Below are 57,671 nucleotides of genomic sequence, written 5' to 3' on the forward strand. Positions count from 1 at the left end.
ACTTTGCTGAACTGTTGCTGGAAGACTACAAAGCCTCCCTGAAATATCTCAGCGACCACCCGAAACTGCAGGGTATTGCCCAGCAGAACAGCTTTAAACACACCTGATAACGTTTAACGGTAACGGTGTCCCGAAACGAAGCCGTTTCGGGACAATTTCCAAAGTCTGTTCACTGGCATTAGCAACGGAAAATATTGTTCTGAATACGCTTCAGAACAAAACAGGTGCGGTTCCGACAGGAATACCGTTTTAGGGGGATAATATGGCTACATCAGTACAGACAGGTAAAGCTAAGCAGCTCACATTACTCGGATTTTTTGCCATAACGGCATCGATGGTAATGGCTGTTTATGAATACCCTACCTTCGCAACATCGGGCTTTTCATTAGTCTTCTTCCTGCTATTAGGCGGGATTTTATGGTTTATTCCCGTGGGACTTTGTGCTGCGGAAATGGCTACCGTCGACGGCTGGGAAGAAGGTGGCGTCTTCGCCTGGGTATCAAATACTCTGGGGCCGAGATGGGGATTTGCAGCGATCTCATTTGGCTATCTGCAAATCGCCATTGGTTTTATTCCGATGCTCTATTTCGTGTTAGGGGCACTCTCCTACATCCTGAAATGGCCAGCGCTGAATGAAGACCCCATTACCAAAACTATTGCAGCACTCATCATTCTTTGGGCGCTGGCATTAACGCAGTTTGGTGGCACGAAATACACGGCGCGAATTGCTAAAGTTGGCTTCTTCGCCGGTATCCTGTTACCTGCATTTATTTTGATCGCATTAGCGGCTATTTATCTGCACTCCGGTGCCCCCGTTGCTATCGAAATGGATGCGAAGACCTTCTTCCCTGACTTCTCTAAAGTGGGCACCCTGGTTGTATTTGTTGCCTTCATTTTGAGTTATATGGGCGTTGAAGCTTCCGCAACCCACGTCAATGAAATGAGCAACCCCGGGCGCGACTATCCACTGGCTATGTTACTGCTGATGGTGGCGGCAATCTGCCTAAGCTCTGTTGGCGGTTTGTCTATTGCGATGGTCATTCCGGGTAATGAAATCAACCTCTCCGCAGGGGTAATGCAAACCTTTACCGTTCTGATGTCACATGTGGCACCGGAAATTGAGTGGACGGTTCGCGTGATCTCCGCACTGCTGTTGCTGGGTGTTCTGGCGGAAATCGCTTCCTGGATTGTTGGTCCTTCTCGCGGGATGTATGTCACAGCGCAGAAAAACCTGCTGCCAGCGGCATTCGCTAAAATGAACAAAAATGGCGTACCGGTAACGCTGGTCATTTCGCAGTTGGTGATTACTTCTATCGCGTTGATCATCCTCACCAATACCGGTGGCGGTAACAACATGTCCTTCCTGATCGCACTGGCGCTGACGGTGGTGATTTATCTGTGTGCTTATTTCATGCTGTTTATTGGCTACATTGTGTTGGTGCTTAAACATCCTGACTTAAAACGCACATTTAATATCCCTGGTGGTAAAGGGGTGAAACTGGTCGTGGCTATTGTCGGTCTGCTGACTTCAATTATGGCGTTTATTGTTTCCTTCCTGCCGCCGGATAACATCCAGGGTGACTCTACCGATATGTATGTTGAATTACTGGTCGTTAGTTTCCTGGTGGTACTTGCCCTGCCCTTTATTCTCTATGCTGTTCATGATCGTAAAAGCAAAGCGAATACCGGCGTCACTCTGGAGCCAATCAACAGTCAGAACGCACCAAAAGGTCACTTCTTCCTGCACCCGCGTGCACGTTCACCACACTATATTGTGATGAATGACAAGAAACACTAACCATGTCTGAATGCTTATAAGACAAGGGAGCGATAATTCATCGCTCCCTTTTTCGTGCTTGTTGTCGTATTGACTTAACCGGGATAAGTACGAGAATGAGCGCACATCTGTTTACCGGAAACCAGCACATATGGATATCTGCTCCCGAAACGAGAAATTAGCGATTAGAAGACCAGCGATACTGGTTGCACTGGCACTTTTACTGTGTAGTTGTAAAAGCACGCCTCCAGAGTCCATGGTGACACCACCAGCGGGCTCAAAGCCACCAGCCACGACGCAACAATCGTCACAACCGATGCGTGGCATCTGGCTGGCCACGGTGTCTCGCCTCGACTGGCCACCGGTTTCCTCGGTTAACAATAGTAACCCCACCAGCCGGGCACGTGTACAACAACAGGCGATGATCGACAAACTGGATCATCTGCAACGTCTCGGCATAAACACGGTCTTTTTTCAGGTCAAGCCGGATGGTACCGCCCTGTGGCCATCGAAAATTTTGCCGTGGTCCGATCTTATGACCGGTAAGATTGGTGAAAATCCGGGTTACGATCCGCTGCAATTTATGCTCGACGAAGCCCACAAGCGTGGGATGAAAGTACACGCCTGGTTTAACCCCTATCGCGTATCGGTTAATACGAAGCCCGGTACTATCAGGGAACTGAATAGCACCCTGTCTCAACAACCGGCCAGCGTCTATGTGCAACACCGCGACTGGATCAGAACGTCCGGCGATCGCTTTGTCCTCGACCCGGGCATCCCTGAGGTTCAGGACTGGATCACATCAATAGTTGCGGAAGTGGTTTCCCGCTATCCGGTAGATGGCGTGCAGTTTGATGACTATTTCTATACTGAGTCACCAGGTTCACGGCTAAATGATAACGAAACGTACCGCAAATACGGAGGCGCATTTGCGTCAAAAGCAGACTGGCGGCGCAACAATACCCAGCAGTTAATTGCGAAGGTTTCGCACACCATTAAAAGCATTAAGCCGGAAGTCGAATTTGGCGTTAGCCCGGCAGGCGTGTGGCGTAACCGATCACACGATCCGCTCGGTTCCGATACCCGAGGCGCGGCAGCCTATGACGAATCCTACGCTGATACCCGTCGATGGGTGGAACAAGGGTTGCTGGATTACATTGCTCCCCAAATTTACTGGCCATTCTCACGGAGTGCCGCGCGTTATGACGTGTTGGCAAAATGGTGGGCGGATGTCGTTAAACCGACCAGGACCCGCCTGTATATCGGTATCGCCTTCTATAAAGTAGGAGAACCGTCAAAGATAGAGCCAGACTGGATGATTAACGGCGGCGTACCGGAACTGAAAAAGCAGCTCGATCTTAACGATGCTGTGCCGGAAATTAGCGGCACAATCTTGTTCCGTGAGGACTATCTGAATAAACCGCAGACTCAACAAGCGGTCAGCTATCTGCAAAGTCGTTGGGGCAGTTAAACTCCCATTCTTACTTTGTAACAAGCCGGTGCTTTACCCACTGGCTTGTTACCCTCTTGAACTATCCCACTAGCAATCATGCTTAAATACGTCAAATTAACCACGCAATTAACCACACTTAGTTAAACAGCCATAATCCCCCTAATAAAAATGTATGAATATGAAAAAACATACGATATTCGCTGTCACCGAAAAATAATTACGATGGGCTATACTCTTCTGAAGAACAGTAGCGTAGATTGAAACTGTCCTAAGTCGCTTATTTCTTTTCAGTATATCTTCATATTTCAGGAGAATATGGTGCAGTTAGCCAATCCCGCACGTTGTGTTTGGTTGATTTTGGCCTGCGGTTTAACCATAAAGGTCGACATTATTTTAAAGCCGCAAACGGCGAGGATATTGCCCTCTCACTTTCCATCGGTGCCGCCATGTTTAATGGTCATCCTGACTATGAGCGCCTCATTCAAATAGCCGATGAAGCTCTGTATATCGCAAAAGACGAGGTAGAAACCGTGTTGAACTCTGTAAAGCCAGTCTTTAGATGCGCCAGGATGCAGAGGTAATCATGAAGCTAACCGATGCGGATAATGCCGCCGATGGCATTTTTTTCCCCGCCCTTGAGCAAAATATGATGGGCGCGGTGTTAATTAACGAAAATGATGAAGTGATGTTTTTCAACCCCGCCGCAGAGAAGCTCTGGGGGTACAAACGTGAAGAAGTCATTGGCAATAACATTGATATGCTGATTCCGCGGGATTTGCGTCCTGCGCATCCTCAATACATTCGTCACAACCGTGAAGGTGGTAAAGCGCGCGTCGAGGGGATGAGTCGGGAGCTGCAGCTGGAGAAAAAAGACGGCAGTAAAATCTGGACCCGTTTTGCGCTATCGAAAGTGAGCGCCGAGGGGAAAGTTTATTACCTGGCGCTGGTACGGGATGCCAGCGTAGAAATGGCGCAAAAAGAACAGACCCGACAATTGATTATTGCCGTTGACCATCTCGACCGACCGGTGATTGTCCTCGATCCGGAACGCCATATTGTGCAGTGCAATCGCGCATTTACCGAAATGTTTGGTTACTGCATTAACGAAGCCAGCGGTATGCAGCCCGATACACTCCTGAACATTCCAGAATTCCCTGCTGATAACCGTATTCGTTTACAGCAGTTGCTATGGAAAACCGCCCGCGATCAGGACGAATTTCTGCTGTTGACGCGCACCGGTGAAAAAATCTGGATTAAAGCCTCTATCAGCCCGGTTTATGACGTGCTCGCGCATCTGCAGAACCTGGTAATGACATTCTCGGATATCACCGAAGAAAGGCAAATCCGCCAGCTTGAAGGCAATATTCTCGCCGCCATGTGCAGCAGCCCACCATTTCATGAAATGGGGGAAATCATTTGTCGTAATATCGAATCTGTTCTCAACGAATCGCATGTTTCTCTGTTCGCGCTGCGCAACGGGATGCCGATACACTGGGCGTCATCTTCGCACGGTGCAGAAGTTCAAAATGCGCAAAGCTGGTCAGCGACCATTCGTCAGCGCGATGGCGCGCCTGCGGGGATCCTGCAAATTAAAACCTCGTCAGGAGCAGAAACCAGCGCCTTTATCGAACGCGTGGCAGATATCAGCCAGCATATGGCCGCGCTGGCGCTGGAACAGGAAAAAAGCCGTCAGCATATTGAACAACTCATCCAATTTGATCCGATGACCGGTCTGCCAAATCGCAATAACCTGCACAATTACCTCGATGACCTGGTCGACAAAGCCGTCTCTCCGGTGGTGTATCTCATCGGTGTTGACCATATTCAGGATGTGATTGATAGCCTTGGCTATGCGTGGGCCGATCAGGCATTGCTGGAAGTGGTCAATCGCTTTCGTGAAAAACTCAAACCGGATCAGTATCTCTGTCGTATTGAAGGTGCGTCTTTTGTCCTCGTGAGCCTGGAAAACGATGTCAGTAACATTACCCAGATCGCCGATGAGCTACGGAATGTGGTCAGCAAGCCGATAATGATTGACGATAAACCATTCCCGCTCACCTTGAGCATTGGCATCAGCTACGACGTGGGTAAAAACCGCGATTACCTGCTCTCCACTGCTCACAATGCAATGGATTTTATTCGCAAAAATGGCGGTAACGGCTGGCAGTTCTTCAGCCCGGCGATGAACGAAATGGTAAAAGAGCGTTTGGTTTTAGGCGCAGCGCTAAAAGAAGCGATTAGCAATAACCAACTTAAACTGGTTTATCAGCCGCAAATCTTCGCAGAAACGGGTGAACTGTACGGCATCGAAGCCCTTGCTCGCTGGTACGATCCCCTGCATGGTCATGTGCCCCCTTCACGGTTTATTCCTCTCGCAGAAGAGATTGGTGAAATCGAAAATATTGGGCGCTGGGTCATCGCGGAAGCTTGCCGTCAGTTAGCAGAATGGCGTAGCCAGAATATTCATATCCCGGCGTTATCCGTTAACTTGTCTGCGCTGCACTTTCGCAGTAATCAGCTGCCTAATCAGGTATCTGATGCAATGCACGCCTGGGGTATTGACGGCCACCAGCTGACGGTGGAAATCACGGAAAGCATGATGATGGAACACGATACCGAAATCTTTAAGCGCATTCAGATCCTGCGCGATATGGGCATCGGTTTATCGGTAGATGATTTTGGTACGGGCTTTTCCGGATTATCCCGCTTAGTCAGTCTTCCGGTAACGGAAATCAAAATTGACAAAAGTTTTGTCGATCGTTGTCTGACTGAAAAACGCATCCTTGCCTTACTCGAAGCCATTACCAGCATTGGGCAAAGCCTCAATTTAACCGTCGTGGCGGAAGGCGTCGAAACCAAAGAGCAATTTGAGATGCTACGCAAGATCCACTGTCGCGTTATTCAGGGATATTTCTTTTCCCGCCCCCTGCCCGCCGAAGAAATTCCAGGCTGGATGAGCAGCGTGTTACCGCTGAAAATCTGATAAATTCCTCTCGCCCGCACTCGCGGGTTTTTATTTAACGTGACACTGTCACTTAAATGCTGTGATTTCCGCTACGTTTAGTTGGACAACGACAACGCATAGCCATGTCAGAACAATCCCTTCTCAGCCTGATGTGATTGTGCTGACGCATCAGGCATTCACGCGCCTGACGCGTCATCCGGCAACGCTTTACGATTTCAACTGGTAATCCAGCGTAATTTCCGCTTTCAGTACCTGAGAAACCGGGCATCCTGCTTTTGCTTTCTGGATAATGCCGTCAAAGGTGGAGGCATCAATACCCGGCACCGCAACTTCGCTCTTCAGTGCGATTTTAGTAATCGCAAAACCGGCATCCACTTTATCCAGCGAGACATCGGCGGTGGTATCAATCGATGTTGGCGTGAATCCCGCTTCCCCCAGCATTAATGAAAGCGCCATTGAGAAACATGCGGCATGCGCTGCGCCAATCAGTTCTTCAGGGTTGGTTCCTTTTTCGCCTTCAAAACGCGTGTTAAATCCATACGGCTGTTGGTTCAGCACGCCGCTCTCAGTAGATACTGTTCCCTTCCCGCGTTTGATATCGCCTTCCCAATGTGCCTGACCTTTCTTATGGATTGTCATTGTTGCTCTCCTGTGGGCTTAAAAGGAAATTATAGACTACGTGAGAAACAGCACGAGGATAAGCAGGATAATCCGAATAAAATCCGGCGAAAATATAATTTCTGCACTTAAATTAAATTTCCACAATAGATAACCGGAAATATATAACCCAAGAGATATTGCATCAATATCAATCAACTCATCACAATAATAATACCTATCAATATCATGGAGTTAAAATATAAAATCATCAACCAGGACTAATCTTAACAACGAAGCAGCAAATATTTGCCATGCTGAATGTGCTTTATAAATCTGCGATCCGTAGCAGACACCATAAATACACAGACACGGAGAATCACTATGTTTACTTATTATCAGGCAGAAAATTCAACAGCAGAACCCGCTCTGGTTAATGCCATTGAGCAAGGCCTTCGGGCAGAGCACGGTGTTGTCACTGAAGATGACATTCTCATGGAGCTGACCAAATGGGTGGAAGCTTCTGATAACGACATCCTCAGTGATATCTACCAGCAAACGATCAATTATGTGGTCAGTGGTCAGCACCCTACGCTTTAAGGTGCTATGCTTGATCGGCAACCTAATTTAGGGGTTTAGCACGTGTTTCTTCGCTACGGCGATGTTGTCCTTAAAACTAGCAACAGGATTGAGGAGTTAAAATGAAATCGAACCGTCAGGCACGTCATATTCTTGGACTGGACCATAAAATTTCTAACCAGCGCAAAATAGTTACCGAAGGTGACAAATCCAGCGTGGTAAATAATCCCACCGGCAGAAAACGCCCCGCTGAAAAGTAATTCATAACCATCAGTCCTCAATGACGATTAAACACCATTGCCTGCGCAATGGTGTTTTTGTTTTTATCTGCTTTATACTTGGTGCCGACGCCCTGGCGGTAATGCAAAGACGATAAAAGCCCCCAGGGATGGATATTCAAAAAAGAGTGAGTGACATGGAACCAAAAACAAAAAAACAGCGTTCGCTTTATATCCCTTACGCTGGCCCTGTATTGCTGGAATTTCCGTTGTTGAATAAAGGCAGCGCCTTCAGCATGGAAGAACGCCGTAACTTCAACCTGCTGGGGTTACTGCCGGAAGTGGTCGAAACCATCGAAGAACAAGCGGAACGAGCATGGATCCAGTATCAGGGATTCAAAACCGAAATCGACAAACACATCTACCTGCGTAACATCCAGGACACTAACGAAACCCTCTTCTACCGTCTGGTAAACAATCATCTTGATGAGATGATGCCAGTCATTTACACCCCAACCGTCGGCGCAGCCTGTGAGCGTTTTTCTGAGATCTACCGCCGTTCACGCGGTGTGTTTATCTCTTACCAGAACCGCCACAATATGGACGATATTCTGCAAAACGTACCAAACCATAATATCAAAGTGATTGTGGTGACTGACGGCGAACGTATTCTGGGGCTTGGTGACCAGGGCATCGGCGGGATGGGCATTCCGATCGGTAAACTGTCGCTCTATACCGCCTGTGGCGGCATCAGTCCGGCCTATACCCTTCCGGTGGTGCTGGATGTCGGCACCAACAACCAACAGCTGCTTAACGATCCGCTGTATATGGGCTGGCGTAATCCGCGTATCACTGACGATGAATACTATGAATTCGTTGATGAATTTATCCAGGCTGTGAAACAACGCTGGCCGGACGTACTGTTGCAGTTTGAAGACTTCGCACAAAAAAATGCGATGCCGTTACTTAACCGCTATCGCAATGAAATTTGTTCTTTTAACGATGACATTCAGGGCACCGCGGCGGTAACAGTCGGCACACTGATCGCAGCCAGCCGCGCGGCAGGCGGTCAGTTAAGCGAGAAAAAAATCGTCTTCCTTGGCGCAGGTTCAGCGGGATGCGGCATTGCCGAAATGATCATCGCCCAGACCCAGCGCGAAGGATTAAGCGAGGAAGCGGCGCGGCAGAAAGTCTTTATGGTCGATCGCTTTGGCCTGCTGACCGACAAGATGCCGAACCTGCTGCCTTTCCAGACCAAACTGGTGCAGAAGCGCGAAAATCTCAGTGACTGGGATACCGACAGCGATGTGTTGTCACTGCTGGATGTGGTGCGTAATGTAAAACCAGATATTCTGATTGGCGTCTCAGGACAGACCGGGCTGTTTACGGAAGAGATCATCCGTGAGATGCATAAACACTGTCCGCGTCCGATCGTGATGCCGCTGTCTAACCCGACTTCACGCGTGGAAGCCACACCGCAGGACATTATCGCCTGGACTGAAGGTAACGCGCTGGTCGCCACTGGCAGTCCGTTTAATCCAGTGGTATGGAAAGATAAAATCTACCCTATCGCCCAGTGTAACAACGCCTTTATTTTCCCGGGCATGGGCTGGGTGTTATTGCTTCCGGCGCGTCACGTATCACCGATGAGATGCTGATGTCGGCAAGTGAAACACTTGCTCAGTATTCGCCGCTGGTCCTGAACGGCGAAGGTCTGGTACTACCGGAACTGAAAGATATTCAGAAAGTCTCCCGCGCAATTGCCTTTGCGGTTGGCAAAATGGCGCAGCAGCAAGGCGTGGCGGTGAAAACGTCTGCCGAAGCTCTGCAACAGGCCATTGATGATAATTTCTGGCACGCCGAATACCGCGACTACCGCCGTACCTCCATCTAAGCCTGCGCCCGGTAGTGAGGGCTACCGGGCAATTTTCCTCTCCCTTTTTCAGATCTCATCCATACTGGGTAGTGGCGAATAAATCTCATTTGCCTCACCTGCTATGCAGAACATCATCCGAAAAGGAGGAACTATGAAGGCTGCAGTTGTTACGAAGGATCATCATGTTGACGTTACGGATAAAACACTGCGCTCACTGAAACATGGCGAAGCCCTGCTGAAAATGGAGTGTTGTGGTGTATGTCATACCGATCTTCATGTTAAGAATGGCGATTTTGGTGACAAAACCGGCGTGATTCTGGGACACGAAGGTATTGGTGTGGTGGCAGAAGTTGGCCCTGGTGTTACTTCATTAAAACCAGGCGATCGTGCCAGCGTGGCGTGGTTCTATGAAGGATGCGGTCATTGCGAATACTGTAACAGTGGTAACGAAACGCTCTGCCGTTCAGTTAAAAATGCCGGATACAGCGTTGATGGCGGGATGGCGGAAGAGTGCATCGTGGTCGCCGATTACGCGGTAAAAGTGCCAGATGGTCTGGACTCGGCGGCGGCCAGCAGCATTACCTGTGCGGGGGTCACTACCTACAAAGCCGTTAAGCTGTCAAAAATTCGTCCAGGACAGTGGATTGCTATCTACGGTCTTGGCGGTCTGGGTAACCTCGCCCTGCAATACGCGAAGAATGTCTTTAACGCCAAAGTGATCGCCATTGATGTCAATGATGAACAGTTAAAACTGGCAACCAAAATGGGTGCAGATTTAGCGATTAACTCACGCACCGAAGACGCCGCCAAAATTGTGCAGGAGAAAGCCGGTGGCGCTCACGCAGCGGTGGTGACAGCGGTAGCTAAAGCTGCGTTTAACTCGGCGGTGGATGCTGTCCGTGCAGGTGGTCGTGTCGTGGCTGTCGGTCTGCCGCCGGAGTCTATGAGCCTGGACATCCCACGGCTGGTGCTGGATGGTATTGAAGTGGTCGGTTCGCTGGTCGGCACGCGTCAGGATCTAACCGAAGCCTTCCAGTTTGCCGCCGAAGGCAAAGTGGTGCCGAAAGTCGCCCTGCGTCCGTTAGAGGACATCAACACCATCTTTACCGAGATGGAAGAAGGCAAAATCCGTGGCCGTATGGTGATTGATTTCCGTCGCTAAGAGGTCTTTGCTGCGACTGCCATGTTCGGGTCGCAGCCTGTTTCGCGAGACGCTTTCCGTAATTTCACTCTTCTTCTTTTCCTCCCCCATATTTCCCCTCACAATTCGCGAAAACGTAGCGAAATTTGTTGCGCTGCACGGAACAATAGTGATAGTGTTCCTTTTGAGGGAACAAGGATGAAGAGATGATAATGAATTTCAGACACAAGGGATTGCGTGACTTGTTTCTTCTCGGCAAAACCTCCGGCGTTATACCGACGCAAGTCAAACGATTACGCCACCACTCGCTGTGATTGATGCAGCATGCTGTCTTGCTGATATCGATATGCCCGGTTACCGACTACATCCGTTAAGCGGCGATCGCGATGGAATTTGGGCGATATCTGTCTCGGGCAACTGGCGAATCACATTTGAATTCGTCAATGGCGATGCATACATACTGGATTACGAGGACTATCACTGATGAAAATGGCCAATCATCCCCGCCCGGGGGACATTATTCAGGAATCACTGGACGAACTTAATGTCAGCCTGCGCGAGTTTGCCAGAGCAATGGAAATTGCGCCCTCAACGGCAAGCCGATTGCTGACCGGAAAAGCAGCTTTGACGCCAGAAATGGCAATAAAACTTTCCGTGGTGATCGGCAGTTCGCCGCAAATGTGGCTGAATCTGCAAAATGCCTGGAGTCTGGCAGAGGCGGAAAAAACGGTGGATGTGTCGCGACTGCGCCGTCTGGTTACGCAATAAAAAATGGCGCTTCTTAAAGCGCCATTTTCAGCTTAAAGTTCAAAAGAGATTATATCCCTTCTTCACTCTCTTTTTTCGCTTCTGCCTTCTCGATTTCACGATACCAGCGCGGATGGTGTTTCTTCGCCCAGCGACGGCTCACCTTCCCTTCGATCATCCCTTTAATCGATCCTTTCACCCAGAATGCCATATACATATGGATCAGGATGGCGTGGATCAGGATGATACCCGCAGCCGCATGGATCAGCAGGCTATAACGGACAACCTGTATCGGGAAGTACTGCGCAAAGTACGGACGCCAGATAATCACTCCGGTCACCAGCAGCACGAAAATCATGCTCATGATTGACCAGAACATCATCTTTTGCCCGGCGTTGTACTTACCGACATCCGCCACTTTGTGCTCATTGCCTTTTAATACTTCGACAATGTTCAACAGCCACGGAATATCTTTCTTATCCGGGATGTTGTGATGCACAAAACGCACAAACATAAACATCAGCGCGACGAAAATCGCAATGCCGAAGAACGGGTGCAAAATGCGTCCCATCTGCGGCGTACCGAAGGTTTGCGTCAGCCATTGCAGCGTCGGGAAGAAGAACGAAATCCCGGACAGCGCCACCAGGAAGAAGCAAATCACCACGGTCCAGTGACAGGCGCGATCAATAAATTTGGTGCGCACAATCATTTTCGACTTACTCATGATTTCCCTCCTCCTCATCGTCCACTTCCTTATTCGGGCCAATACCGATGTAGTGGAAAATCAACCCGGCAAAAGTGGCAATAAAGCCAGCCGCTGCCAGCGGTTTCAACGCGCCTTTCCACAGGCTTACCGAGGTATCGATCTTCGGATCTTTCGGCAGACCATGATACAGCTCCGGCTGATCGGCGTGATGCAGCACGTACATAACGTGCGTACCACCGACCCCTTCCGGGTTGTAGACGCCAGCATGTTCGTAACCACGCGCTTTCAGTTTCGCCACGCGCTGTTCCGCCAGCTCCAGCATCTCCTTCTTGGTGCCGAAGTGGATAGCCCCGGTCGGACAGGTTTTCACACAAGCCGGTTCCTGGCCGACGCTGACGCGATCGACACAGAGCGTGCATTTATATACCCGGTTATCCTCTTTGTTGAGGCGCGGAATATTAAACGGACACCCGGCAATGCAGTAACCACAGCCGATGCAGTTTTCCGACTGGAAATCGACAATCCCGTTAGCGTACTGAATGATTGCACCAGCAGACGGGCATGCCTTCAGGCAGCCCGGATCTTCACAGTGCATACAGCCGTCTTTACGGATCAGCCACTCCAGCTTGCCGTTCTGTTCGGTTTCGCTAAAGCGCATCACCGTCCAGGACTTGGCGCTCAGATCGGCGGGGTTATCGTAAACCCCGACGCAGTGCCCCACTTCATCACGGATGTCGTTCCACTCCGAACACGCCACCTGACAGGCTTTACAGCCGATACAAGTGGAAACGTCGATAAGTTTCGCGACTTCTGCTTTGTAATCACGCACCTGAGAAGGCGGCGTGATGGAGTTAGTTGCGGACCTTTTGATAATGTCCTGCGTTTCCATAGCCATCTGTTCGCCCCCTTACGCCTTCTCGATGTTTACTAAGAACGCTTTATATTCCGGCGTTTGCGAGTTTGCATCACCGACATTCGGCGTCAGAGTGTTAGCGATATAACCTTTACGCGCGACACCTTCAAAGCCCCAGTGGATTGGAATACCCACCGTTTCAACCTGCTGACCGTTTACATTCAGCGGTTTCAGACGGCGCGTTACCACAGCCACCGCGCGGATAAAGCCACGCTTGCTGGAGACAGTGACACGATCGCCATTGGCAATGCCTTTCGCCGCCGCCAGCGTTTCGCTGATTTCCACAAACTGTTCCGGCTGAGCAATTGCGTTGAGCAATGCGTGCTTGGTCCAGGTGTGGAAGTGCTCCGTCAGACGATAGGTCGTACCCACATACGGGAACTGCTCTTTTTTACCCATCCGCAGCGCGTCTTGTTCATACAGACGAACAACCGGGTTAGACACCACGTTCGGATGCAACGGGTTAGTGCCCAGCGGCGTTTCAATTGGCTCGTAGTGTTCCGGGAACGGACCTTCCGCCATTTTGTTGATGGCAAACAGGCGTCCCATCCCTTCCGGTTGCATGATAAACGGCCCGGTTGGCGTACCCGGCGCGGCATTGCCGAAGTCCGGAATATCGTTACCCGTCCACTTGCTACCGTTCCACTGGATCAGCATCCGTTTCGGATCCCACGGTTTACCGTTGATATCCGCCGAAGCACGGTTGTAGAGTACGCGACGGTTGAGCGGCCACGCCCAGGCCCATCCCAGCGTATTCCCCAGACCGGACGGGTCGGAGTTATCGCGGTTAGCCATCTGGTTGCCCTGCTCGGTCCAGCTACCGGTGTAGATCCAGCAAGAAGATGCGGTTGTACCGTCATCACGCAGATGTGCAAAGCTACTCAGCAACTGACCTTTCTTCGCAATCAGCACGCCATTAGCGTCATAGAGATCTTCCAGCGCATAGCCGTTATTCTCTTTCGCCACTTCATCAGACTGCGGTTCGTGCGGCTGCTTGTAGTTCCAGCTCATCTTCATCAGCGGTTCTACGCCTTTACCACCTTCGGCCTGGTACAGCTCGCGCAGATGATGGTAGATACCCGCCAGAATTTCGCCGTCGTTACGTGCTTCGCCCGGCGCGTCCTGACCTTTCCAGTGCCACTGCAACCAGCGACCGGAGTTAGCGATAGAACCATCTTCTTCAGCAAAGCAGGTCGAAGGCAGACGGAATACTTCAGTCTGAATAGATGCCGGATCGACATCGTTCGACTCGCCGTGGTTCTGCCAGAAGGTAGAGGTTTCAGTCACCAGCGGATCGATAACCACCATGTACTTCAGCTTGCTCAGGCAGCTCACCACTTTGTTTTTGTCCGGGAAGGACGCAACCGGGTTAAAGCCCTGGCAGAAATAACCGGTGACTTTACCTTCATCCATCATGTTGAAATACTTGATGACGTCGTAGGTCTGGTCCCACTTCGGCAGCCAGTCGTAGCCCCAGTTGTTCTCTTTCTGCGCGGCATCGCCGTAGAAAGATTTCATCAGGCTAACGAAAAACTTCGGATAGTTGCTCCAGTAGTTCACCTGATCAGCCAGCGTCGCTTTCGGCGTGTTCGCTTCCAGATACGACTGCAAATCAACCTGTTTTTCTGACGGCAGCGTCAGATAACCTGGCAGGCTGGTAGAGAGCAGGCCTAAGTCAGTCAGGCCCTGAATGTTGGAGTGACCACGCAATGCGTTCACGCCGCCACCGGCCATACCCATGTTACCGAGCAGCAACTGGATCATCGCCATCGTACGGATGTTCTGCGCACCCACGGTGTGCTGCGTCCAGCCCAGCGCGTACAGGAAGGTGGTTGTGCGATCCGGTGCGCTGGTGGAGGCCAGCACTTCACACACTTTCAGGAAGTCGGCTTTTGGCGTACCGCAAATGTTTTCTACTACGTCCGGCGTGTAGCGGGAAACGTGCGCTTTCAGCAGATTCCATACACAGCGCGGATGAGTCAGCGTGTCATCGCGTTTCGCATAGCCGTTTTCATCGAACTGATAGTTCCAGGACGACTTATCGTATTGACGTTTTTCAGCGTCGTAGCCGCTGAACAGACCGTCTTCGAAAGCAAAATCATCACGCACCAGCAGGCTGGCGTTGGTGTAATGCTTAACGTATTCGGCGTTGATTTTGTTGTTTTCGATCAGGTAGCGCAAAACGCCAGACAGGAACGTAATGTCCGTACCGGAACGAATAGGTGCGTAAATATCCGCCACAGAAGCGGTACGCGTAAAACGGGGATCGACAACGATCAAGGTTGCATCGTTGTTGTTTTTCGCTTCCATCGCCCAGCGGAAACCGACGGGATGCGCTTCAGCAGCGTTACCGCCCATCACCATTACGACGTTAGCGTTTTTGATATCCACCCAGTGGTTGGTCATCGCACCGCGACCAAATGTTGGAGCAAGACTTGCTACCGTTGGTCCGTGTCAGACGCGCGCCTGGTTGTCTACCGCCAGCATCCCGAGGGAGCGGGCAAATTTTTGAGTCAGCATCCCGGTTTCGTTGCTGGCACCGGAAGCACACAGCATACCGGTAGAAAGCCAACGGTTTACCGTTACGCCCTGCTCGTTCTTTTCAATAAAGTTAGCGTCACGGTCGGCTTTCATCAGCTTCGCAATACGGGAGAATGCTTCTTCCCAGCTAATGCGCTGCCATTTGTCAGAACCTGGCGCACGATATTCCGGGTAGCGCAGACGGTTTTCGCTGTTGACATAATCCAGCAAACCGGCCCCTTTCGGGCACAGCGCACCACGACTTACCGGATGATCCGGGTCACCTTCAATGTGATAAATCGCTTCTCTGGCGTTTTTCGCGCCATCACCCAGGCTATACATCAATAGCCCGCAACCTACGGAACAGTATGTGCAGGTGTTACGGATCTCTTTCGCGCGTAATAATTTGTAGTTTCGCGCCTGAGCCAGTGCTTGCTTCGGGGCAAAGCCCAATGCTGCTACTGTTGTTCCCGCCATACCGCCCGCGCAGATTTTAAAAAATTGTCTGCGACTGACGTCCATTGCTTTCCTCTTTTTTCAGGGGTATTACTGCGCGAGGAAACTAACAGTAAAATTCTGAATCTTTTTGCGCGAAATCAAAAAGAACACGTGTTTGCCACAAAATAATCCGCCTGCGCAAATTGACCTACCTCAATAGCGGTAGAAAAACGCACCACTGCCTGACAGGCCAGTTAAAAAAATGCTATAAAATTCAGCTTAATTTTTAACGGCAAGAGAGACAAAACAGCGAGCATGACACGTCAAAAAGCAACGCTCATAGGGCTAATAGCGATCGTCCTGTGGAGCACGATGGTAGGATTGATTCGCGGTGTCAGTGAGGGACTCGGCCCGGTCGGCGGCGCAGCTGCTATCTATTCATTAAGCGGGCTGCTGTTAATCTTCACGGTTGGATTTCCGCGTATTCGGCAGATCCCGAAAGGCTATTTACTCGCCGGGAGTCTGTTATTCGTCAGCTATGAAATCTGTCTGGCGCTTTCCTTAGGGTATGCGGCGACCCGTCATCAGGCGATTGAAGTGGGGATGGTGAACTATCTATGGCCCAGCCTGACAATTCTCTTTGCCATTCTGTTTAATGGTCAGAAAACCAACTGGCTGATTGTACCAGGATTATTATTAGCCCTGGTCGGCGTCTGCTGGGTGTTAGGCGGTGACAATGGGTTACATTATGATGAAATTATCAATAATATCACCACCAGCCCATTGAGTTATTTCCTGGCGTTCATTGGGGCGTTTATCTGGGCAGTCTACTGCACAGTAACGAATAAATACGCACGCGGATTTAACGGAATTACCGTTTTTGTCCTGCTAACGGGAGCAAGTCTGTGGGTTTACTATTTTCTTACGCCACAACCAGAAATGGTATTTAGCACGCCCGTCATGATTAAACTCATCTCTGCGGCATTTACCTTAGGATTTGCTTATGCTGCATGGAATGTCGGTATATTACATGGCAACGTCACCATAATGGCGGTAGGTTCGTATTTTACGCCCGTCCTTTCCTCAGCGCTTGCAGCCGTGCTGCTCAGCGCCCCGCTGTCGTTCTCGTTCTGGCAAGGCGCGCTAATGGTCTGCGGCGGTTCCCTGCTCTGCTGGCTGGCGACACGTCGTGGCTAAAATAATTGTCGGGTCTACGGCCCGGCAGTTAATCAGATAAATTCTGACAATATTAAAAAATAAATTTCAAATACCAGAAAGTCATTTTAGTTACATTTAGTAACACATATCTGTCTGTTTAATCCACATTCTGCCCCCGCAGTTACGCTTTCTTATCTATTCTTCTAATCAGCACTTCACCTGATTCATCCTTAATTCTAATAACTGGCTATTGCGCCTTACCTCCTGTTTTGTCTTTTTTTCATTACCAATGTGTGCATGTGAGGAACAATATGGCACTGCAAAATGAGAAAAATAGTCGTTATCTTTTACGCGACTGGAAACCAGAAAATCCGGCCTTCTGGGAAAATAAAGGAAAGCATATTGCACGAAGAAACCTCTGGATATCAGTCAGTTGTCTACTTCTTGCCTTCTGTGTCTGGATGCTATTTAGCGCAGTTACTGTTAATCTCAATAAAATCGGTTTTAATTTTACTACCGATCAACTCTTTTTATTAACCGCATTACCCTCCGTTTCTGGCGCATTATTGCGTGTCCCCTACTCCTTTATGGTGCCTATATTCGGTGGACGCCGATGGACGGTTTTTAGTACTGCAATCCTGATTATTCCTTGCGTCTGGCTCGGAATTGCCGTGCAGAATCCGAATACTCCTTTTGGGATATTTATCGTTATCGCTTTGCTATGCGGTTTTGCAGGTGCGAACTTTGCTTCGAGCATGGGCAATATCAGTTTCTTCTTTCCAAAAGCCAAACAAGGGAGCGCTCTTGGGATTAATGGCGGATTAGGAAACTTAGGTGTAAGTGTAATGCAGCTGGTTGCACCGCTGGTCATTTTTGTCCCCGTATTTGCCTTTCTCGGCGTCAATGGCGTACCGCAGGCCGACGGTTCGGTGATGTCGCTGGCGAATGCCGCATGGATTTGGGTGCCATTACTGGCGATTGCCACGATCGCCGCCTGGTCAGGGATGAATGATATCGCCAGTTCACGCGCCTCAATTGCCGACCAGCTCCCTGTCTTACAACGCCTGCATCTCTGGCTGCTGAGCCTGCTTTACCTTGCCACCTTCGGTTCGTTTATCGGTTTTTCTGCGGGTTTTGCCATGCTGGCAAAAACCCAGTTCCCGGATGTGAATATTCTGCGCCTGGCGTTCTTTGGCCCATTTATCGGTGCCATCGCGCGATCGGTTGGTGGTGCTATTTCCGATAAATTCGGCGGCGTGCGGGTGACGTTGATCAACTTCATTTTTATGGCGATTTTCAGCGCCCTGCTGTTCCTTACCTTACCGGGCACAGGCTCCGGTAATTTCATCGCATTTTACGCCGTATTTATGGGGCTGTTTCTGACCGCGGGTCTGGGAAGTGGTTCTACTTTCCAGATGATCGCCGTCATCTTTCGCCAGATAACAATTTATCGGGTGAAGATGAAAGGCGGTAGTGATGAGCAAGCTCAAAGAGAAGCCGTCACCGAAACGGCAGCCGCTCTGGGCTTTATCTCAGCCATTGGCGCAGTGGGCGGCTTTTTTATTCCGCAGGCGTTTGGCATGTCGCTCAATATGACCGGCTCTCCGGTGGGCGCGATGAAAGTGTTTTTAATCTTCTACATCGTTTGTGTGCTACTGACCTGGCTGGTTTATGGTCGGCGGAAGTTCAGCCAAAAATAAGAGATCGATGCCTGACACGTCTTATCAGGCTACAACCGTGTCGCATCCGACAAGGCATCAGATCCCAATTCATTCCTGGAGCAGGAGTTATGTCATGAGTAAACTTTTGGATCGCTTTCGCTACTTCAAACAAAAGGGCGAAATCTTTGCCGATGGTCACGGACAGGTGATGCATAGCAACCGCGACTGGGAGGACAGCTATCGCCAGCGTTGGCAGTTCGACAAAATCGTGCGTTCCACCCACGGTGTTAACTGTACAGGCTCCTGTAGCTGGAAAATCTACGTTAAAAATGGTCTGGTGACCTGGGAAATCCAACAGACCGATTACCCGCGCACTCGCCCTGACCTGCCGAATCACGAACCTCGCGGCTGCCCGCGTGGCGCAAGTTACTCCTGGTATCTCTACAGCGCGAACCGCCTGAAATACCCGCTCATTCGTAAACGACTGATTGAACTGTGGCGCGAAGCCCTCAAGCAACACAGCGATCCGGTACTGGCGTGGGCATCGATTATGAACGATCCGCAAAAGTGCCTGAGCTACAAACAAGTGCGTGGACGCGGTGGTTTTATCCGCTCCAACTGGCAGGAGCTAAATCAGCTGATTGCCGCCGCTAACGTCTGGACCATCAAAACTTACGGCCCGGATCGCGTTGCCGGTTTCTCGCCGATTCCGGCGATGTCGATGGTTTCTTACGCTGCCGGAACACGCTATCTGTCGCTGTTAGGTGGCACCTGTTTAAGCTTCTACGACTGGTATTGCGACCTGCCGCCCGCCTCGCCGATGACCTGGGGCGAGCAAACCGACGTACCGGAATCTGCCGACTGGTATAACTCCAGTTACATCATCGCCTGGGGGTCTAACGTACCGCAGACACGTACGCCGGACGCCCATTTCTTTACCGAAGTACGCTACAAAGGCACTAAAACCATCGCCATTACCCCTGACTACTCTGAAGTGGCCAAATTGTGCGACCAGTGGCTGGCACCGAAACAAGGCACTGATAGTGCCCTGGCAATGGCAATGGGCCATGTCATTTTAAAAGAGTTTCATCTCGATAATCCCAGCGATTATTTTATCAACTACTGCCGCCGCTACAGCGACATGCCGATGCTGGTAATGCTGGAACCTCGCGACGACGGCAGCTACGTTCCCGGGCGCATGGTCCGCGCATCTGACCTGGTGGATGGACTGGGCGAAAGCAATAATCCGCAGTGGAAAACCGTGGCAGTTAATACCGCAGGTGAATTGGTAGTGCCGAACGGTTCGATTGGTTTTCGTTGGGGAGAAAAAGGCAAATGGAACCTGGAATCCATTGCCGCCGGTACGGAAACCGAATTGTCGTTAACCCTGCTCGGTCAACATGACGCCGTTGCAGGCGTGGCCTTCCCCTACTTTGGAGGCATTGAAAATCCGCATTTTCGCAGCGTAAAACACAATCCTGTCCTGGTGCGCCAATTGCCCGTTAAAAATCTGACATTAGCCGATGGTAGCACCTGTCCGGTGGTCAGCGTTTATGATCTGGTACTGGCAAATTACGGCCTCGATCGCGGGCTGGAAGATGAAAACAGCGCGAAAGATTACGCTGAAATCAAACCTTACACCCCTGCCTGGGGCGAGCAAATTACCGGCGTACCGCGCCAGTATATTGAAACCATCGCCCGTGAATTTGCCGATACCGCTCATAAAACGCATGGGCGCTCGATGATTATTCTCGGCGCAGGTGTTAACCACTGGTATCACATGGACATGAACTACCGCGGGATGATCAATATGCTGATCTTCTGCGGTTGTGTCGGGCAAAGCGGCGGCGGCTGGGCGCACTATGTCGGTCAGGAAAAACTGCGCCCACAAACCGGCTGGTTGCCGCTGGCCTTTGCGTTCGACTGGAACCGTCCACCGCGCCAGATGAACAGCACCTCGTTTTTCTACAATCACTCCAGCCAGTGGCGCTATGAAAAAGTCACCGCGCAGGAATTGCTCTCACCGCTCGCCGATGCCAGTAAATACAGCGGTCACCTGATTGATTTCAACGTTCGCGCCGAACGTATGGGCTGGCTCCCTTCTGCGCCGCAGCTGGGGCGTAACCCGCTCTCCCTGAAAGCTGAAGCCGACAAGGCCGGATTATCCCCCACAGAATTTACCGCCCAGGCGCTGAAATCGGGCGATTTACGTATGGCCTGCGAACAACCAGATAGCGGCAGCAATCATCCGCGTAATTTGTTTGTCTGGCGTTCTAACCTGCTTGGCTCCTCCGGCAAAGGCCACGAGTATATGCAGAAGTATCTGCTGGGGACCGAAAGCGGGATTCAGGGAGAGGAACTCGGTGCCAGCGACGGGATCAAACCAGAAGAAGTCGAGTGGCAAACTGCGGCGATTGAAGGCAAGCTCGACCTGCTGGTGACGCTCGATTTCCGCATGTCCAGTACCTGCCTGTTCTCCGATATCGTTCTGCCCACCGCCACCTGGTACGAAAAAGACGATATGAATACCTCGGATATGCATCCGTTTATTCATCCGCTTTCTGCGGCGGTCGATCCGGCGTGGGAATCACGCAGCGACTGGGAAATCTACAAAGGTATCGCTAAAGCCTTTTCGCAAGTGTGCGTGGGGCATCTCGGCAAAGAAACCGACGTGGTATTACAACCACTGCTGCATGACTCCCCGGCAGAGCTTTCACAGCCGTGTGAAGTGCTCGACTGGCGCAAAGGCGAGTGCGATCTGATTCCAGGCAAAACCGCGCCGAATATTGTGGCGGTGGAGCGCGACTACCCTGCTACCTATGAACGCTTTACCTCGCTCGGGCCATTGATGGACAAACTTGGCAACGGAGGTAAAGGGATTTCGTGGAATACCCAGGATGAAATTGATTTCCTCGGTAAACTCAATTACACCAAGCGTGATGGCCCGGCACAGGGGCGTCCGCTGATTGATACCGCGATTGATGCCTCAGAAGTGATTCTGGCGCTGGCACCGGAAACCAACGGCCATGTTGCAGTCAAAGCGTGGCAAGCGCTGGGCGAGATCACCGGACGCGAACATACCCATCTGGCGCTGCACAAAGAGGACGAGAAGATTCGCTTTCGCGATATTCAGGCGCAGCCGCGTAAAATTATCTCCAGCCCCACATGGTCTGGTCTGGAAAGCGATCACGTCTCCTATAATGCGGGATACACCAACGTTCATGAGCTAATTCCGTGGCGCACACTGTCGGGCCGTCAACAGCTTTATCAGGATCATCCGTGGATGCGTGCCTTTGGTGAAAGCCTGGTGGCTTATCGCCCGCCTATCGACACCCGCAGTGTCAGTGAAATGCGCCAAATCCCGCCAAACGGCTTCCCGGAAAAAGCCCTTAACTTCCTGACACCGCACCAGAAATGGGGCATTCACTCAACCTACAGTGAAAACCTGCTAATGCTGACGCTCTCTCGCGGTGGACCGATTGTCTGGATCAGCGAAACCGATGCCCGTGAACTGACCATTGTCGATAACGACTGGGTGGAAGTGTTTAACGCCAATGGCGCGCTGACGGCCCGCGCGGTGGTCAGCCAGCGTGTACCGCCGGGCATGACCATGATGTATCACGCTCAGGAACGCATTATGAATATTCCTGGTTCGGAAGTAACCGGCATGCGCGGCGGCATTCATAACTCGGTCACCCGCGTTTGTCCGAAACCAACACATATGATTGGCGGTTACGCGCAGCTGGCCTGGGGCTTTAACTACTACGGCACTGTCGGCTCTAACCGCGACGAATTCATCATGATCCGCAAGATGAAGAACGTTAACTGGCTGGATGATGAAGGTCGCGATCAGGTTCAGGAGGCGAAAAAATGAAAATACGTTCGCAAGTCGGCATGGTGCTTAACCTCGATAAATGTATCGGCTGCCATACCTGTTCGGTGACCTGTAAAAACGTCTGGACCGGTCGCGAAGGCATGGAGTACGCATGGTTTAACAACGTCGAAACCAAACCGGGCATTGGTTATCCGAAAAACTGGGAAGATCAGGATGAGTGGCAAGGTGGCTGGGTGCGTGATGTGAATGGCAAGATACGCCCGCGTCTGGGCAGCAAGATGGGCGTAATAACCAAAATTTTCGCCAACCCGGTAGTGCCGCAGATTGACGATTACTACGAACCTTTCACCTTCGACTACGAACATTTGCATAGCGCGCCGGAAGGCAAACATATTCCCACCGCCCGTCCGCGTTCACTGATTGACGGCAAACGGATGGACAAAGTGATCTGGGGCCCAAACTGGGAAGAACTGCTGGGCGGCGAATTTGAAAAACGAGCCCGCGACCGCAACTTCGAGGCCATGCAAAAGGAGATGTACGGGCAGTTTGAAAACACCTTCATGATGTACCTGCCGCGCCTGTGCGAACACTGCCTCAATCCCAGCTGCGTGGCGACCTGCCCCAGCGGCGCTATCTACAAACGCGAAGAAGACGGCATTGTGCTGATTGATCAGGATAAATGCCGTGGCTGGCGTTTGTGCATTAGCGGTTGTCCGTACAAAAAAATCTACTTCAACTGGAAAAGCGGCAAGTCAGAAAAATGTATCTTCTGTTATCCGCGAATTGAGTCCGGTCAGCCAACAGTCTGCTCCGAAACCTGCGTGGGTCGCATCCGGTATCTGGGCGTGCTGCTCTACGACGCCGACCGCATCGAAGAAGCAGCGAGTACCGAACGAGAGGTCGATCTCTATGAACGCCAGTGCGAAGTGTTCCTCGATCCGCACGATCCCTCAGTGATCGAAGAAGCCCTGAAACAAGGTATTCCACAAAACGTGATTGACGCTGCCCAGCGTTCGCCTGTCTACAAAATGGCGATGGACTGGAAACTGGCGCTACCGCTGCACCCTGAATACCGCACCCTGCCGATGGTCTGGTACGTTCCTCCGCTGTCACCGATTCAGTCCTACGCTGATGCGGGAGGTTTGCCGAAAAGCGAAGGCGTGCTGCCCGCCATCGAAAGCCTGCGTATTCCGGTGCAATATCTCGCCAATATGTTGAGTGCCGGTGATACCGGTCCGGTACTGCGGGCGCTGAAACGGATGATGGCGATGCGCCACTATATGCGTTCACAAACCGTGGAAGGCGTTACTGATACTCGTGCCATCGACGAAGTAGGTCTGAGCGTCGCCCAGGTCGAAGAGATGTATCGTTACCTCGCCATTGCCAACTATGAAGATCGTTTCGTCATCCCGACAAGCCATCGGGAAATGGCGGGCGATGCCTTCGCAGAACGCAACGGCTGCGGTTTTACCTTTGGCGACGGTTGCCACGGTTCGGACAGCAAATTCAACCTGTTCAACAGTAGCCGTATCGATGCCATCAACATCACCGAAGTGCGCGACAAAGCGGAGGGCGAATAATGCAGATCCTCAAAGTGCTCGGCCTGTTGATGGAGTACCCAGACGAGTTGTTGTGGGAGTGTAAGGACGACGCGCTGGCGCTTATCCGCCGCGACGCGCCGATGCTCACCGATTTTGCACTCGACCTGCTCAACGCCCCGCTGCTGGATAAACAGGCCGAATGGTGTGAAGTGTTTGACCGCGGGCGCACCACGTCGCTGCTGCTGTTTGAACATGTTCATGCCGAGTCCCGCGATCGCGGCCAGGCAATGGTGGACCTGCTGGCGGAGTATGAAAAGGTCGGTCTGCAACTGAATTGTAGGGAACTGCCCGATTATCTACCGCTGTATCTGGAGTATTTAAGCGTACTTCCGGACGATCAGGCGAAAGAAGGATTACTCAACGTTGCGCCGATCCTCACCCTGCTTGGCGGACGCTTAAAACAACGCGAGGCACCGTGGTACGCGTTATTTGACGCCCTGTTGCAACTGGCAGGAAGCCCTCTGTCAAGTGACAGTGTCACAAAACAGATTCGCAGTGAAGAGCGTGACGACACCCGCCAGGCGCTGGATGCGGTGTGGGAAGAAGAACAGGTGAAGTTTATTGAAGATAACGCCACGGCGTGTGACAGCTCGCCGCTTAATCAATATCAGCGACGCTTTAGCCAGGATGTCGCGCCGCAGTATGTCGACATCAGTGCGGGAGGTGGGAAATGATTCAGTATCTGAACGTCTTTTTTTACGATATCTACCCGTACTTGTGTGGCACGGTTTTTATCCTTGGAAGCTGGCTGCGCTACGACTACGGGCAGTACACCTGGCGCGCCGCCTCCAGCCAGATGCTGGATAAACGCGGGATGGTGCTGTGGTCAAACTTGTTCCATATCGGCATTTTGGGGATTTTCTTCGGGCACCTGTTCGGCATGTTAACGCCACACTGGATGTACGCGTGGTTTCTGCCGGTGGCGGTAAAACAGCAGATGGCGATGATCCTCGGCGGAATATGCGGGGTATTGACGCTGATTGGCGGTGCGGGGCTACTGGTGCGTCGTTTAACAAATCCGCGTATCAGGGCGACGTCTTCTGGTGCGGATATCCTGATCCTCGCCATTTTGTTAATTCAGTGCATTCTCGGGTTAACCACCATTCCTTTTTCAGCACAACATCCGGACGGCAGTGAAATGATGAAGCTGGTGGGCTGGGCGCAAAGCATTGTCACTTTCCAGGGCGGTGCATCTACGCATCTTGATGGTGTCGCCTTTATATTCCGCGTTCATCTGGTGCTTGGAATGACCATCTTCCTGCTCTTCCCGTTCACCCGACTGGTGCATGTCTGGAGCGCGCCGTTTGAGTACTTTACTCGTCGGTATCAGATTGTGCGTTCGCGGCGTTAATTCTCACGCGGGCCGGATAGCCCTTCGCTCTCCGGCCACTTGCAGGCTATGATAGTTCTCCAGCCACAGGAGAACGTTAATGAAACCGCAAGTGTACCACGTCGATGCTTTTACCTCTCAACCGTTTCGCGGCAATTCTGCCGGTGTTGTTTTCCCCGCCGATAATCTCAGTGAAGCGCAAATGCAGCTTATCGCCCGCGAGTTAGGTCATTCGGAAACTGCTTTTCTGCTGCACAGCGACGACAGCGATGTGCGCATCCGCTACTTTACGCCAACGGTTGAAGTGCCAATTTGCGGTCACGCGACGGTGGCTGCGCACTATGTACGTTCAAAGGTATTAGGTTTGGGAAATTGCACGGTCTGGCAAACGTCGCTGGCAGGAAAACATCGTGTGACTATCGAAAAGCAAAATGATGATTATCGTATTTCGCTGGAACAAGGTACGCCAGGCTTTGAGCCACCACTGACAGGTGAAACACGTGCAGCGATTATCAACGCGCTTCATCTCACTGAGGACGATATTCTGCCAGGCTTGCCAATTCAGGTGGCAACAACAGGACACTCAAAAGTGATGATCCCGTTGAAACCAGAAGTGGATATCGACGCCCTTTCGCCTGATCTTGCTGCGTTGACCGCTATCAGCAAACAGATTGGCTGCAATGGTTTCTTCCCGTTCCAGATCCGCCCAGGCAAAAGCGAAACCGACGGTCGCATGTTCTCGCCTGCGATTGGTATTGTGGAAGATCCGGTGACCGGGAATGCCAATGGTCCGATGGGCGCATGGTTAGTACATCACAACGTATTGCCCCACGATGGCAACGTGTTGCGTGTTAAAGGCCATCAGGGGCGCGCATTGGGGCGTGATGGTGTAATTGATGTGACGGTGACAATTCGCGATAACCAACCGGAGAAAGTTACCATTTCCGGCACGGCGGTGATTCTATTCCATGCTGAATGGGCCATTGATTTTTGATGCCGTTGCCTGATGCGCTTCGCTTATCAGGCCTACAACCGGACTAATGTAGGCCGGATAAGGCATTTACGCCACATCCGGCAACCTGACATAAATTATTTTCCCGCCTCCGGGTGCGTATCAAACGCCGCCATCACCAGCGCTAACTCATCCACAGTAAAGCCATGTTTCGCATCATCTACGCCCAGACCAAACTGTTCCTGCATCACGGCATATAACGACGCCACATCTGGTAGATTTCGCTGCTCAACTGCGTGCCCATTTTCATAATGGGTAAAATGAAAATTGGTCAGCGTTAGCTTGCCACCGTCCGGCAAATGGCGACACATCAGCAAATGATGGCGAAAATGCGACTGCGGCCAGTGCGCCGACCAGAAATTGCCTATCACATAATCGCTTTGTTGCTGCTCGCAGAGATCAAAACGGTACATCGACTGCCAGTGCTGATGATGATTAAACTGCAATACCCAATCATCACCCTCTTGCAACAACCGATACTCTCCGTGTGGCGTGGTTTGCATGATATCCGGCATTAAACGAATCGGCGCGGTTAGCGTCTGCCCACCGAAACCGACATCAGCAATCCATTTTTCCCCTTCCAGTTCCACCAACAGCAAACGATGGGTGCGCGGCGGTAATGCTGGCGGATTTGATAACACTACGCGACCTAACAAGCTGCGAACGTTAAACCCCAGCTCGCGTAACACCCGCTCAAACACGCCATTCTGCTCAAAACAGTAACCGCCACGACGGGCTATCACCAGTTTCTCTTCCAGCGATTGATCATCAAGCTGTATTTCCCTCGGCAGCAAAACGTCGAGATTTTCAAACGGAATGGTGCAATTGTGTTTCAGGTGCAATGCACGCAGCGTATCAATATTGGCCGCAGCAGCTCCCAACCAGTTAATACGGGCAAAATAATGATTCAGAATGGGCGTCATCAGGCGTTTCCCTTAGTGGTTTTCTCAACTTATAACCTGGAATAGACGCCGCACTGGCTATTTTGTGCGATCGCGGACATGCATCACGTTCGCAAATCGCCAATCCCGTTAATTTCGTTACTTATTGCGTTACGAGCTACGCTTTTAAAACACCCTTCATAGCGAGGCGATATCGTGAGCCAATTCATTCCCGTCGAATTACACCATGCCAGCTGTCTGTTAAATCATGGCCCAACTGTCATGATCACCAGTTTCGATGAGCAATCCCAGCGGCGTAACATTATGGCAGCAGCCTGGTCGATGCCCGTAGAGTTTGAACCGCCACGCGTGGCGATTGTGGTAGATAAATCGACATGGACCAGGGAGTTGATTGAAGGTAACGGTAAATTTGGCATCGTTATCCCGGGCGTTGCGGCGACTAACTGGACGTGGGCGGTGGGAAGTGTGTCGGGTCGTGAAGAAGATAAGTTTAATTGCTACGGCATTCCGGTAGTGAGAGGCCCGGTGCTTGGTTTGCCGCTGGTCGAGGAAAAATGTCTGGCGTGGATGGAGTGTCGCCTGCTACCTGCGACTTCCGCGCAAGAAAAATACGATACGCTATTTGGCGAAGTGGTATCTGCAGCGGCAGACGCACGAGTATTTGTCGAAGGCCGCTGGCAGTTTGATGATGATAAGCTCAATACGTTGCATCATTTAGGTGCTGGCATGTTTGTTACCAGTGGTAAGCGAGTTACGGCAGGTTAAGCATTACATGCTGTAACCGGGTTTCTTTATCAAAGCCTCCATTTGGGGCGCGATTTCGGCCAGGGCAAGATTACGAAAGCCCGCTCCCCGCAAGGACTGACGCGAGATAGTTTCTGTCCATGGCTGCTTTTCGCATCTTACGTCTTAACCCTGCCTTGAATACCTTATCATTCGTTAAAATATTAATAGCGATGTGCCGTATCCCTGAAAATAATTCTGCGGCGTTTCCTCTTCTTATTTTGCAGTCGTCTTCATTCATTACCACGTCCAGACGCCAGTGCAGCTTATTCTCCACGTGCCAGTGGTTTCGGATTGCTGTGGCGAACTTCTCTGCGGTTAAATCAGCAGAACTGATATAATATCTGACCGTCATTTCTGGCTCTTTCTTTTGTTCTGCTATTATGGACCGAAAGGAGACTGCCACGCATAATTTCTTCAGTCCTTTCCATTCGAACGTGAAATCAATAAGTTCATCAGGGACATCGCAAACAATATGAAGACGGATTTCTTCTCTGCCGTGACTCTTTTCACTAATGGCGTAACTGTCATGTTCTGGATTATTTAATTCTTTCAGTGGAAATTTTTCCTCAAAGGCTTTATTAAGCCGCCCCTGATTTCCTTTTACAGCGAATAAATAATCACCGCCCTGTTTTTGTATCTTCTCTGCAATATCTTTCTGGCAACCCATCGCATCAGTTGTGATGATTTTTCCTTTAATATCCAGCATGTTAAGAAGTTCAGGGATAGGTGTAATTTCATTGGATTTCTCATCCGTCCTGATCTGTCCGATGACCAGACTGTGCATTGTTGAGAACGCACTAATGACATGAATCGCTCCCTTGCGGCGACTCTTGTCATAAGAATGCCGGAGTGTTTTTCCATCAATTGCGATGACGTCTTTATCATCTGAAGAATGGCAGTCACGCATCCAGTTAATAAAGCACTCGTGAAATTTTGCAGGACTGATACAGGATACAACTCTGGCAATGGTATCGTGAACAGGAATACCATTATCAAAATCACCATATTGCTTCAAAAAATCGAGATGTGTTTCCCCAAAATCCTCTATATCTTCCCAGCCTTCTGCACCCGAAATAACGGCACAAATAGTCAACAGTAGAATATCCGATAATTTATGTTCCACTTTCCAGGCTTGTCTGTAATCGGGGATAATAGAAATATGTTCCATCAATTTTTTAAGTTCCATTTTGTTCTCCTTAATTATGTAAGGAGTATTTGATCATGTATAAGCAATAAAAAACAGCTTCAGGTAATGAGGAATATCTCAATTTTTAAACATAAAATGCGAATTATTTAGTACAAAAAAGCAGCGTTACGTGATCTTTCCCTGATATCTTAATCTGCACATAGCCATCTTAACGTTATGCCCCATACATTAGTAATGTAAATTAAGAATTCGGAATATATTAAATTCACTTCATAAATTAATATTGAGAATGATATACACATTAATTATATTGAAGTAATGTTTTAAGAGTTGTAATGCCCATGGAACAGGACTAATTCCAGAAACTCCTGTTGGGCAATAGCGCGTTTATCACCCTACATGCCTCTTACATTTTTTAGCCTTTTCTGTAATGTCGGCAATTGGCTCATTTAATCAGCAATTGTATTGGTATTTGGCGTATTACCCCTGAAACCCATCATGTGCTAGCCCCTCACTATTCATTGAGCCAACCACGCCAGTGTCCACTGCAACCACTGGCGTTCAGAGCGACGAACGAGTGGCGCAAGAGTAGGACTGCAGTCAGGTATCATCAAACCAATAGTGGTTGTTTCCGTCATAATTTCATCAGGTTGCTATTTTGTCGCCAGCCGACTTTATCCCCACATATTTATAGCGGGATTATTTTGCATCGTTACATGATAAAAGGTAGGATTCTGCGCCGACAGTTATACCCATAAAGAATAATGGTGAATCTTGTCATCGCCAGGATGAATAAACATTGTTCATGGCAACTTATATGACTTTTTCATTAAAGCAATCAGGGAGAGCAATGAGTAAACACAACACCGACACTTCAGATCAACACGCCGCGAAACGCCGCTGGCTTAATGCCCACGAAGAGGGGTATCACAAAGCGATGGGCAATCGCCAGGTACAGATGATCGCCATTGGCGGCGCGATTGGTACGGGTTTGTTTTTAGGCGCGGGGGCGCGACTGCAAATGGCGGGGCCCGCACTGGCACTGGTCTATTTGATCTGCGGCCTGTTTTCGTTTTTTATTTTGCGTGCATTGGGTGAGCTGGTGTTACACCGCCCTTCCAGTGGCAGTTTTGTCTCTTATGCCCGTGAGTTTTTGGGTGAGAAGGCCGCTTATGTTGCTGGCTGGATGTACTTCATCAACTGGGCGATGACGGGGATTGTTGATATTACCGCCGTCGCTCTGTATATGCATTACTGGGGCGCGTTTGGCGGCGTGCCGCAGTGGGTCTTTGCGCTCGCTGCACTGACCATCGTTGGCACCATGAATATGATCGGTGTGAAATGGTTTGCGGAGATGGAGTTCTGGTTTGCGCTTATTAAAGTGCTCGCCATTGTAACCTTTTTGGTCGTGGGTACAGTGTTCCTCGGTAGCGGTCAGCCGCTGGATGGCAACACCACTGGCTTTCATTTAATCACCGATAATGGCGGCTTCTTCCCCCACGGTTTGCTGCCTGCGCTGGTGTTGATTCAGGGCGTAGTGTTTGCTTTTGCCTCCATTGAAATGGTGGGTACAGCGGCCGGAGAATGTAAAGATCCGCAGACCATGGTACCTAAAGCGATTAACAGTGTGATTTGGCGTATTGGTCTGTTTTACGTCGGCTCCGTGGTGTTGCTGGTTATGTTATTGCCGTGGAGCGCATATCAGGCGGGGCAAAGTCCGTTCGTGACGTTTTTCTCTAAACTGGGTGTGCCATATATAGGCAGCATTATGAACATTGTGGTGCTGACCGCTGCCCTCTCCAGCCTGAATTCAGGTCTGTACTGCACCGGGCGTATTCTGCGCTCGATGGCGATGGGCGGTTCCGCACCGAGTTTTATGGCGAAAATGAGTCGTCAGCATGTGCCGTATGCCGGGATTCTGGCGACACTGGTTGTGTATGTCGTCGGCGTATTCCTCAACTATCTGGTGCCGTCACGCGTATTTGAGATTGTGTTGAACTTCGCGTCGCTGGGAATCATCGCTTCATGGGCGTTTATCATCGTTTGCCAGATGCGCCTGCGTAAAGCGATTAAAGAAGGCAAAGCAGCGGATGTCAGTTTTAAACTGCCTGGCGCGCCCTTCACTTCCTGGCTGACATTACTGTTTTTACTGAGTGTCCTGGTGCTGATGGCGTTCGATTACCCGAACGGGACTTATACCATCGCGGCGCTGCCGATTATCGGTATTCTGCTGGTTATAGGCTGGTTTGGTGTGCGCAAACGCGTTGCTGAAATTCACAGCACTGCGCCAGTCGTCGAGGAAGATGAAGAAAAACAGGACATTGTGTTTAAGCCTGAAACGGCGAGTTAATTGCAAAATTGCCCGGCTACGTGCCGGGCAAATTCAGACTACTGACGAAGGTGCCGGATGCGGCGTGATAAAAGTCAGGCAATTCTTTCCGTTTTCACCCTCGCCATATCTATTACAGCGCAATACGAATCACATCGTCCGGCTGGGTAGCTTCCTGCTGTTTAGTGGATTTTTGTTTCACACTGACATACAGCGTTTTGCCATCGGCAGACAGCGCCAGACTGTTCGGATGAGTCGGCGTATCGAACGTTTTCACCACTTTATAGCTTTTCGCGTCAATCACACTGACTTTACCTGCCTGACGATGCGTCACGTAGGCTTCATTACGCGCTGGGTTAAACAGCACAGCCAGTGATTCCGGTGCCGCAACCTTCGCCAGAATATTGCCATTACGGGTATCGACCACTAACACTTCTGCCGCTTTAGAATCGGTGATAAATGCACGCTGATTGGTGGTATCAAGGCTGATGTTGATAAAGAAGTGCTCTTTGCCGTCATCCAGCAGCTTTTTACGGCTGAGGATTTTATTGTCGGTGGTGTCGATGGTAATCAATTCGCCGTCAGCGTTAGTGGTGTAAAGACGTTTGCCTTTGCTATCCAGCGCCAGACCGGTACTCATTTTACCGGTGTTCTGGATGGCGGTTTTCAGTTTGATATTCTCGCCATCAACGACCCAAATCACGCTCTCTTTACCAATACCACTGATGTAAACGGTGTTCGTGGTATCGTCAGCTACCAGCTCACGTGGTTGCAACGGGCGTACCTCTTCCGTGCGCTTACGATCATCCAGCACCAGACGTCCTTTCACTTCGCCCGTTTTGGCATCTATCGCCGTGACCGCACTATTTACGGTGTTACCAAACCACAACGTCTGAGTCGTGTTATTGATGGTGGCACCAAACGGCTTGAGATCGTTATGGATCGCCTGCGTCACTTCCAGAGTAACCGGATCAAGACGATAAACCACGCCGCCTTTATCCAGTTTGCGGCTTTGCGAAGTGGCAATCCACAGCGCGTTTTCTTGCTGGCTATAAGCCATTTCGTAGGCACCTTTACCTACCGCTTTACGCAGCATTTCTTCTGCGGCCTGCGTACTGAATGATGAAGCAACGAGCAATGAACCTAACAGTAATGAACCACGCAGGCGCGATGAAAACAGATGACGTAAATGCATGACGACTCCCTTTGATGAACCGATATTTTTGCTGCTTCACAATGCTTCGCTAAGCGTAATCATCGTTACGCCCTTGTTATAAATGGGAATGGTAATCATTATTTTCTCAAATGTGGAGCATTTCTTACCGTTATGACTACAATTTTCTCAATTACTTAACGTATTGTGCCGTTTTGTTTTCCATAAATTTACAATTTTATTACCATGACGGTGTTTTCCCATTCTTAACCTGGCTTTTTTCATGAAGATTTTTTCCGTCCGACAGACCGTTTTGCCCGCACTGCTTGTCCTTTCCCCCGTTGTTTTTGCCGCTGATGAACAGACCATGATTGTCAGTGCCGCACCGCAGGTGGTTTCAGAACTGGATACCCCAGCAGCCGTGAGCGTGGTGGATGGCGAGGAGATGCGCCTGGCAACACCGCGCATTAACTTGTCTGAATCACTGACCGGAGTGCCTGGTTTACAGGTACAAAACCGACAGAACTATGCGCAAGATTTACAGCTGTCGATTCGCGGATTTGGCTCCCGCTCCACTTACGGAATTCGCGGTATTCGCCTGTATGTGGACGGTATTCCCGCTACCATGCCCGACGGACAAGGGCAGACATCTAACATCGATTTAAGCAGTGTGCAAAATGTGGAAGTGCTGCGTGGCCCCTTCTCTGCTCTGTATGGCAACGCGTCTGGCGGTGTAATGAATGTCACCACCCAGACCGGACAACAGCCACCAACCATTGAAGCCAGTAGTTACTACGGCAGTTTTGGCAGCTGGCGCTATGGGCTGAAAGCAACGGGCGCAACGGGCGACGGCACACAACCCGGCGATGTCGATTACACCGTCGCAACCACACGTTTTACGACCCACGGCTATCGTGACCATAGTGGCGCACAGAAAAATTTAGCCAATGCCAAACTGGGCGTACGCATTGATGACGCCAGCAAATTAAGCCTGATTTTCAATAGTGTGGATATCAAAGCAGATGACCCAGGTGGGCTAACCGAAGCAGAATGGAAGGCGAATCCACAACAAGCGCCTCGTGCAGAACAGTACGACATGCGAAAAACCATCAAGCAAACTCAGGCTGGGTTGCGCTATGAGCGTAGCCTGAGCGCACAAGATGATATGAGTGTGATGATGTATGCCGGAGAGCGAGAAACGACCCAGTACCAGTCAATCCCCATGGCCCCGCAACTTAACCCGTCACATGCGGGCGGCGTGATTACCCTGCAACGCCATTACCAGGGGATAGACAGCCGCTGGACACACCGTGGTGAACTGGGCGTTCCAGTCACGTTCACAACCGGCCTGAACTACGAAAACATGAGTGAAAACCGCAAGGGTTACAATAACTTCCGCCTGAATCGCGGCGTGCCGGAATACGGGCAAAAAGGTGAGTTGCGCCGCGACGAACGCAATTTGATGTGGAACGTCGATCCCTATTTACAAACCCAGTGGCAACTGACCGACAAACTTTCGCTGGATGCTGGCGTGCGCTACAGCTCCGTGTGGTTTGATTCCAACGATCATTACGTTACTCCGGGTAACGGCGATGACAGCGGTGATGCCAGTTATCACAAATGGCTACCTGCCGGATCGTTAAAATATGCAATGACCGATGCCTGGAATGTCTATCTGGCAGCCGGGCGCGGTTTTGAAACGCCGACGATTAATGAACTGTCTTATCGCGCTGATGGACAAAGCGGTATGAACTTTGGTTTAAAACCCTCCACCAACGATACAATTGAGATCGGCAGTAAAACGCGTATTGGTGATGGACTGCTTAGTCTCGCATTGTTCCAGACCGACACCGATGATGAAATTGTTGTCGATAGCAGTAGCGGTGGGCGTACGACTTACAAAAATGCCGGAAAGACCCGTCGTCAAGGCGCTGAACTGGCATGGGATCAACGTTTCGCGGGAGATTTTCGCGTAAAAGCGTCCTGGACCTGGCTTGATGCGACCTATCGCAGCAATGTCTGCAATGAACAGGATTGTAACGGTAACCGGATGCCAGGGATCGCCCGTAATATGGGCTTTGCGTCGATAGGTTATATACCGGAAGATGGTTGGTATGCAGGCACGGAAGCGCGTTATATGGGCGATATTATGGCAGATGATGAAAATACGGCCAAAGCGCCTTCTTATACACTCGTCGGCTTATTCACCGGGTATAAATACAATTACCACAATTTAACCGTGGATTTATTTGGTCGTGTCGATAATTTATTCGATAAAGAATACGTTGGTTCTGTCATTGTCAATGAGTCAAACGGGCGATATTACGAACCTGCGCCCGGACGAAATTATGGTGTCGGCATAAATATTGCGTGGCGATTTGAGTAATTATCTTTAAGCCCGGTATTTGCCGGGCGTATTTTATTTATCGGCTGTATTGCTGGCACAACATAGCAACGTTTTTTTGCATAGTGAGGTTTTCGACAGCCAGAGCAACTGCCATTAACTCCAGTTCGTAGCGGATCCGATTGATTTCATTTAATTGACGTTTTCCCACTTCCGGAACTGTAAATGCTTGCGCTGGTGCGACAAAGAGCGCATTTACCGAAACCAGACGTAAGGAACCGGCGCGCCATGCGGACGCGAGGACAGAACCCAACATCGGTTACGCTGCGTTTGTTGCCCCATAATGCTCTCCTGTGCTTTTGGCATGAATCCATCAATAGTAGCAGGCTCACAGGATTGGTTTTGTTTGCAGCCGTCACATCCCCTCTGCAACACGCAATAATTTCATAGAGGAATCCGTTGCTTCGGGCTGTTTTCGATAGTATTGATAACATCATCATCATTATTTTATCGAGGCCAGACATGTCCATCCGTTTTGCCCGCAAAGCCGACTGTGCTGCAATTGCGGAAATTTATAACCACGCCGTGTTGTATACGGCGGCTATCTGGAATGACCAAACGGTGGATGCGGATAACCGCATTGCCTGGTTTGAAGCGCGGACCATAGCAGGTTATCCGGTGCTGGTGAGTGAAGAAGATGGCGTAGTGACGGGATATGCCTCGTTTGGCGACTGGCGTAGTTTTGATGGTTTTCGCCATACCGTGGAACATTCGGTTTATGTCCATCCCGATCATCAGGGGAAAGGTCTGGGGCGTAAATTGTTAAGCCGATTAATTGATGAAGCGCGGGATTGCGGGAAGCATGTCATGGTCGCCGGGATCGAATCGCAAAATCAGGCCTCGCTGCATCTGCACCAGTCGCTGGGATTTGTCGTCACCGCGCAAATGCCGCAGGTAGGCACTAAATTTGGGCGCTGGCTGGATCTGACATTTATGCAGTTGCAACTCGACGAGCGCACTGAACCGGACGCGATTGGATGAATCAGTCACTTACCCTTGCCTTTTTGATTGCAGCCGGGATTGGTCTGGTAGTCCAGAACACGCTGATGGTGCGCATCACCCAGACCTCCTCTACCATTCTCATCGCCATGTTGCTGAACTCACTGGTGGGGATTGTGCTCTTTGTTTCTATTTTATGGTTTAAACAAGGCATGGCGGGGTTTGGCGAACTGGTGTCCAGCGTGCGCTGGTGGACACTTATACCTGGCTTGCTGGGATCGTTTTTTGTCTTCGCCAGTATCAGCGGATATCAGAATGTGGGAGCGGCGACAACTATTGCAGTACTGGTCGCCAGCCAGCTGATTGGCGGTCTGGTGCTGGATATCTTCCGCAGCCATGGCGTACCACTTCGGGCGTTGATCGGCCCAATTTGTGGCGCAATTTTACTTGTGGTTGGCGCCTGGCTGGTGGCCAGACGCTCATTTTAATCAGAGGATGGTACCGCCTTTGGTTAACTGTTCGTGGCGCGCTTCCATATCTTCTTTATGTTTGCGACCGTGATGAGCAATAGCGGTGCGCAAACGCTGCTGCAGGGTGTAGCGATCTTCCCGACTTAACTCCGCGTCATCGCTCAGGGCGATTAATAATTCGTTCATATGGGCAATGACGCTCTCTTCAATCGCGGCATCCACGCGCGCGATGACTTCATCCAGATGCGACATACTTTCTCCTTAGCCACTTGTGAAATTTATCGATTCATCCAAATGATATAAGTCTGCGTGGTGCCGTCAAGCCAGTGCATAAGATTTAAAACAGAGAAAACAACAGCGCCACCGGGAAACTCATCGGCCATGTTGCCCCCACCAGAAAGGCGCTTAAGAGACGGATGCGTTTCTTATCATGAGAAAGAAACCAGGTGATAAGAAATGCGATTGCTGCCATAACCGCATAGAAAACAAGCATGTGTTGATAGAGAGACATGTACGGGCGTCCAGCCAGATGAATAAAACGCGCGCAAATATGCGTCATTTTTTGACGTGCATCAAGTTTTTTTCACCAGTTTGAGAAAAAATCATCAAACAGCAACTTGCCCTTATCCATCTTCAGAATGAGTATTATTGCGGATTTTCTTAACCCGTACTATACACATAGGGGCAATGATAAAAGGTGGCAAAAATGAATGTTTCCAGTAGAACTGTAGTACTGATAAATGTCTTTGCTGCTGTTGGTTTGTTTACTCTTATCTCTATGAGATTTGGCTGGTTTATTTGATGTAGTGATTTTGCACGCAGCACGTACTGTCAGAGAAATCAGTGCTCTGACAGTACGCAAGATCATCTCATACTCTTACGATCTGCAATATTATCCTTAATGTTTAACCATGACGTGGCGGACGACGGTGTAATCCTCCAGCCCATAAAGTGACATATCCTTGCCGTAACCAGAAAGTTTCTGCCCACCGTGCGGCATTTCACTTACCAGCATGAAATGGGTATTGACCCAGGTACAACCATATTGCAGCCGCGCGCTGACGCGATGCGCCCTGCCCACATCTTTCGTCCATACCGAAGATGCAAGTCCGTACTGACTGTCATTCGCCCAGTTCACCACCTGTTCTTCGCTGTCGAAGAGCGTAACACTCACTACCGGACCAAATACCTCTTTTTGCACGATGGCATCATCCTGTAATGCGCCAGCCAGCAGCGTCGGCGCATAGTAATAGCCATTACCCTTGCGCTTTTCACCGCCAGTGATCACTTTGATGTGCCCTGTCGCTTTCGCCTCTTCTACCGCCTTGCTGACGCGTTCGAGATGCGCCAGCGAGCTTAAAGGTCCAAGCTCCGTAGACTCGTCATCCGGCGAACCCGATTTTAACGTTGCCACCGCAGCACCGAGTTTTTCCACCAGCGTATCGTAAATGCCTTTTTGCGCGTAGATCCGACAAGCCGCAGTACAATCCTGTCCGGCATTGTAATAGCCAAAAGTACGTACACCTTCGACCACAGCTTCAATATCCGCATCATCAAAAACAATCACTGGCGCTTTGCCACCAAGTTCCATATGAGTACGCTTAATGGACGGCGCGGTATGGCTGATGATGTGTTCCCCAGTGGCGATAGAACCCGTCAGCGACACCATCCGCACTTTGGGATGTCCGGTCAGCGGATCGCCCACCGTTTTGCCTCTGCCAAACAGCACGTTAATCACGCCAGCCGGGAAGATATCTTTCGCCAGCTCTGCCAACTTCAACGCGGTCAGCGGGGTAATTTCTGATGGTTTAAGCACTACGCAGTTCCCTGCCGCCAGCGCCGGAGCCAGTTTCCACGCAGCCATCATCAGCGGATAATTCCACGGTGCGATAGAAGCCACGACCCCCAACGGATCGCGACGGATCATCGAAGTATGACCTTCAAGATATTCACCTGCCGCCAGACCATTCAGGCAGCGCGCCGCACCGGCGAAAAAGCGAAAGACATCGACAATCGCCGGAATTTCATCATTGAACGCACTATGCAGCGGTTTGCCACAATTACGGGACTCCAGTTCGGCAAAAACCTGACCATTTTCTTCGATAACATCAGCCAGTTTCAGCAGGCATTCCGCACGCGCTTTTGGCGTGGTTTGCCCCCATTCGGCAAATGCTGCATCTGCCGCGCGCACAGCAGCATTGACCTGCTCTGCGGATGCCTCGGCAATCTCCAGTAAAACGTCCCCCGTTGCCGGATTATAGACAGGCTGTTTTTCCCCTTCGCCGCTAACCAGTTCTCCGTTAATCAGTAACTTATGTTGCATAGCATATTCCTGTATCAGTGGTTATTGACCATTGTCGCCTTCGCGGGTTAGCCACCAGGCCCCCAGGATCGGCAAGGTTGTTACCAACATAACCAGCAGTGCCACCACGTTGGTTACCGGTACATCACGCGGTCGCCCAAGCTGATTGAGCAACCACAACGGTAACGTTCGTTCATGACCTGCCGTAAAAGTCGTCACGATGATTTCATCGAACGACAAGGCAAACGCCAGCATTCCTCCAGCCAGTAACGCCGAACTGAGATTCGGCAACACTACGTAGCGGAAGGTTTGCCAGCCATTGGCCCCAAGATCCATTGACGCCTCAACCAGACTCCACGAGGTGCGGCGAAAACGGGCGATGACATTGTTAAACACCACCACTACGCAAAAAGTCGCATGACCGACCACGATGGTGAAAAATCCTGGCTCCAGATTGATGGTTTTAAAGGCGGTTAATAGCGCCAGACCAGTGACAATGCCCGGCAGCGCAATGGGCAGCAACAGTAACAGCGAAATGGCGTTTTTGCCGAAAAAGTCTCGTCGCCACAGCGCGGCAGCTGCCAGCGTCCCTAACACCAGCGCGATTAATGTCGCCAGCGCCGCCACTTTAAGTGACAGTGTCACGGCATCAAGGATATCACTACGCTGTGCTGCCACGCTAAACCAGCGCAGCGTCAGGCCTTGCGGTGGAAAACTAAACGCCGCATCTTCAGTGTTAAACGCATAGGCAGCGATAATCAGGATGGGAAAATGTAGGAAAACCACGCCGCCCCAGGCCGCCAGTTTGAGGAAAAACGGTGCGCGTTCAGAGTGCATCGAACGCTCCCAGACGTTTCACGAACGCCAGGTAAAGTGCGATGAGAACAATCGGCACCAGGGTGAATGCCGCCGCCATCGGCATATTGCCAATCGCCCCCTGCTGGGAATAAACCATATTGCCGATAAAATATCCTGGAGGGCCAACCAGCTGCGGGACAATAAAATCGCCCAGCGTGAGTGAGAAGGTAAAGATAGAGCCAGCGGCAATACCCGGGATTGCCAGCGGCAGCACCACATAGCGAAAGGTTTGTCGTGGACGTGCGCCAAGATCAGCCGACGCCTGCAACAATGACGGCGGCAAACGCTCAAGCGCCGCCTGCACCGGGAGGATCATGAACGGCAACCAGATATAGAGAAACACCAGAAAGCGCCCCAGCCCGGAAGTTGACAGCGTATTACCTCCCACCGCCGGTAGCGTGAGGAACGCAGTCAGCAGTGGTTCCAGCCCCAGATGTTGTAAAAACCACTGCGCCACGCCATCTTTTGCCAGCAATAACGTCCAGGCATAGGCTTTAACAATGTAGCTCGCCCACATCGGCAACATTACCGCGATATAAAAAAACGCTTTCATTTTCCCGCTGGTATAGCGCGCCATATACCACGCCATTGGAAAAGCCAGAATGGCGCTGGCGATAGTGACTGCCACAGCCATGGTCAGCGTGCGGACAATGATGTCGTAATTCGCCGGATTAAACAGCGCGCGGATATTCGCCAGCGTCAGTTCCGGCGTTACCGACATGGTGAAATCGTCAAAGGTATAAAAGCCCTGCCATAACAGCGTCAGCAGCGAGCCGAAATAGACAATGCCAAACCACATTAGCGGGCCAAGCAGCAGCAAAAACAGCCCCAGCCCCGGATTACGCCAGAAGAAACCGGACACCTTACCCAGACCTGGACGTGAAGGTGATTGCAATACGTTCATCGCCATTCACCTCTCCTCAACCAGCGCCACCATCACATCACGTGACCAGGAAACCATCACCTGTTGTCCGGGCGTGAGCGTGGCAGGTAGCTCTTCGCCTGTCATATTGGCCTGACTCACCAGCAGTTTTTCACCGCCGTTCAATTTCAGTTCAAAACGGGTCGCTGCGCCCTGATATTGCACCGCCTGGATCGTGCCATTAGCCTGCATTTCGCCATGGGTGTTGAGGCGGATATGTTCCGGTCGTAGTGCGAAGCTTCCCGTCATGCCACAAAGTTTCTCGGCCATTAGCGGATCAAAAACGTTGGATGTCCCGACGAATCCCGCAACAAACGGCGTGCGCGGGCGCATATAGAGATCGCGCGGAGAATCGACCTGTTCAATGCGTCCATTATTGAAAACCGCCACCCGATCGGACATCGATAACGCTTCGCCCTGATCGTGGGTAACGAAGATAAAAGTGATACCGAGAGACTGTTGCAGCTTTTTCAGCTCAAGCTGCATTTGCTCTCGCAATTTGAGATCCAGCGCGCCGAGCGGTTCATCCAGCAACAACACACGCGGTTCGTTCACCAGTGCTCTGGCGATAGCAACCCGCTGGCGCTGACCACCAGAAAGTTGTGACGGTTTACGTTGCTGTACAAACCCCAACGCCACTTTCTCAAGCGCCTCTTGCGCCATTGCATGCCGCTGCTTTTTATTCACGCCTTTGACCATCAGCCCGTAGGCTACGTTGTCAAGAATCGACATATGCGGAAATAGCGCGTAGTCCTGGAAGACAGTATTCACGTCCCGCTCCCACGGTGGCAGATTGCTGGCGGGCGTACCAAAAATAGAGATAGCCCCGCCGGAAAGCTGTTCGAATCCAGCAATCAGGCGCAGGCAAGTGGTTTTGCCGGAGCCGGACGGCCCCAGCATAGAGAAGAACTCACCATCTTTTATCGCAATACTGACGCCATCTACTGCGCGCACGTCACCGTACAACCGTGAGACGTTGTCAAACTCCACTGCGTACGTCATAAAACACCCCAGCGAAGTTAGCGACCGCCCATAATGGCAATGTAATCCTGCGTCCAGCGACTGTAGGGAACAAACTTGCCCCCTTCTGCTACAGGCGTTTTCCAGAAGGCGATTTTATCGAAATAGTTAAAACCGTTTGTTTCACAACCTTTCTCGCCTAATAACGGACTGGCTTTACACCCTTGCGGCACTACTGGTAACGAGCCAAACCAGGCCGCCACATCGCCCTGCACTTTTGGGGTTAATGACCAGTTCATCCATTTGTAGGCGCAAACCGGATGTTTCGCTTCGCTATGTAGCATGGTGGTGTCAGCCCAACCGGTAACGCCCTCCTTCGGGAAAACGGTAGCGACAGGCTGGCCTTCGGCTTTCAGGGCGTTGGCCTGATAGGGCCATGCACTGGAAGCAACCACACCCTCGTTTTTGAAATCGCTCATTTGCACGGTAGTGTCATGCCAGTAGCGATGGATCAAACTATGTTGATCGCGCAGCACTTTCAGCACCGCCTGGTACTGTTCTTCGGTGAGTTGATACGGATCACTGATGCCCAACTGCGGCTGAGTGGCTTTAACGAACAACGCAGCGTCCGCAATGTAGATAGGGCCATCATAAGCCTGAACGCGGCCTTTATTGCTCTTGCCGTCCGGCAGATTCTGCTCAACAAAAACCACTTGCCAGCTATCCGGCGGCGTCGGGAAGGTTTTAGTGTTGTACATCAACAGGTTCGGACCCCATTGGTAAGGTGTGCCATAAACTTTGCCACTAACGTTAAACCAGTCGCCTTTAACCACGCGCGGATCGAGCGTTTTCCAGTTGGGAATCAAGGCGGTATTAATTGGCTGCACGCGTTTGCCCATAATCAAACGCAGCGAGGCATCGCCGGATGCCGTAACCAGATCGTAACCCCCTTTGGCCATCAGACTGACCATTTCATCGGAAGTCGCGGCGGTTTTAACATTCACCGCGCAGCCTGTCTCTTTTTCGAATTGCGTTACCCAGTCGTACTGTTTATCAGTTTGTCCGCGTTCGATGTATCCCGGCCAGGCGATAATATCCAGTCGCCCTTCCGGATTCTCTAAATTGGTAGGCGGTTCGGCGGCGTGAGCGGTCATTATTGTCATGCTGAGCGCACACAGGCTGCTGCGGGCAAATGTCTTGCTCATAAGGTCTTACTCCTGTCGTAATTAATTGTTCAGCCGCCGTGCCGTAAAAATATCTCCTTGTTTAACCATAGACGGCGGCTTGCAGGCACACCTTCGGCCCTGAGAAAATTTAATCAGGTTGTGAGCTACCGCGCATTATGCCGTCTGTAAGGTTATCTTCTGGAGTATAGACAAGGAGTTAGGATATATGACTGCTATTCGAAATTCATATTACCCAACCTGAGAGGAATTAAATTAAACGCTATTACAGCCGTTCTTGAATAAGTTTGCCTAATTGTTTTACCGCCTGTTCTTCACGTTCTCCCCACTGCCACGCGGTATTAAAACGAAAAAAACGTGACCAGTTTTCACCGGTAGAAAACATATTACCCGGCGCAATACTGATATGATGCGTCAGTGCCACCAGGCTTAATTCTCCTGCATCTAACGGCTCGGGGAGCTCCAGCCAGAGAAAATAACCGCTGTCATTGTGATGAATTTTGACTTCCGCAGGCAGATAACGCAGCAAAGCCTGCCAGGCGCGTTGTTTACGTTCCGCAAGCTGGCGACGCAGGCGACGAAGATGAGCATCGTATCGGCGAGTAGAAAGGTAATCCACCAGCGCAAGCTGCATCGGTGAGCTGGTGGAAAGCGTACTCATCAACTGCAAGCGTTGAATTTTACGTGCATGTTTTCCGGCGGCGACCCAACCAATACGAAAACCAGGCACCAGACATTTCGAAAACGAAGAGCAATGCAAAACACCATCGTGGCGATCCCACGCTTTCGCAGGCAGCGGTTTTTCCCGTCCAAAATAAAGTTCGCTATAAACGTCATCTTCAATCAGCGTTACGTTGTACTGATTGAGCAACGCTACCAGCCGCACTTTTTTCTGCGGCGTTAAGGTAAATCCAAGTGGGTTCTGGCTATTAGTCATCAGCCAGCACGCTTTCACCGGATACTCCTGCAACGCCAGTTCCAGCGCCTGAAGATCGATCCCTTCTTTAATATCCGTCGCTACCGATAACGCCTTCAGCCGTAACCGCTCCAGCGCCTGCAACGCGCCGTAGAAACAAGGATTCTCTACTATCACCCAATCGCCCGGTTCAGTTACCGCTTGCAAACTGAGGTTTAATGCCTCTAACGCCCCGGCGGTAATGACAATTTCATCAGGAGAAATGGTGATGCCCTGTAAGGCATAGCGACGAGCAATAGCCTGACGCAGTTCTGCGTTTCCTGGCGGTAAGTTTTCAATCACGCTCATCGCCGTGGCGGTTTTGCTTACCTGCGCCAGCGAGCGGTTTAGTTGTTGGAGGGGGAAAAGTCGCGGGTCGGGAAAGGCCGAGGCAAACGGAACTACCGACGGATCGCGACTGGCCTGCAACATATCAAAAATATAGGTGTTGATATCGACTGCTTCATCTCGTGTGACTGGAATGACTGTCGCTTTCGGCATTTTTATTGCCTGTGGCGCAACGTAATAACCCGATTGCGGTCGCGCGATAATATATCCCTGACTTTCGAGCAACTGATAGGCATGGCTGACAGTCATAAAGCTCATGCCAGAAAGCGCCACCTGGTCACGCAACGAAGGCAAACGATCGCCGGGTTGCCAGATACCCGACGCAATCTGCTCGCGTAATTGTTCTGCAAGCTGCTGGTATTTTTTCATTATCGAATCGTAATTATGTGCAGATGATTCGGCAGTCTATATCAGTTGTTAAAAATGACAACTTTTCGTTAACTGTAATTAAACCATCACCAGCGATAACTCTTTGCCAAGCGCCTTAGCCGCGAGCTGGACGGCGTCGATTTTTGTCGCATGGTGCAAATTAAATAGGCGAGTAATCTCCTGTTTATGTTTGCCAATTCGCCTGGCTAACTCTTGCTGAGTGATTTCTGACTGTAAAAAAGCATTTAACAGCAATACATTAGAGGCGACGCTCAAAGGCACTTCAATAAAGTGATCGTGACTATTTAATGGCGAAGTTTACCTCCGTGTGTAATGTGCTCGAAAATAGCACTAAATCGCCGCAACGGCAGAATTCAATGCAAAATCAGGAAGGAAGATTCCAGAATTTCTTTGCTCTAATTTGCAAAACTGAATAATAACCTCAAGAAACGATCGGCATCATAGCGGCAAAAGGTTAGAAAAAGGTGGCGGGATGTTTTCGAAGGCGTTATCGGTTGTCTTATTAACGTGTGCACTGTTCTCAGGACAACTCATGGCAGGGCACAAAGGACATGAATTTATGTGGGTAAAGAATGTGGATCATCAGCTGCGTCATGAAGCGGACAGCGATGAATTGCGTGCTGTGGCGGAAGAGTCGGCGGAAGGTTTGCGCGAGCATTTTTACTGGCAAAAATCGCGCAAACCAGAAGCGGGACAGCGTTGAGTCATTTGTTGCCGGATGCGGCATGACGCCTTACCCGGCAGGCAATATCATGCAGATTTGATGAGTGGTGAGTAACCCGAAAACTGGCGTTTTACCCTTTTCGCTTCGGCAATGTTTTCAGCAGATCATCCGGACTTACGGATGCCACTACGCTTCCCGGTAACGGCATTTTCAGTATGTGATTTTTGATTTTGCCAATGACGTGCATCTCGCATGGGCGGCAATCAAACTTTAGCGTTAATACTTCATCGCCGTTAACCAGTTGCATTGGCGTCGCCTTCCAGCTTTTGATATTGCCTTTCGCCTGTTTCGGGCACAGATTGAAGGCAAAGCGCAGACAATGCTTGGTGATCATCACCGGGACTTCGCCCTTCTCTTCATGTGTCTCATACGCCGCGTCAATCAGTTGCACACCATAGCGATGATAAAATTCACGCGCTTTCTGGTTGTATACGTTCGCGAGGAAACTCAGATGCGTTTGCGGATAAACCGGCGCAGGATCAGCAACCGGTTTACGGCTGCCGCGCTGGTAACTGGCAAGACGCGCAGCATCAAGCATATCGGCGGCTTCACGGCGGAACTGGTTTAACAGACTGTTTGGTACAAACAGCGCCCCCGGCAAATTAATTTGCACATTGCGGGCGTAATAGATGGTTTGCCCCAGTTTTGTCAGACCATCCTTCAGATTGTTCATTGCTTTTTCGGCGTTATTGGCTTCGTCGAACTGCCCGTCCAGCGTATGCGTGACGCTGACGCCCTCTTCACTGGTCAGGGTCAGAATCAGTTGTTCCTGCCAGCCGCCCAGTTCAATGTCTACCGCCACCCGACGTTCGCTGGAGGTTTTTGTCAGTGCCTGGTGCCAGTTATGATCAAGATTACGGTTTAGTGGGTGATGCGGGCGAATTTTGTGCAAATCTGCTGGCATTTCATTTGGCCAGACGCGGTACTGATTTTCTCCGGTTTTCTCTACCGTATTGGCACGAAAACCGACGACTTCACGTTTAATCATCACGTTCAGGCCATCGCCATTTGCCAGTGGCTCGGTAACGGCAACATCAATATGATCTTTCGCTACTTTCAATACTTCGCCCACCGGCAGGCCGATAAATTTCGGCGAATCGAACGCGCCAATATCGCCTTTACGGGCATTCACAAAATAATCTGTGCTACCACGGTGGAAAGTCTTTTCCGTCGATGGAACAAAGAAATGTTCAGTACGACCTGATGAAGCGCGCGCCAGATCGCCACGTTCTTCAATAATGGCATCCAGCATCTGGCGATAATGGGCGGTGATATTCTTCACGTAGCTCATATCTTTGTAACGCCCTTCAATCTTGAAGGAGCGTACGCCAGCATCAATCAGCGCGCCGAGGTTGGCAGTCTGATCGTTATCTTTCATCGACAGCAGATGTTTTTCATAGGAAACCACCCGCCCCTGATCGTCTTTCAATGTGTATGGCAAACGGCACGCCTGCGAGCAATCGCCACGGTTGGCGCTACGCCCTGTTTGCGCATGAGAAATGTAGCACTGACCCGAATAGGCCACGCACAATGCGCCATGAATAAAGAATTCAATGGTCGCGTTCGTGGCCTGGTGAATCGCGCGGATCTGCTCAAGATTCAGTTCTCGCGCCAGCACAATCTGCGTGAAGCCAACATCAGAGAGGAACTTCGCTTTTTCTACTGTACGAATATCGCACTGCGTACTGGCGTGCAGTTCAATCGGCGGAATATCAAGTTCCAGAATCCCCATATCCTGAACAATCAGCGCATCGACACCGGTCTGGTAGAGGTCAGTAATCAGCCGTTGCGCGGGTTCCAGCTCATCATCATGCAAAATGGTGTTAAGCGTGACGAAAATTTTTGCACCATAACGATGGGCAAACGGCACCAACTCGGCAATATCTTTCAGGCTATTACTGGCATTATGACGGGCACCAAAACCAGGGCCGCCGATATAAACAGCATCGGCACCGTGCAAAATAGCTTCGCGGGCAATGGCGGCATCGCGTGCCGGGCTTAACAGTTCAAGACGATGAGAAGATACGGTCACTTTCTTATCCAGTAGCTGAAAAATGGCGGCTATTTTAGCCACAAGCGCGACGTTGCGAAATAGTTTTCCCGCTTAACTGCGCGGGTAATGGATGAGGGAATGAAAATGTACGGTTTGCTCCCCACCATTACGATAGACATGCGTGACGTCTGCAGCAAATCGAACGCCTTCCCCACAATTAAGGCTCTGCCATTCACCATCAACACACAGATCAAGTTGTCCATCAATGACGACGACATGTTCGATTACCCCCTTTTCATGGGGCATCGATTCGCTTATTGCACCGGGTGCCATCTGAATCGAGAAGTGTTCAAAGCAGAGTTGTGGATCATAAGGAAACAGCGAAGTGATCACCATCGCCTGCCGTTGTGGATCATAAACTGAAGGCGTAGCGGACTGCGGCGGAGAAATAAATGTTGAAAATGGCACGTTCAACCCGGTGGCAATTTTCCATAATGTCGCGACCGTCGGGCTGGATTCATTACGCTCAATCTGCCCTAACATCGCTTTAGAAACGCCCGTCGCTTCTGCCAGTCGCGAAAGACTCCAGCCGCGCTGCTGACGTAGTTGTTTAAGTGTGGTGGATAAAAAACGAGCGAGATTTTCCATGCGACTCCTCCGGCAAAACGGAAGTTTATCACTTGTGCGTTATAACGGACAAATGCTACGGTACCTGTACGTTATAACGCACGAGGTGACTATGCGTCTGTTTTCTATTCCTCCACCCACGCTACTGGCGGGGTTTCTGGCGGTATTAATTGGCTACGCCAGTTCAGCGGCAATAATCTGGCAAGCAGCGATTGTCGCCGGAGCCACCACTGCACAAATCTCTGGCTGGATGACGGCGCTGGGGCTGGCAATGGGCGTCAGTACGCTGACTCTGACATTATGGTATCGCGTACCTGTTCTCACCGCATGGTCAACGCCTGGCGCGGCTTTGTTGGTCACCGGATTGCAGGAACTAACACTTAACGAAGCCATCGGCGTTTTTATTGTCACCAACGCGTTAATAGTCCTCTGCGGCATAACGGGACTCTTTGCTCGTCTGATGCGCATTATTCCGCACTCGCTTGCGGCGGCAATGCTTGCCGGGATTTTATTACGTTTTGGTTTACAGGCGTTTGCCAGTCTGGATGGTCAATTTACGTTGTGTGGCAGTATGTTGCTGGCATGGCTGGCAGCCAAGGCCGTTGCGCCGCGCTATGCGGTAATTGCCGCGATGATTATTGGGATCGTCATCGTTACCGCGCAAGGTGACGTTGTTACAACTGATATTGTCTTTAAACCCGTTCTCCCCACTTATATTACCCCTGATTTTTCGTTTGCTCACAGTCTGAGCGTTGCACTCCCCCTTTTTCTGGTGACGATGGCATCGCAAAACGCACCGGGTATCGCAGCAATGAAAGCAGCCGGGTATTCGGCTCCTGTTTCGCCGTTGATTGTGTTTACTGGATTGCTGGCACTGTTTTTTTCCCCTTTCGGCGTTTATTCCGTCGGTATTGCGGCAATCACCGCGGCTATTTGCCAAAGCCCGGAAGCGCATCCGGATAAAGATCAACGTTGGCTGGCCGCTGCCGTTGCCGGCATTTTTTATTTGATCGCAGGTCTGTTTGGTAGTGCCATTACCGGGATGATGGCTGCCCTGCCCGTAAGTTGGATCCAGATGCTGGCAGGTCTTGCGCTGTTGAGTACCATTGGCGGCAGTTTGTATCAGGCGCTGCATAATGAGCGTGAGCGCGACGCGGCGGTGGTGGCATTTCTGGTAACGGCAAGTGGATTGACGCTGTTCGGGATTGGTTCTGCGTTTTGGGGATTAATTGCCGGAGGCGTTTGTTACGTGGTGTTGAATTTAATCGCTAACAGAAACCGATAATAAAAAGCGCCATCTAACGATGGCGCGTCTGGAACTACTTTTTGTTAACGTCAAACATGGTGGCATCGGTCGCCATGTCATCAATAACTTGTTTAATATTTTCGAAAGCCATTGGCGTACTTTCGTTATTCAGGTCTTTACCTTCGCCCTGACGAACGACTTTGATAACCGGTTTATTAGTCGCTGCATCAATCAGCTCACCTTCAAAATACAAGCGAGTATCCATGGTACGGTGGCCTGTAGCCATTTGCGTCCCCGCAACCACTAATGCAACAGGAACCACTTCATAGAATTGCAGCCCTTCTTTGCTGGTATCTACACCGGTAATGGCCCCACGGAAAATCAGACTACGCGGCCCAGCGGTGGTAACCAGTGGTTTACGCTGCGCTATCGCTTCTTTCATTTCGGTGTTGGTATAGTTCAAAATTTTATCCAGAACTTTCTGCCCTACCTGGGTAGAAGGTTTCGGTACCGGATAATAAGTGATTGGGTTCCAGACGATGCTGTCATATTTGCTTTGATCAAAACTCGGGTCTACCCAACGTAAAACAGGTTTACCTGTTGCCGAGGTTGTTTCTTTTAAATCAGAGTAATTGTTTAAAAAACCAGAATATTTATCTGGCTGGGTGATTTTAGAGGCACAACCAGACAGAGCCAACAAGCCGCATAAAGCTGCAACTTTCGCAAATGATGTGGTACGCATGAATAGTTTCCTGAGATGATTATATTACTTTTTAAGTTATAGCAAAAAGCGCCGCTTCGTGTTGTGGCAAAAAAAGTGTTGGTGAAAATAAATTTTTTAGCCCCTTTTCAGACGACATAGTCAATGCCGAAAAAGGGGCTAAGTCAATCATCAGTAGTTAAATTTCAGTACGTTAAGCGGCTAAAAAACTTCGACTACTGTGATTAATTTCACATCCCTTCGATAAAAAATATGCTTACCGAAAAGAAGAACAGTAAACCATCTCAGCGTGGGGAATTTTCACGCGCTTTGTTCTTACCGGATCATTTTTTACGTGCCAGCATCGTGGCGAAACGCAGTTTAATACGATTACCGTTGGCGTCGGTGCGGTGCAGCTCGCCGACGTCTTCATTGTATTTCACCATCTCCCAGCCTTCGTAATATCGACGTAATTCCCCCTCTTTGAAGGCAAACGGGAAGCCGACGGTACATGGATAATCAGCGGTATCCATCGCCGCCACAATCAGGTTGTAACCGCCAGGTTTAGCGCAACGTTGCATATTGGCAATCAGCCCTGGGATGGTTTTAGCCTCAAGGAACATCAGCACCACAGTCGAAAGAATAAAATCGTACTGTCCATCAAATGTGAGGTTATTCAGATCAACGACCCGGGTGTGTAAATTATCCAGATTTTCAATGGACTTAATGCGCTCGACGTTGGCGATACTCATGGCATTTTTATCCCATGCGTCAACATCATAACCATTGGCTGCCAGGTAAAGACTGTTACGACCATTGCCACAGCCCAGATCCAGCGTTTTACCCGGTTTAACCACTTTCACCGCTTCCAGCACTTCAGAGTGTGTGCGGGTTAATTCATATTTATCAGTAAAATAGTTTTCATCACGAATGATCATTCTTTGTCCTCTGCTTTCATTAAAACGGCGCGCTCGGTTCTGACTAACAATTTTCCCTGCATCAGAAGCGCAAAAGTACGGATGAGCAGTATTGCAATAATAAAATTGGTAAAGATAAACAGCGGCACCGCCAGCGTATGGAAAAATCCATTATCGCTGCCACTCCCCAGATGCAAACCGGTGGTTGCCAGTGCAGATACGCCGAACGAGAAACTCCAGAATGAAGCATTAAATGGCTGGGAGAGATACCATGGCATCAGACGTAGCATAAACAGCAGTTGCAGCAGTCCATAACCGAAAAGCATTTTCGCCAGCGTGTCACCCTCGCCGCCGTTGACGCTCAGCCAGGCACTACAGGCCACCAGCGCAGGAGCGAGCTGAATGCCGAGTGATGTCCTCAGTGCCGTGGGTAATTCTCCCGAACTGCGCAGACGCTGCAAGATCACCGGTTCCAGGCTTAGCCATGAGAAAACGCCTGCGCCTAAAAACACCAGACCGGCGTCGGTGTAGCCCAACGCACCACAGGCCATTGCGCTGATAAAGTTGTTGGCAACTGTCGGCAGATACAGTCCAGGCGTGGTAGCTTCTTCAGGGTGAGATCCACGCCATAATCCCGCAGTTTGCCAGGCGGCATAAGCCAACTGAACCACGACACCAAAACTGAACAGGCACACCGCCAGTGGGCGAAACCACGGAACAAAACCAATCGCCACCAGCATCGTCGTTGCCGGAAACAAACTCACAAAACTGCTCAGCACTGGATGGCGCACTTCTGCCAGCACGCTATGCGGAAAGCGTATGAGTCGGGTAATAAATGCGCCAGTCAATAATCCCCAGATGATCATCGCCAGAATCACCAGCCCATCCCCCAACCAGTGGCTGACCTGCCAAACCTGGCTGGCATAGCGCCAGGCAAATCCCATCCCTATCGTCCCCAACACAATACCAAAGTAGCCTGCCGGCAAATTGAGCACTTTATCGCTCTGCATCTTCTTACTCATTTTGTTTAATTTATAAAGTATATTTGAAATGCATTTTATGGAATTTTCTCGAGCATAGCCAGAGCCGCAGAATTTGCTACGGTTATAGTAAGTCACCTGTGGGAAAACGCTATGCGTAAATATCGTCTAAGTGAAGAACAGCGAGCCTTTAGTTATCAGGAAGATGGCACTAAAAAAAGTGTGTTATTACGGCAAATTATCGCCATGAGCGATTTTAACGATGTGATAGCAGGAAGCGCTGGCGGCTGGATCGATCGCGAAACGGTGTTAGCACAGGAAGGAAATTGCTGGATTTACGACCAGAATGCTATTGCGTTCGGCGGAACGGTGATTTCCGGGAATACGCGTATCACCGGCACCAGCGTGCTGTGGGGAGAGGTTTACGCAACGGATAATGTCTGGATCGATAATAGTGAAATCAGCCAGGGTGCATATATAAGTGACAGTGTCACCATTAGTGACTCATTAGTTTGCGGTCAATGTAGAATATTTGGTCACGCCTTAATTGATCAACATTCTATGATCGTCGCCGCACAAGGCTTAACGCCCGACCATCAACTCCTGCTACAAATTTATGATCGCGCAAAGGTTAGCGCCTCGCGTATTGTCCACCAGGCACAAATTTATGGCGATGCCGTCGTCCGGTATGCTTTTATTGAACATCGCGCCGAAGTTTTTGATTTTGCCAGTATTGAAGGTAATGAAGAGAACAACGTCTGGCTATGCGATTGCGCTAAAGTTTACGGTCACGCGCAGGTGAAAGCTGGCATAGAAGAAGATGCCATTCCGACGATTCATTACAGTTCACAGGTGGCGGAATATGCCATTGTGGAAGGTAATTGTGTGTTAAAACATCATGTCTTGATTGGCGGAAATGCCGTGGTACGTGGCGGACCGATTCTGCTCGACGAGCACGTTGTAATACAAGGTGAGAGCCGTATTACAGGTGCGGTGATAATTGAAAACCATGTGGAGTTAACTGACCACGCCGTCGTTGAAGCCTTTGATGGCGACACGATTCATGTCCGTGGTCCAAAAGTCATTAACGGCGAGGAGCGCATTACGCGAACGCTGCTGGCAGGGTTATTGTGAATCGATAATACGCGCGTATAAGTTCACATCATCATAGGCATCATTCAGAAACTCAGCCTGTTTCAGGCAACCTTCAAGGATAAAACCATTGCGCAACGCTACCTGGTTGCTTTGCGGATTGTCCACCCGACATTTGATCACGAAGCGTCTAAGTTCACCAGACTGAGCGTAATGATGAATCAATGCCTGCAGCGCCTGAGAAATGATCCCCTGCCCCTGATGAGGTTCGTCCAGCCAGTAGCCGATTTCAGCGGTTTTATTCAGTGGTTCAATACGATTAAAAGAGATAACGCCGATAAGTTCATCTTCTTTGAAAATCATGAACATTTTGGCATAGCCGCGTTGATGCAACATCACATTACCCTGCACCGTTTTTCGCGTGTCCTCTTCACTTTGAACAAACTGCGGCCAGTTTAGCGACTGCTGTAACCAGGTTTTATTTTTACAGATTAACTGATAAAGAAGTGTGACATGACTTTCCGCAACAGCATGTAATTCAAGTGATTCGCTTACTTTTATCGTTTCAGTCATCTTATCTCCAGTCAATCCATGCAGCTGTTAAAAAAGCCGCCTGGCTGGCGGCTTAGGAAAGTTTACACCTCTTTGACGCTCACCTGCTGCAGGATTTTGAGCATCTCATCTTTTAACTGTAGCTTTTGTTTTTTCATGCGGACCACTTCCGCATTGTACCCTCGACCGTCGGAACCTTCCTTTCTGGCAATTTCATGATCAAGTTTATTGTGTTTATCGAACAAGGACATAAAGCGAGGATTTTCGTTTTTCAGACGGGATATTAAATCTCGGTATTCTGGAAACATACGCACTCCCTGTTAGTGGCTGACAAGGTGTATCTGAAATACACACCAGCAGATTACTCATTTAACTTAGGAAAAAATGCGAGCGGGATCGTGTTTAACCAGACGGCACCTCCCGAAGAAGATGCCGAAGAAAAAACGATTAACTCATCACGCGGTCATCAACATACTGACGTTTATCCGGCGCTGGCGGGAAATACTGATATAACCATGTTTCACTGATAGCGTCGCCCTGACAACGCAGATACATCCGCATATCGACCGGATCAGTGGAGTCCGAAGTCGGATACCAGTCAAACTGAATACGATAACCATCAATGGGTTCAATATAGAGAATTTCGATTTGCTTCGCTTCCCCACTGGAAAGCGTAATCACCGGCTCAATGCCTTTTGGCGCGGCAGCTTTCAGATCGCCACCAACGAAATCGACGGCAAAACGTCGCGCCCATTTTTCGGGATAGTGTTCACCTGGCGCCCAACCTTCCGGGAAACCGCCCATGCCGGTACGCGTCGCCATAACGCGCGCTAATGGGCAATGAACAGGCGGTTGCGCACTCCAGTACAGACGATACTGGAATGCAAACTCATCACCCGCTTTTACAGCTTTTTCTGGCTGCCAGAAGCAAACAATGTTATCCAGCGTTTCCCCCGTAGTTGGGATTTCCATCAGGCCGATGGTGCCCTTACCCCACTTGTTACGCGGTTCCACCCACAGACTTGGGCGTTTGTTATACCAGCCCATAATGTCCTGATAATGGGAGAAATCACGATCCAGTTGCAATAAACCAAACCCTTTCGGGTTGTTGTCGGTGTAAGCATTGAACTGCAATTTTTGCGGATTGTTCAGCGGACGGCAAATCCACTCGCCGTTGCCCCGCCACATGGACAGACGATCAGAGTCATGGATTTGCGGATGAATGGTGTCGCACATCCGACGTTCATTAGTACCGCAGCTGAACATACTGGTCATCGGTGCAATGCCCAGCTGTTTAATGTCTTTGCGCGCATACAGGTGATTTTCCACATCCATAATCACCTGATTTTTCTCACAATGGATAGTGAACTTATAGGCACCAGTAATGCTGGCGCTATCGAGCAACGCATAAACGGTAAAGGTGGTTGCCCCTGGTTTTACCGTATCAAACCAGAAGGCGGTAAAGTCGGGGAACTCTTCTTTGCTGTCGGTGTAAGTGTCGATCGCCAGGCCGCGGGCCGACAAACCGTATTGATATGTGTCATCAACGGCGCGGAAATAACTCGCGCCGAGGAATGATACTACATCACGGCGCGCCAGTTCGGGGGCTTTAAACACGCGAAAACCGGCAAAACCGAGATCGCTTTGCCCTTCTAATTGTTTGGTATCCACACCCGCATCGTTGTATTTGAACAACTCCGGGCGAAAGTGAATTTCACGCGCCAGATGTGTTGCTGGATCTACAGAAAACATACGAACGCGGCGACGGAATCCCATTCCCATATGGAAAAACTGAGCGTCCAGTTGACGGTTCTCAACGTTATGCCAGAGCGATTTTTCGGCGTCGTATTGAATACTGTTATAAGCCTGCGGCGTCATTGTCGCCAGAGTATCAGGTAACGGACGTGGTGCACCACGCCATGCTGTTTGCGCTAAGTCGTGCGCCATTGACTGTAGAATGGAGAAGTCAAAACGCTGGGTTTGCCCGTCGGCAATATCAGAATCGGCCGCGAATGCCGCCTGAGAAAAAAGAGAAGCAATGCCGCTGGTACCGCACACGGCGGCCATAGCCATTGAACCTTTAATAAATCGTCTACGATCCATACCTGAAAGTGAGTCCTTCTGGTGTTGTGAATGGTCCCGCGCTGGTCATTTTCAGCGGCAAGAAAGTGCTTATTTATGACCGCTCACTCTAGACAATATTTATTAATAATCCAATTGTTGAAATCAGAGAATATGCATAAATTGGCATTTTTTTTATGTCGATGGGATGAGCCTGATTCGTTTGTAAAATCAGGCAAATTTTTGCAAAGGCGGATGGTCAGAATTTAAAGCAAACCACAGCGACGTTTACTGCGTTCTTCCGCTTCCTGATAAAGCTGGAACTCATCCAAAACCGGACACCCCAACGCCTGCTCAAATGCTTCGCGACTGGCATCACCGTGATTGCATGCCTGCGTTTCATTACCCAGATTTGACTGGAAGATCCCCGCCGCGCTAACGGGCAAGAAATCTTCATAGGTAATGGGTTGCGCCACTACCCAACCACGTTCTATTAAGGGCTGTGGATCGTCTCCGGGATGAATCGCCTGACGATGCGCCTCACCCGAAGGCGTCAGACGGTACCGGAACCATCCCAGCCCTTGCTGACGCATTAAAAACTCACTGTCAGGAAAAGTGCGGAAGGTTTCCTGTAAATGCATTTGGTGAGTGAGATTATCCTGCCCGGTTCCAGCGTTCCGCAGAAGATCATCATACAGTTGTCGCCCTTTCGGCGTTAATGCCACACCACGCTGCTCAATTTCACCAAAGCGCGCGGTATGTGTGCCCTGTTTCTGCCCCGCAAACAACACCGTCTCTTCCAGTGCTTTAAAGCTGGTCTGGCGTAGTAAAATCGGCACCTCGCGGCGCGGCGGCCCTTCGATCAGAATTTTGGGTTCAATTCCGCATTCAGGCATCATCGACTGCACCCGGTCAATATCCAGCGTGCGTGGCGTCAGGTGGTTGATATGGCATCCAGGAAAACAGACCACATCAGCAATCAACCGATGTTCGTTGTGCAAGGCGCGATAGGTTTTTTCATCTACCGTTGCTGACTGGTGCCAGCGAAACGTTTCCAGGGCTTCCTGCACAAACTCCTGTGCCTGTGTTTCGTTAAAACCGCCCCGCTGCTCATATTCCTGTAACAGTTGTCGACAACGTGGGGTGAAGATATCGCGCTGACGCAGAATCTCCGCCGCTTTCTGGCGTAATAATTCGTTCTCGATAAGCTCAAGGCGGAGTAATGAGGTAAAAACGCGGAAGGGATTACGCGCCAGAGAAGCAGCATCAATGGGCCGAAATGCTGTCGAATGTACCGGCACCCCTGCCTGCGAGAGATCGTAATAGCTCACCGGGTACATCCCCATAATGGCAAACATCCGCCGAAGAGTAGCAAGCTCTTGTGCAGTCCCAACGCGAATCGCCCCATGACGTTCAACATTCAGTCGCGCCAGTTCGTCTGCATTTACCATTTTTTCGTGCAGTTGAGGATTGTTTTCCAGCACCGCCAGATTTACATCAGCTACCAGTTCCAGCAGCGTGCCGTACTGCGGAACTTCTTGCTGGTACATGGCTGACATTGCCTGCGAAAACTGTTCCCGAATCTCATCCGCCGTGATGCTGTTCGCCATAGTGTCTGCCTCCAGTGGTCAGTAATCTGGAGTGTAGGTAACCGCATTCACTCCGGCTGGAAGAATTTACAAACTGTGATCTCGCCGCGAAAACATCAATATTATCCATTTTGCTGTAACATAGTTGCTTTAATTGTTAATAATATTTTGCAATCAAGTTATCATAATAAAACAACTTCACTTGTCAGCGACACCGCTTCGTTTTTAACATCGCTTATGGAAAAAAATAGTCTGTTTAGTCAGCGCATCCGTTTGCGCCACCTTCATACATTCGTAGCTGTCGCACAACAAGGAACTTTGGGGCGCGCGGCTGAAACCCTTAATTTGAGTCAACCTGCGCTCTCTAAGACATTGAATGAACTGGAGCAGCTGACGGGCGCTCGCTTGTTTGAGCGTGGTCGTCAGGGGGCGCAACTTACCTTACCCGGCGAACAATTTTTAACGCATGCAGTCAGAGTTCTTGACGCCATCAACACTGCCGGACAGTCGCTTCATCGTAAAGAAGGTCTTAATAATGATGTCGTCAGGGTTGGTGCGCTACCTACTGCGGCACTAGGGATATTACCTTCGGTTATAGGTCAGTTTCATCAGCA

At 50.3% G+C, this 57,671-nt stretch carries 49 protein-coding genes and 5 pseudogenes (1 of these 54 running past the window's edge); 28 read left to right on the forward strand and 26 right to left on the reverse strand.

The features are described from left to right. From ACJHX4_RS23080 to dosP, 5 genes and pseudogenes are all read left to right on the forward strand, one after another. Positions 1-107, forward strand: a 107-nt coding sequence (locus ACJHX4_RS23080) for a hypothetical protein (RefSeq protein ID WP_000385218.1), incomplete at its 5' end; no start/stop codon positions are given. A 155-nt stretch (positions 108-262) separates the two neighbouring features. Continuing rightward, positions 263-1,798 (forward strand): acid resistance gamma-aminobutyrate antiporter GadC, encoded by a 1,536-nt coding sequence (gene gadC / locus ACJHX4_RS23085; protein ID WP_000246011.1) that lies wholly within the window; start codon positions 263-265, stop codon positions 1,796-1,798. Positions 1,799-1,928: 130 nt separating this feature from the next. Next, entirely contained in the window at positions 1,929-3,248 is a 1,320-nt protein-coding gene (locus tag ACJHX4_RS23090; protein WP_000350365.1) for a family 10 glycosylhydrolase, read from the forward strand. 377 nt (positions 3,249-3,625) lie between these two features. Beyond that, positions 3,626-3,789: pseudogene (locus ACJHX4_RS23095) on the forward strand (diguanylate cyclase domain-containing protein); the annotation flags it as partial. Between the two features lie 24 nt (positions 3,790-3,813). Further along, positions 3,814-6,213 carry an oxygen-sensing cyclic-di-GMP phosphodiesterase DosP gene (dosP, locus tag ACJHX4_RS23100; RefSeq protein WP_001296069.1) on the forward strand — a complete coding sequence of 800 codons (2,400 nt, stop codon included), beginning with the start codon at positions 3,814-3,816 and terminating at the stop codon, positions 6,211-6,213. A 189-nt stretch (positions 6,214-6,402) separates the two neighbouring features. Here dosP and osmC read toward each other — a convergent pair whose 3' ends face one another. Continuing rightward, the gene (gene osmC / locus ACJHX4_RS23105; protein WP_000152305.1) at positions 6,403-6,834 is read right to left on the reverse strand and encodes a peroxiredoxin OsmC; all 432 of its coding nucleotides are present in this window, start codon (positions 6,832-6,834) and stop codon (positions 6,403-6,405) included. 342 nt (positions 6,835-7,176) lie between these two features. On the opposite strand from osmC, the gene bdm reads away from it, so the two are divergent. The 6 genes and pseudogenes from bdm (at position 7,177) to ACJHX4_RS23135 (ending at position 11,374) form a co-directional block, all read left to right on the forward strand. Next, positions 7,177-7,392, forward strand: coding sequence for a biofilm-dependent modulation protein (gene bdm, locus ACJHX4_RS23110; protein ID WP_000495766.1), 216 nt, complete (start codon positions 7,177-7,179; stop codon positions 7,390-7,392). 101 nt (positions 7,393-7,493) lie between these two features. Continuing rightward, positions 7,494-7,631, forward strand: coding sequence for a stationary-phase-induced ribosome-associated protein (sra, locus tag ACJHX4_RS23115; RefSeq protein ID WP_000841554.1), 138 nt, complete (start codon positions 7,494-7,496; stop codon positions 7,629-7,631). Between the two features lie 155 nt (positions 7,632-7,786). Further along, positions 7,787-9,483 (forward strand): annotated as a pseudogene (gene maeA / locus ACJHX4_RS23120) (malate dehydrogenase). Between the two features lie 133 nt (positions 9,484-9,616). Further along, on the forward strand, positions 9,617-10,627 hold the full coding sequence (adhP, locus tag ACJHX4_RS23125) for an alcohol dehydrogenase AdhP (RefSeq protein ID WP_000642417.1): 1,011 nt from the start codon (positions 9,617-9,619) through the stop codon (positions 10,625-10,627). A 185-nt stretch (positions 10,628-10,812) separates the two neighbouring features. After that, positions 10,813-11,090, forward strand: a pseudogene (locus ACJHX4_RS23130) (type II toxin-antitoxin system RelE/ParE family toxin). Continuing rightward, positions 11,090-11,374 carry a HigA family addiction module antitoxin gene (locus tag ACJHX4_RS23135; protein WP_000781370.1) on the forward strand — a complete coding sequence of 95 codons (285 nt, stop codon included), beginning with the start codon at positions 11,090-11,092 and terminating at the stop codon, positions 11,372-11,374. The pseudogene ACJHX4_RS23130 and the gene ACJHX4_RS23135 overlap by 1 nt, the downstream one beginning before the upstream one ends. A gap of 49 nt (positions 11,375-11,423) precedes the next feature. On the opposite strand, the gene fdnI is transcribed toward ACJHX4_RS23135, so the two are convergent. The 3 genes from fdnI to fdnG are packed head-to-tail and all read right to left on the reverse strand — an operon-like array spanning position 11,424 to position 16,014. Further along, on the reverse strand, positions 11,424-12,077 hold the full coding sequence (fdnI, locus tag ACJHX4_RS23140; protein ID WP_000045646.1) for a formate dehydrogenase-N subunit gamma: 654 nt from the start codon (positions 12,075-12,077) through the stop codon (positions 11,424-11,426). After that, entirely contained in the window at positions 12,070-12,954 is an 885-nt protein-coding gene (gene fdnH, locus ACJHX4_RS23145; protein WP_001240585.1) for a formate dehydrogenase N subunit beta, read from the reverse strand. Before fdnH ends, fdnI begins: the two co-directional genes overlap by 8 nt. 12 nt (positions 12,955-12,966) lie before the next feature. After that, complete coding sequence (fdnG, locus tag ACJHX4_RS23150; protein WP_011478186.1) at positions 12,967-16,014, reverse strand: formate dehydrogenase-N subunit alpha; 3,048 nt, start codon at positions 16,012-16,014, stop codon at positions 12,967-12,969. Between the two features lie 231 nt (positions 16,015-16,245). Between fdnG and yddG the strand changes: the two genes are divergently transcribed. The 7 genes from yddG to ACJHX4_RS23185 all read left to right on the forward strand — a co-directional run bounded on the left by yddG (position 16,246) and on the right by ACJHX4_RS23185 (position 26,509). Beyond that, positions 16,246-17,127, forward strand: coding sequence for an aromatic amino acid efflux DMT transporter YddG (yddG, locus tag ACJHX4_RS23155; RefSeq protein ID WP_000198217.1), 882 nt, complete (start codon positions 16,246-16,248; stop codon positions 17,125-17,127). A 272-nt stretch (positions 17,128-17,399) separates the two neighbouring features. After that, positions 17,400-18,788: a nitrate/nitrite transporter NarU gene (gene narU, locus ACJHX4_RS23160; protein ID WP_001207907.1), complete on the forward strand. Its 1,389-nt coding sequence runs from the start codon at positions 17,400-17,402 to the stop codon at positions 18,786-18,788. A 94-nt stretch (positions 18,789-18,882) separates the two neighbouring features. Then, positions 18,883-22,623, forward strand: a complete 3,741-nt coding sequence (gene narZ / locus ACJHX4_RS23165) for a nitrate reductase Z subunit alpha (RefSeq protein ID WP_001296061.1) — start codon at positions 18,883-18,885, stop codon at positions 22,621-22,623. Continuing rightward, complete coding sequence (narH, locus tag ACJHX4_RS23170; protein ID WP_000702528.1) at positions 22,620-24,164, forward strand: nitrate reductase subunit beta; 1,545 nt, start codon at positions 22,620-22,622, stop codon at positions 24,162-24,164. The genes narZ and narH overlap by 4 nt, the downstream gene beginning before the upstream one ends. Next, entirely contained in the window at positions 24,164-24,859 is a 696-nt protein-coding gene (gene narW, locus ACJHX4_RS23175) for a nitrate reductase molybdenum cofactor assembly chaperone (RefSeq protein WP_001166384.1), read from the forward strand. The genes narH and narW overlap by 1 nt, the downstream gene beginning before the upstream one ends. Next, positions 24,856-25,536, forward strand: coding sequence for a respiratory nitrate reductase subunit gamma (gene narI / locus ACJHX4_RS23180; RefSeq protein ID WP_000617136.1), 681 nt, complete (start codon positions 24,856-24,858; stop codon positions 25,534-25,536). Before narW ends, narI begins: the two co-directional genes overlap by 4 nt. A 79-nt stretch (positions 25,537-25,615) precedes the next feature. Then, positions 25,616-26,509 carry a PhzF family isomerase gene (locus ACJHX4_RS23185; protein ID WP_000804430.1) on the forward strand — a complete coding sequence of 298 codons (894 nt, stop codon included), beginning with the start codon at positions 25,616-25,618 and terminating at the stop codon, positions 26,507-26,509. A gap of 95 nt (positions 26,510-26,604) precedes the next feature. Here ACJHX4_RS23185 and nhoA read toward each other — a convergent pair whose 3' ends face one another. After that, the gene (nhoA, locus tag ACJHX4_RS23190) at positions 26,605-27,450 is read right to left on the reverse strand and encodes an N-hydroxyarylamine O-acetyltransferase (RefSeq protein ID WP_000187880.1); all 846 of its coding nucleotides are present in this window, start codon (positions 27,448-27,450) and stop codon (positions 26,605-26,607) included. A gap of 174 nt (positions 27,451-27,624) precedes the next feature. Here nhoA and ACJHX4_RS23195 point away from each other — a divergent pair, with 174 nt between their 5' ends. Further along, positions 27,625-28,194: a flavin reductase family protein gene (locus ACJHX4_RS23195; RefSeq protein WP_000077275.1), complete on the forward strand. Its 570-nt coding sequence runs from the start codon at positions 27,625-27,627 to the stop codon at positions 28,192-28,194. A gap of 70 nt (positions 28,195-28,264) precedes the next feature. Here ACJHX4_RS23195 and ACJHX4_RS23200 read toward each other — a convergent pair whose 3' ends face one another. Continuing rightward, complete coding sequence (locus ACJHX4_RS23200) at positions 28,265-29,401, reverse strand: ISAs1-like element ISEc1 family transposase (RefSeq protein ID WP_000420759.1); 1,137 nt, start codon at positions 29,399-29,401, stop codon at positions 28,265-28,267. 811 nt (positions 29,402-30,212) lie between these two features. Here ACJHX4_RS23200 and ansP point away from each other — a divergent pair. After that, entirely contained in the window at positions 30,213-31,712 is a 1,500-nt protein-coding gene (ansP, locus tag ACJHX4_RS23205) for an L-asparagine permease (RefSeq protein WP_001296060.1), read from the forward strand. A 112-nt stretch (positions 31,713-31,824) separates the two neighbouring features. Here the strand turns inward: ansP and ACJHX4_RS23210 are convergent, their stop codons facing one another. Beyond that, positions 31,825-32,886 (reverse strand): YncE family protein, encoded by a 1,062-nt coding sequence (locus ACJHX4_RS23210; protein ID WP_000550656.1) that lies wholly within the window; start codon positions 32,884-32,886, stop codon positions 31,825-31,827. A gap of 241 nt (positions 32,887-33,127) precedes the next feature. On the opposite strand from ACJHX4_RS23210, the gene pqqU reads away from it, so the two are divergent. Beyond that, positions 33,128-35,230, forward strand: coding sequence for a TonB-dependent receptor PqqU (gene pqqU / locus ACJHX4_RS23215; RefSeq protein WP_000689332.1), 2,103 nt, complete (start codon positions 33,128-33,130; stop codon positions 35,228-35,230). A 76-nt stretch (positions 35,231-35,306) separates the two neighbouring features. Here pqqU and ACJHX4_RS23220 read toward each other — a convergent pair. Continuing rightward, positions 35,307-35,474 (reverse strand): annotated as a pseudogene (locus ACJHX4_RS23220) (GntR family transcriptional regulator); the annotation flags it as partial. A 236-nt stretch (positions 35,475-35,710) separates the two neighbouring features. Here ACJHX4_RS23220 and ACJHX4_RS23225 point away from each other — a divergent pair. Continuing rightward, positions 35,711-36,229: a GNAT family N-acetyltransferase gene (locus ACJHX4_RS23225; RefSeq protein ID WP_000027563.1), complete on the forward strand. Its 519-nt coding sequence runs from the start codon at positions 35,711-35,713 to the stop codon at positions 36,227-36,229. Beyond that, positions 36,226-36,675 carry a DMT family transporter gene (locus ACJHX4_RS23230; protein ID WP_001076540.1) on the forward strand — a complete coding sequence of 150 codons (450 nt, stop codon included), beginning with the start codon at positions 36,226-36,228 and terminating at the stop codon, positions 36,673-36,675. The genes ACJHX4_RS23225 and ACJHX4_RS23230 overlap by 4 nt, the downstream gene beginning before the upstream one ends. Here the strand turns inward: ACJHX4_RS23230 and ydcY are convergent, their stop codons facing one another. Both ydcY and ortT read right to left on the reverse strand, forming a co-directional pair. Further along, positions 36,676-36,909 (reverse strand): DUF2526 family protein YdcY, encoded by a 234-nt coding sequence (gene ydcY / locus ACJHX4_RS23235; protein WP_000018631.1) that lies wholly within the window; start codon positions 36,907-36,909, stop codon positions 36,676-36,678. An 85-nt stretch (positions 36,910-36,994) separates the two neighbouring features. Further along, entirely contained in the window at positions 36,995-37,168 is a 174-nt protein-coding gene (ortT, locus tag ACJHX4_RS23240) for an orphan toxin OrtT (RefSeq protein WP_001468162.1), read from the reverse strand. Positions 37,169-37,363: 195 nt separating this feature from the next. Between ortT and yncL the strand changes: the two genes are divergently transcribed. After that, entirely contained in the window at positions 37,364-37,459 is a 96-nt protein-coding gene (gene yncL / locus ACJHX4_RS23245) for a stress response membrane protein YncL (protein ID WP_001303494.1), read from the forward strand. A 96-nt stretch (positions 37,460-37,555) separates the two neighbouring features. On the opposite strand, the gene patD is transcribed toward yncL, so the two are convergent. From patD to hicB, 7 genes and pseudogenes are all read right to left on the reverse strand, one after another. Further along, entirely contained in the window at positions 37,556-38,980 is a 1,425-nt protein-coding gene (patD, locus tag ACJHX4_RS23250; RefSeq protein ID WP_001163910.1) for an aminobutyraldehyde dehydrogenase, read from the reverse strand. A 21-nt stretch (positions 38,981-39,001) separates the two neighbouring features. Then, the gene (locus ACJHX4_RS23255) at positions 39,002-39,796 is read right to left on the reverse strand and encodes an ABC transporter permease (protein WP_000555458.1); all 795 of its coding nucleotides are present in this window, start codon (positions 39,794-39,796) and stop codon (positions 39,002-39,004) included. Continuing rightward, positions 39,786-40,727 carry an ABC transporter permease gene (locus ACJHX4_RS23260; RefSeq protein ID WP_001251325.1) on the reverse strand — a complete coding sequence of 314 codons (942 nt, stop codon included), beginning with the start codon at positions 40,725-40,727 and terminating at the stop codon, positions 39,786-39,788. The genes ACJHX4_RS23255 and ACJHX4_RS23260 overlap by 11 nt, the downstream gene beginning before the upstream one ends. Then, positions 40,728-41,741 carry an ABC transporter ATP-binding protein gene (locus ACJHX4_RS23265; RefSeq protein ID WP_000220422.1) on the reverse strand — a complete coding sequence of 338 codons (1,014 nt, stop codon included), beginning with the start codon at positions 41,739-41,741 and terminating at the stop codon, positions 40,728-40,730. It lies immediately after the preceding gene. A gap of 17 nt (positions 41,742-41,758) precedes the next feature. Continuing rightward, the gene (gene ydcS / locus ACJHX4_RS23270) at positions 41,759-42,904 is read right to left on the reverse strand and encodes a putative ABC transporter substrate-binding protein YdcS (protein WP_000047436.1); all 1,146 of its coding nucleotides are present in this window, start codon (positions 42,902-42,904) and stop codon (positions 41,759-41,761) included. 244 nt (positions 42,905-43,148) lie between these two features. Beyond that, complete coding sequence (locus ACJHX4_RS23275; RefSeq protein WP_000760639.1) at positions 43,149-44,555, reverse strand: PLP-dependent aminotransferase family protein; 1,407 nt, start codon at positions 44,553-44,555, stop codon at positions 43,149-43,151. Between the two features lie 78 nt (positions 44,556-44,633). Continuing rightward, positions 44,634-44,870 (reverse strand): annotated as a pseudogene (hicB, locus tag ACJHX4_RS23280) (type II toxin-antitoxin system antitoxin HicB); the annotation flags it as partial. Between the two features lie 178 nt (positions 44,871-45,048). On the opposite strand from hicB, the gene ACJHX4_RS23285 reads away from it, so the two are divergent. Further along, positions 45,049-45,279 carry a DUF2554 family protein gene (locus ACJHX4_RS23285; RefSeq protein WP_000491567.1) on the forward strand — a complete coding sequence of 77 codons (231 nt, stop codon included), beginning with the start codon at positions 45,049-45,051 and terminating at the stop codon, positions 45,277-45,279. Between the two features lie 91 nt (positions 45,280-45,370). Here ACJHX4_RS23285 and rlhA read toward each other — a convergent pair whose 3' ends face one another. Together rlhA and sutR are read right to left on the reverse strand one after the other, a co-directional pair. After that, entirely contained in the window at positions 45,371-47,332 is a 1,962-nt protein-coding gene (gene rlhA, locus ACJHX4_RS23290) for a 23S rRNA 5-hydroxycytidine C2501 synthase (protein ID WP_024187592.1), read from the reverse strand. Between the two features lie 72 nt (positions 47,333-47,404). After that, entirely contained in the window at positions 47,405-47,941 is a 537-nt protein-coding gene (gene sutR / locus ACJHX4_RS23295; protein WP_000429158.1) for a DNA-binding transcriptional regulator SutR, read from the reverse strand. 52 nt (positions 47,942-47,993) lie between these two features. On the opposite strand from sutR, the gene ydcO reads away from it, so the two are divergent. Continuing rightward, complete coding sequence (gene ydcO / locus ACJHX4_RS23300) at positions 47,994-49,205, forward strand: BenE family transporter YdcO (RefSeq protein WP_023141550.1); 1,212 nt, start codon at positions 47,994-47,996, stop codon at positions 49,203-49,205. Between the two features lie 34 nt (positions 49,206-49,239). On the opposite strand, the gene ACJHX4_RS23305 is transcribed toward ydcO, so the two are convergent. The 3 genes from ACJHX4_RS23305 to tehA form a co-directional block, all read right to left on the reverse strand. Then, complete coding sequence (locus ACJHX4_RS23305; protein WP_001261013.1) at positions 49,240-49,908, reverse strand: DUF3313 domain-containing protein; 669 nt, start codon at positions 49,906-49,908, stop codon at positions 49,240-49,242. Between the two features lie 302 nt (positions 49,909-50,210). Continuing rightward, positions 50,211-50,804 (reverse strand): tellurite resistance methyltransferase TehB, encoded by a 594-nt coding sequence (gene tehB, locus ACJHX4_RS23310; protein WP_000586718.1) that lies wholly within the window; start codon positions 50,802-50,804, stop codon positions 50,211-50,213. After that, on the reverse strand, positions 50,801-51,793 hold the full coding sequence (gene tehA / locus ACJHX4_RS23315; protein WP_001298119.1) for a dicarboxylate transporter/tellurite-resistance protein TehA: 993 nt from the start codon (positions 51,791-51,793) through the stop codon (positions 50,801-50,803). Before tehA ends, tehB begins: the two co-directional genes overlap by 4 nt. 123 nt (positions 51,794-51,916) lie before the next feature. Between tehA and ydcK the strand changes: the two genes are divergently transcribed. Then, positions 51,917-52,897 carry a YdcK family protein gene (gene ydcK, locus ACJHX4_RS23320; RefSeq protein ID WP_001234088.1) on the forward strand — a complete coding sequence of 327 codons (981 nt, stop codon included), beginning with the start codon at positions 51,917-51,919 and terminating at the stop codon, positions 52,895-52,897. On the opposite strand, the gene rimL is transcribed toward ydcK, so the two are convergent. The 4 genes from rimL to ACJHX4_RS23340 all read right to left on the reverse strand — a co-directional run bounded on the left by rimL (position 52,889) and on the right by ACJHX4_RS23340 (position 57,078). After that, on the reverse strand, positions 52,889-53,428 hold the full coding sequence (gene rimL, locus ACJHX4_RS23325) for a 50S ribosomal protein L7/L12-serine acetyltransferase (protein WP_001296057.1): 540 nt from the start codon (positions 53,426-53,428) through the stop codon (positions 52,889-52,891). The two genes, ydcK and rimL, sit on opposite strands and share 9 nt — an antisense overlap. 62 nt (positions 53,429-53,490) lie before the next feature. Beyond that, on the reverse strand, positions 53,491-53,715 hold the full coding sequence (locus ACJHX4_RS23330) for a YdcH family protein (RefSeq protein ID WP_001296056.1): 225 nt from the start codon (positions 53,713-53,715) through the stop codon (positions 53,491-53,493). 139 nt (positions 53,716-53,854) lie between these two features. Next, positions 53,855-55,510 (reverse strand): glucan biosynthesis protein OpgD, encoded by a 1,656-nt coding sequence (opgD, locus tag ACJHX4_RS23335; protein WP_000375944.1) that lies wholly within the window; start codon positions 55,508-55,510, stop codon positions 53,855-53,857. Positions 55,511-55,734: 224 nt separating this feature from the next. After that, complete coding sequence (locus ACJHX4_RS23340; RefSeq protein ID WP_000013747.1) at positions 55,735-57,078, reverse strand: VOC family protein; 1,344 nt, start codon at positions 57,076-57,078, stop codon at positions 55,735-55,737. Positions 57,079-57,294: 216 nt separating this feature from the next. On the opposite strand from ACJHX4_RS23340, the gene ACJHX4_RS23345 reads away from it, so the two are divergent. Further along, positions 57,295-57,671, forward strand: the 5' end (the start) of a protein-coding gene (locus ACJHX4_RS23345; protein ID WP_000414563.1) for a LysR substrate-binding domain-containing protein. It continues 547 nt past the right edge of the window; 377 of the gene's 924 nt are visible here — the first part of the coding sequence; it begins with the start codon at positions 57,295-57,297; its stop codon lies beyond the right edge, outside the window.

The organism is Escherichia sp. WS2035 (assembly GCF_046487065.1).
Lineage (GTDB): Bacteria > Pseudomonadota > Gammaproteobacteria > Enterobacterales > Enterobacteriaceae > Escherichia > Escherichia coli.

Bases quoted from the DNA above. Each gene is read 5' to 3' on its own strand.
- gadC (WP_000246011.1), top strand. From the start codon at position 263: ATGGCTACATCAGTACAGACAGGTAAAGCTAAGCAGCTCACATTACTC.
- ACJHX4_RS23090 (WP_000350365.1), top strand. From the start codon at position 1,929: ATGGATATCTGCTCCCGAAACGAGAAATTAGCGATTAGAAGACCAGCG.
- dosP (WP_001296069.1), top strand. From the start codon at position 3,814: ATGAAGCTAACCGATGCGGATAATGCCGCCGATGGCATTTTTTTCCCC.
- osmC (WP_000152305.1), bottom strand. From the start codon at position 6,834: ATGACAATCCATAAGAAAGGTCAGGCACATTGGGAAGGCGATATCAAA.
- bdm (WP_000495766.1), top strand. From the start codon at position 7,177: ATGTTTACTTATTATCAGGCAGAAAATTCAACAGCAGAACCCGCTCTG.
- sra (WP_000841554.1), top strand. From the start codon at position 7,494: ATGAAATCGAACCGTCAGGCACGTCATATTCTTGGACTGGACCATAAA.
- adhP (WP_000642417.1), top strand. From the start codon at position 9,617: ATGAAGGCTGCAGTTGTTACGAAGGATCATCATGTTGACGTTACGGAT.
- ACJHX4_RS23135 (WP_000781370.1), top strand. From the start codon at position 11,090: ATGAAAATGGCCAATCATCCCCGCCCGGGGGACATTATTCAGGAATCA.
- fdnI (WP_000045646.1), bottom strand. From the start codon at position 12,077: ATGAGTAAGTCGAAAATGATTGTGCGCACCAAATTTATTGATCGCGCC.
- fdnH (WP_001240585.1), bottom strand. From the start codon at position 12,954: ATGGCTATGGAAACGCAGGACATTATCAAAAGGTCCGCAACTAACTCC.
- yddG (WP_000198217.1), top strand. From the start codon at position 16,246: ATGACACGTCAAAAAGCAACGCTCATAGGGCTAATAGCGATCGTCCTG.
- narU (WP_001207907.1), top strand. From the start codon at position 17,400: ATGGCACTGCAAAATGAGAAAAATAGTCGTTATCTTTTACGCGACTGG.
- narZ (WP_001296061.1), top strand. From the start codon at position 18,883: ATGAGTAAACTTTTGGATCGCTTTCGCTACTTCAAACAAAAGGGCGAA.
- narH (WP_000702528.1), top strand. From the start codon at position 22,620: ATGAAAATACGTTCGCAAGTCGGCATGGTGCTTAACCTCGATAAATGT.
- narW (WP_001166384.1), top strand. From the start codon at position 24,164: ATGCAGATCCTCAAAGTGCTCGGCCTGTTGATGGAGTACCCAGACGAG.
- narI (WP_000617136.1), top strand. From the start codon at position 24,856: ATGATTCAGTATCTGAACGTCTTTTTTTACGATATCTACCCGTACTTG.
- ACJHX4_RS23185 (WP_000804430.1), top strand. From the start codon at position 25,616: ATGAAACCGCAAGTGTACCACGTCGATGCTTTTACCTCTCAACCGTTT.
- nhoA (WP_000187880.1), bottom strand. From the start codon at position 27,450: ATGACGCCCATTCTGAATCATTATTTTGCCCGTATTAACTGGTTGGGA.
- ACJHX4_RS23200 (WP_000420759.1), bottom strand. From the start codon at position 29,401: ATGGAACTTAAAAAATTGATGGAACATATTTCTATTATCCCCGATTAC.
- ansP (WP_001296060.1), top strand. From the start codon at position 30,213: ATGAGTAAACACAACACCGACACTTCAGATCAACACGCCGCGAAACGC.
- ACJHX4_RS23210 (WP_000550656.1), bottom strand. From the start codon at position 32,886: ATGCATTTACGTCATCTGTTTTCATCGCGCCTGCGTGGTTCATTACTG.
- pqqU (WP_000689332.1), top strand. From the start codon at position 33,128: ATGAAGATTTTTTCCGTCCGACAGACCGTTTTGCCCGCACTGCTTGTC.
- ACJHX4_RS23225 (WP_000027563.1), top strand. From the start codon at position 35,711: ATGTCCATCCGTTTTGCCCGCAAAGCCGACTGTGCTGCAATTGCGGAA.
- ACJHX4_RS23230 (WP_001076540.1), top strand. From the start codon at position 36,226: ATGAATCAGTCACTTACCCTTGCCTTTTTGATTGCAGCCGGGATTGGT.
- ydcY (WP_000018631.1), bottom strand. From the start codon at position 36,909: ATGTCGCATCTGGATGAAGTCATCGCGCGCGTGGATGCCGCGATTGAA.
- ortT (WP_001468162.1), bottom strand. From the start codon at position 37,168: ATGTCTCTCTATCAACACATGCTTGTTTTCTATGCGGTTATGGCAGCA.
- yncL (WP_001303494.1), top strand. From the start codon at position 37,364: ATGAATGTTTCCAGTAGAACTGTAGTACTGATAAATGTCTTTGCTGCT.
- patD (WP_001163910.1), bottom strand. From the start codon at position 38,980: ATGCAACATAAGTTACTGATTAACGGAGAACTGGTTAGCGGCGAAGGG.
- ACJHX4_RS23255 (WP_000555458.1), bottom strand. From the start codon at position 39,796: ATGCACTCTGAACGCGCACCGTTTTTCCTCAAACTGGCGGCCTGGGGC.
- ACJHX4_RS23260 (WP_001251325.1), bottom strand. From the start codon at position 40,727: ATGGCGATGAACGTATTGCAATCACCTTCACGTCCAGGTCTGGGTAAG.
- ACJHX4_RS23265 (WP_000220422.1), bottom strand. From the start codon at position 41,741: ATGACGTACGCAGTGGAGTTTGACAACGTCTCACGGTTGTACGGTGAC.
- ydcS (WP_000047436.1), bottom strand. From the start codon at position 42,904: ATGAGCAAGACATTTGCCCGCAGCAGCCTGTGTGCGCTCAGCATGACA.
- ACJHX4_RS23275 (WP_000760639.1), bottom strand. From the start codon at position 44,555: ATGAAAAAATACCAGCAGCTTGCAGAACAATTACGCGAGCAGATTGCG.
- ACJHX4_RS23285 (WP_000491567.1), top strand. From the start codon at position 45,049: ATGTTTTCGAAGGCGTTATCGGTTGTCTTATTAACGTGTGCACTGTTC.
- sutR (WP_000429158.1), bottom strand. From the start codon at position 47,941: ATGGAAAATCTCGCTCGTTTTTTATCCACCACACTTAAACAACTACGT.
- ydcO (WP_023141550.1), top strand. From the start codon at position 47,994: ATGCTACGGTACCTGTACGTTATAACGCACGAGGTGACTATGCGTCTG.
- ACJHX4_RS23305 (WP_001261013.1), bottom strand. From the start codon at position 49,908: ATGCGTACCACATCATTTGCGAAAGTTGCAGCTTTATGCGGCTTGTTG.
- tehB (WP_000586718.1), bottom strand. From the start codon at position 50,804: ATGATCATTCGTGATGAAAACTATTTTACTGATAAATATGAATTAACC.
- tehA (WP_001298119.1), bottom strand. From the start codon at position 51,793: ATGCAGAGCGATAAAGTGCTCAATTTGCCGGCAGGCTACTTTGGTATT.
- ydcK (WP_001234088.1), top strand. From the start codon at position 51,917: ATGCGTAAATATCGTCTAAGTGAAGAACAGCGAGCCTTTAGTTATCAG.
- rimL (WP_001296057.1), bottom strand. From the start codon at position 53,428: ATGACTGAAACGATAAAAGTAAGCGAATCACTTGAATTACATGCTGTT.
- ACJHX4_RS23330 (WP_001296056.1), bottom strand. From the start codon at position 53,715: ATGTTTCCAGAATACCGAGATTTAATATCCCGTCTGAAAAACGAAAAT.
- opgD (WP_000375944.1), bottom strand. From the start codon at position 55,510: ATGGATCGTAGACGATTTATTAAAGGTTCAATGGCTATGGCCGCCGTG.
- ACJHX4_RS23340 (WP_000013747.1), bottom strand. From the start codon at position 57,078: ATGGCGAACAGCATCACGGCGGATGAGATTCGGGAACAGTTTTCGCAG.